38 protein-coding genes are annotated in these 44,286 nt (G+C 68.8%); 11 read left to right on the forward strand and 27 right to left on the reverse strand.

Going from position 1 to position 44,286, the window contains the following annotated elements; translation table 11 throughout:
- A partial coding sequence (locus ACTHL9_RS10155; protein ID WP_440518825.1) for a UTP--glucose-1-phosphate uridylyltransferase occupies positions 1 to 441 on the reverse strand: 441 nt, incomplete at its 3' end.
- Positions 442 to 510: 69 nt separating this feature from the next.
- On the opposite strand from ACTHL9_RS10155, the gene ACTHL9_RS10160 reads away from it, so the two are divergent.
- From ACTHL9_RS10160 to ACTHL9_RS10170, 3 genes are all read left to right on the forward strand, one after another.
- On the forward strand, positions 511 to 1,161 hold the full coding sequence (locus ACTHL9_RS10160; protein WP_440518827.1) for a 5-formyltetrahydrofolate cyclo-ligase: 651 nt from the start codon (positions 511 to 513) through the stop codon (positions 1,159 to 1,161).
- A gap of 56 nt (positions 1,162 to 1,217) precedes the next feature.
- Positions 1,218 to 1,529 (forward strand): FmdB family zinc ribbon protein, encoded by a 312-nt coding sequence (locus ACTHL9_RS10165; protein ID WP_440518829.1) that lies wholly within the window; start codon positions 1,218 to 1,220, stop codon positions 1,527 to 1,529.
- A 96-nt stretch (positions 1,530 to 1,625) separates the two neighbouring features.
- Positions 1,626 to 2,357, forward strand: coding sequence for an RcpC/CpaB family pilus assembly protein (locus tag ACTHL9_RS10170; protein WP_440518831.1), 732 nt, complete (start codon positions 1,626 to 1,628; stop codon positions 2,355 to 2,357).
- A 24-nt stretch (positions 2,358 to 2,381) separates the two neighbouring features.
- On the opposite strand, the gene ACTHL9_RS10175 is transcribed toward ACTHL9_RS10170, so the two are convergent.
- From ACTHL9_RS10175 to ACTHL9_RS10220, 10 genes are all read right to left on the reverse strand, one after another.
- Positions 2,382 to 6,440 (reverse strand): DUF4011 domain-containing protein, encoded by a 4,059-nt coding sequence (locus ACTHL9_RS10175; RefSeq protein WP_440518879.1) that lies wholly within the window; start codon positions 6,438 to 6,440, stop codon positions 2,382 to 2,384.
- A 222-nt stretch (positions 6,441 to 6,662) separates the two neighbouring features.
- On the reverse strand, positions 6,663 to 8,213 hold the full coding sequence (gene guaA, locus ACTHL9_RS10180) for a glutamine-hydrolyzing GMP synthase (protein WP_440518881.1): 1,551 nt from the start codon (positions 8,211 to 8,213) through the stop codon (positions 6,663 to 6,665).
- A 106-nt stretch (positions 8,214 to 8,319) separates the two neighbouring features.
- Positions 8,320 to 8,802 (reverse strand): DUF3817 domain-containing protein, encoded by a 483-nt coding sequence (locus ACTHL9_RS10185; protein WP_440518833.1) that lies wholly within the window; start codon positions 8,800 to 8,802, stop codon positions 8,320 to 8,322.
- Positions 8,799 to 9,656: an SURF1 family protein gene (locus tag ACTHL9_RS10190; RefSeq protein ID WP_440518834.1), complete on the reverse strand. Its 858-nt coding sequence runs from the start codon at positions 9,654 to 9,656 to the stop codon at positions 8,799 to 8,801. Before ACTHL9_RS10190 ends, ACTHL9_RS10185 begins: the two co-directional genes overlap by 4 nt.
- A gap of 64 nt (positions 9,657 to 9,720) precedes the next feature.
- Positions 9,721 to 10,206 (reverse strand): PTS sugar transporter subunit IIA, encoded by a 486-nt coding sequence (locus ACTHL9_RS10195; protein ID WP_440518836.1) that lies wholly within the window; start codon positions 10,204 to 10,206, stop codon positions 9,721 to 9,723.
- A gap of 35 nt (positions 10,207 to 10,241) precedes the next feature.
- Positions 10,242 to 11,963, reverse strand: coding sequence for a glycerol-3-phosphate dehydrogenase/oxidase (locus ACTHL9_RS10200; RefSeq protein WP_440518838.1), 1,722 nt, complete (start codon positions 11,961 to 11,963; stop codon positions 10,242 to 10,244).
- Positions 11,964 to 12,029: 66 nt separating this feature from the next.
- Positions 12,030 to 13,166 (reverse strand): GuaB3 family IMP dehydrogenase-related protein, encoded by a 1,137-nt coding sequence (locus tag ACTHL9_RS10205; protein WP_440518839.1) that lies wholly within the window; start codon positions 13,164 to 13,166, stop codon positions 12,030 to 12,032.
- Between the two features lie 91 nt (positions 13,167 to 13,257).
- Entirely contained in the window at positions 13,258 to 14,766 is a 1,509-nt protein-coding gene (gene guaB, locus ACTHL9_RS10210; protein WP_440518841.1) for an IMP dehydrogenase, read from the reverse strand.
- A 171-nt stretch (positions 14,767 to 14,937) separates the two neighbouring features.
- Positions 14,938 to 16,992: an acyltransferase family protein gene (locus ACTHL9_RS10215; protein ID WP_440518842.1), complete on the reverse strand. Its 2,055-nt coding sequence runs from the start codon at positions 16,990 to 16,992 to the stop codon at positions 14,938 to 14,940.
- Positions 16,993 to 17,094: 102 nt separating this feature from the next.
- A complete protein-coding gene (locus tag ACTHL9_RS10220; RefSeq protein WP_440518844.1) occupies positions 17,095 to 19,185 on the reverse strand; it encodes an acyltransferase family protein in 2,091 nt (696 codons plus the stop codon).
- 82 nt (positions 19,186 to 19,267) lie between these two features.
- Here ACTHL9_RS10220 and ACTHL9_RS10225 point away from each other — a divergent pair, with 82 nt between their 5' ends.
- Positions 19,268 to 20,266 (forward strand): DUF389 domain-containing protein, encoded by a 999-nt coding sequence (locus ACTHL9_RS10225; protein ID WP_440518845.1) that lies wholly within the window; start codon positions 19,268 to 19,270, stop codon positions 20,264 to 20,266.
- 153 nt (positions 20,267 to 20,419) lie between these two features.
- Here the strand turns inward: ACTHL9_RS10225 and groL are convergent, their stop codons facing one another.
- The 3 genes from groL to ACTHL9_RS10240 all read right to left on the reverse strand — a co-directional run bounded on the left by groL (position 20,420) and on the right by ACTHL9_RS10240 (position 22,966).
- Positions 20,420 to 22,027 (reverse strand): chaperonin GroEL, encoded by a 1,608-nt coding sequence (groL, locus tag ACTHL9_RS10230; RefSeq protein ID WP_440518847.1) that lies wholly within the window; start codon positions 22,025 to 22,027, stop codon positions 20,420 to 20,422.
- 80 nt (positions 22,028 to 22,107) lie between these two features.
- Complete coding sequence (gene groES / locus ACTHL9_RS10235) at positions 22,108 to 22,404, reverse strand: co-chaperone GroES (protein WP_043120020.1); 297 nt, start codon at positions 22,402 to 22,404, stop codon at positions 22,108 to 22,110.
- A 196-nt stretch (positions 22,405 to 22,600) separates the two neighbouring features.
- A complete protein-coding gene (locus ACTHL9_RS10240; protein WP_440518849.1) occupies positions 22,601 to 22,966 on the reverse strand; it encodes a hypothetical protein in 366 nt (121 codons plus the stop codon).
- A 66-nt stretch (positions 22,967 to 23,032) separates the two neighbouring features.
- On the opposite strand from ACTHL9_RS10240, the gene ACTHL9_RS10245 reads away from it, so the two are divergent.
- Positions 23,033 to 24,268, forward strand: coding sequence for a THUMP-like domain-containing protein (locus tag ACTHL9_RS10245; protein WP_440518850.1), 1,236 nt, complete (start codon positions 23,033 to 23,035; stop codon positions 24,266 to 24,268).
- On the opposite strand, the gene ACTHL9_RS10250 is transcribed toward ACTHL9_RS10245, so the two are convergent.
- Entirely contained in the window at positions 24,265 to 25,095 is an 831-nt protein-coding gene (locus ACTHL9_RS10250; protein WP_440518851.1) for a shikimate 5-dehydrogenase, read from the reverse strand. The genes ACTHL9_RS10245 and ACTHL9_RS10250 overlap by 4 nt on opposite strands.
- 80 nt (positions 25,096 to 25,175) lie before the next feature.
- On the opposite strand from ACTHL9_RS10250, the gene ACTHL9_RS10255 reads away from it, so the two are divergent.
- Entirely contained in the window at positions 25,176 to 26,816 is a 1,641-nt protein-coding gene (locus ACTHL9_RS10255) for an acyl-CoA dehydrogenase family protein (protein ID WP_440518853.1), read from the forward strand.
- A 156-nt stretch (positions 26,817 to 26,972) separates the two neighbouring features.
- Here ACTHL9_RS10255 and ACTHL9_RS10260 read toward each other — a convergent pair whose 3' ends face one another.
- The gene (locus ACTHL9_RS10260; protein WP_440518855.1) at positions 26,973 to 27,425 is read right to left on the reverse strand and encodes an endonuclease domain-containing protein; all 453 of its coding nucleotides are present in this window, start codon (positions 27,423 to 27,425) and stop codon (positions 26,973 to 26,975) included.
- Between the two features lie 834 nt (positions 27,426 to 28,259).
- Between ACTHL9_RS10260 and ACTHL9_RS10265 the strand changes: the two genes are divergently transcribed.
- Together ACTHL9_RS10265 and ACTHL9_RS10270 are read left to right on the forward strand one after the other, a co-directional pair.
- The gene (locus tag ACTHL9_RS10265) at positions 28,260 to 29,405 is read left to right on the forward strand and encodes a glutamate--cysteine ligase (RefSeq protein WP_440518857.1); all 1,146 of its coding nucleotides are present in this window, start codon (positions 28,260 to 28,262) and stop codon (positions 29,403 to 29,405) included.
- Entirely contained in the window at positions 29,402 to 29,590 is a 189-nt protein-coding gene (locus ACTHL9_RS10270) for a hypothetical protein (RefSeq protein WP_440518858.1), read from the forward strand. The genes ACTHL9_RS10265 and ACTHL9_RS10270 overlap by 4 nt, the downstream gene beginning before the upstream one ends.
- Positions 29,591 to 29,661: 71 nt before the next feature.
- On the opposite strand, the gene tsaD is transcribed toward ACTHL9_RS10270, so the two are convergent.
- From tsaD to alr, 5 genes are read right to left on the reverse strand one after another with little or no spacing between them, the layout of a single operon-like run.
- A complete protein-coding gene (gene tsaD / locus ACTHL9_RS10275; RefSeq protein WP_440518860.1) occupies positions 29,662 to 30,735 on the reverse strand; it encodes a tRNA (adenosine(37)-N6)-threonylcarbamoyltransferase complex transferase subunit TsaD in 1,074 nt (357 codons plus the stop codon).
- Positions 30,732 to 31,250, reverse strand: coding sequence for a ribosomal protein S18-alanine N-acetyltransferase (gene rimI / locus ACTHL9_RS10280; protein ID WP_440518861.1), 519 nt, complete (start codon positions 31,248 to 31,250; stop codon positions 30,732 to 30,734). The genes tsaD and rimI overlap by 4 nt, the downstream gene beginning before the upstream one ends.
- Positions 31,250 to 31,933 carry a tRNA (adenosine(37)-N6)-threonylcarbamoyltransferase complex dimerization subunit type 1 TsaB gene (tsaB, locus tag ACTHL9_RS10285; RefSeq protein ID WP_440518862.1) on the reverse strand — a complete coding sequence of 228 codons (684 nt, stop codon included), beginning with the start codon at positions 31,931 to 31,933 and terminating at the stop codon, positions 31,250 to 31,252. The genes rimI and tsaB overlap by 1 nt, the downstream gene beginning before the upstream one ends.
- Positions 31,930 to 32,574 carry a tRNA (adenosine(37)-N6)-threonylcarbamoyltransferase complex ATPase subunit type 1 TsaE gene (gene tsaE, locus ACTHL9_RS10290; RefSeq protein ID WP_440518863.1) on the reverse strand — a complete coding sequence of 215 codons (645 nt, stop codon included), beginning with the start codon at positions 32,572 to 32,574 and terminating at the stop codon, positions 31,930 to 31,932. Before tsaE ends, tsaB begins: the two co-directional genes overlap by 4 nt.
- A complete protein-coding gene (gene alr / locus ACTHL9_RS10295) occupies positions 32,571 to 33,791 on the reverse strand; it encodes an alanine racemase (protein WP_440518864.1) in 1,221 nt (406 codons plus the stop codon). Before alr ends, tsaE begins: the two co-directional genes overlap by 4 nt.
- Positions 33,792 to 33,902: 111 nt before the next feature.
- Here alr and mshA point away from each other — a divergent pair, with 111 nt between their 5' ends.
- From mshA to ACTHL9_RS10310, 3 genes are all read left to right on the forward strand, one after another.
- Positions 33,903 to 35,126: a D-inositol-3-phosphate glycosyltransferase gene (gene mshA / locus ACTHL9_RS10300; protein ID WP_440518883.1), complete on the forward strand. Its 1,224-nt coding sequence runs from the start codon at positions 33,903 to 33,905 to the stop codon at positions 35,124 to 35,126.
- A gap of 5 nt (positions 35,127 to 35,131) precedes the next feature.
- Positions 35,132 to 36,817, forward strand: a complete 1,686-nt coding sequence (locus ACTHL9_RS10305; protein ID WP_440518866.1) for a formate--tetrahydrofolate ligase — start codon at positions 35,132 to 35,134, stop codon at positions 36,815 to 36,817.
- 182 nt (positions 36,818 to 36,999) lie between these two features.
- Positions 37,000 to 37,737, forward strand: a complete 738-nt coding sequence (locus ACTHL9_RS10310; protein WP_440518867.1) for a MerR family transcriptional regulator — start codon at positions 37,000 to 37,002, stop codon at positions 37,735 to 37,737.
- Here the strand turns inward: ACTHL9_RS10310 and ACTHL9_RS10315 are convergent.
- The 6 genes from ACTHL9_RS10315 to ACTHL9_RS10340 all read right to left on the reverse strand — a co-directional run.
- Positions 37,658 to 39,139 (reverse strand): FAD-binding oxidoreductase, encoded by a 1,482-nt coding sequence (locus ACTHL9_RS10315; RefSeq protein WP_440518868.1) that lies wholly within the window; start codon positions 39,137 to 39,139, stop codon positions 37,658 to 37,660. The two genes, ACTHL9_RS10310 and ACTHL9_RS10315, sit on opposite strands and share 80 nt — an antisense overlap.
- 162 nt (positions 39,140 to 39,301) lie before the next feature.
- Positions 39,302 to 40,027: a maleate cis-trans isomerase family protein gene (locus ACTHL9_RS10320; RefSeq protein ID WP_440518870.1), complete on the reverse strand. Its 726-nt coding sequence runs from the start codon at positions 40,025 to 40,027 to the stop codon at positions 39,302 to 39,304.
- A 2-nt stretch (positions 40,028 to 40,029) separates the two neighbouring features.
- Positions 40,030 to 41,493: an amidohydrolase family protein gene (locus tag ACTHL9_RS10325; RefSeq protein WP_440518872.1), complete on the reverse strand. Its 1,464-nt coding sequence runs from the start codon at positions 41,491 to 41,493 to the stop codon at positions 40,030 to 40,032.
- Positions 41,493 to 42,305, reverse strand: a complete 813-nt coding sequence (locus ACTHL9_RS10330; protein ID WP_440518874.1) for an aspartate/glutamate racemase family protein — start codon at positions 42,303 to 42,305, stop codon at positions 41,493 to 41,495. Before ACTHL9_RS10330 ends, ACTHL9_RS10325 begins: the two co-directional genes overlap by 1 nt.
- A gap of 31 nt (positions 42,306 to 42,336) precedes the next feature.
- Positions 42,337 to 42,984: a GntR family transcriptional regulator gene (locus ACTHL9_RS10335; RefSeq protein ID WP_440518875.1), complete on the reverse strand. Its 648-nt coding sequence runs from the start codon at positions 42,982 to 42,984 to the stop codon at positions 42,337 to 42,339.
- Positions 42,985 to 43,095: 111 nt separating this feature from the next.
- Positions 43,096 to 44,286, reverse strand: a 1,191-nt coding sequence (locus tag ACTHL9_RS10340; RefSeq protein WP_440518877.1) for an MFS transporter, incomplete at its 5' end; no start/stop codon positions are given.

The raw sequence follows: 44,286 nt of genomic DNA on the forward strand, positions 1-44,286 counted from the left end.
CTCCCCCAGCAGCTCATCGCGCTCATCGATCAGGTCATCGCCCAGCAGCACCGCGAACGGCTCATCGCCCACATGCCGCTCCGCGCACAGCACAGCATGCCCGAGGCCGTTGGGATCGCCCTGGCGCACGTAGTGGATATCACCGAGGTTGCTCGACTCCTGGATGGCGGCGAGCTTCTTCTCGTCGCCCTTCTGCTCGAGGGTCGCCTCGAGCGAGGGAACACGGTCGAAGTGGTCCTCGAGAGCGCGCTTGTTGCGTCCTGTGATCATGAGGATGTCGCTGAGGCCGACCGAGACGGCCTCTTCGACCACGTACTGGATGGCTGGCTTGTCCACCACAGGCAGCATCTCTTTGGGCATGGCCTTCGTCACCGGAAGGAACCGGGTGCCCAGCCCGGCAACAGGGATGACGGCTTTCCTGACTGGCTTCGTGGTCGACACGCTGCCACTCTATACGACTGGGTCGGCCCTACCGATTCCCGTTGACCCGAGGCCGTTAGGCTCTGGAGGGTGCACACTGCAGCGGAGCGCAAGGACGACCTGCGCAAGAAGGTCCGCGGGCGGCGCAGGGCCCGAAGCGTCGAGGAACTCGCCCAGGCCGAGGAGGGCATCGCCGCCCACGGGCTGACCTGGGTCAAGGAAGTGGTGCCTTCCGGGGGCACCCTGACGGCGTACCTGGGGGTGGCAGCGGAGCCGCCCACGCTCCGCCTGCTCTCCGAGCTGCACCGGGAGGGTTTCCACGTGATCCTTCCCATCTGCGAACCGGAGCGGCAGCTTTCGTGGGTCGAGTGGCGGCCGGACATCGCCTACGAGCGGAGCCGGTATGCCCCGCTCCAAGAGCCTGTGGGACCCCGACTGGACGCTCTCGCGCTGGTGGAGGGCTCCCCGCTCCGGCCTCCCCTTGCCGCTGTTCTTCTCCCGGCAACAGCGGTCGACGGCGCAGGGCGGCGGCTCGGACAGGGCGGCGGCTATTACGACCGGTTTCTCGCGCGGCTTGAGGGCGCCGTCCCCCCGCTGCCGAACGCCGCAGTCGTGTTCGACGACGAGTTCCTCGCCCCGGGCGAGGTCCCGGACGAGCCGCTCGACCACCGCGTCGATGCGGTGCTGACGCCGCGCGGGCTGCACAGGCTTCCGGAATACTCTGCAGATCGTTCCTGTTAGAATTAGCACTCGGGGCCGTGGACTGCTAAGGTCCCCTCGTTCTGCAAGGAGTGACAGTGCCTACATACGCTTACGCCTGCAAAGACTGCGGACATGCCTTTGACATCGTCCAGTCCTTCAGCGATGCCTCCCTCACCCTCTGCCCGGAATGCGGCGGGAGCCTGCGGAAGAAGTTCAACAGCGTCGGCGTCGTCTTCAAGGGAAGCGGCTTCTACCGCACCGACTCGCGCAGCTCGAGCACGGTTTCTGCCGGGTCTGGGGGGGCTTCAGGTTCAGGCTCGTCCGGCTCGGACGGAAGCGCGACCAAGGGGGCCCCTTCGGCACCAGCAGCTGCTCCTGCTCCGGCAACCTCGGCGGCCGCAAGCTAGGGGAATTCTCCTCCCCAAGAATCGCTGGGGCGTGTTGTCCACATAGAGAGGGCAGCACGCCCCCAAGTGTCAGTCCTCACGTCTAGCGTCAAGGACATGAGCCCCTCCGCATCGCGTGCCCCACGCCTCGCGCCGTACCGCCAGCGCGGGGACGAGCCCCGAAAAGGCAAGTGGGCCGCACCCGAGCGTCCTCGGGTCAGGCGGTTCTTCGAGCGTCGGCGCAGGACCTTGGCCGCAGCACTCCTCTGTGCCGCCGTCGCCGCAGGGGTCTACCAGCTCACCCCACCGACGGCCACTCTCTCAATCGTCGTCATTGCGGCGGCCGACCTCCCGGCAGGATCAACGCTGAGCGCCGGCCAGCTTCGGATGGCCCGCCTTCCGGCAGATTCGGTTCCCGACCACGCCGCGACTTCCCTCGATGCCGTCCTGGGCCAGCGCCTTGCCGGACCCCTGCGACGGGGAGAAGTCCTCACCGACACGGCAACGATGGGTCCCGGACTCCTCGCGGGCGCAGCCCCCGGCACTGTTGCGGTGCCCGTGCGTGTAGCCGACCCCGACTCGCTGCAACTCATCCGTACGGGCCAGACGATCGACCTTGTCCTCTCGGAAGACGGGCCCGGCGGCGGCACGAAGGCCGCTGCCGTTCTCGCCTCGGCCGTCACCGTCCTCTGGACTGAGGACGCCAAGAACGATCGGGGCTCGTGGCTGGGTCAAGGCCAAGGCGCTGCCGGACTCGTGGTCGTCGCGACAAGCTCCGAGCGAGCGCCAGCACTTGCTGGAGCATCCACGCGGGGCAAGGTCTTCTTCACCCTGACGGACAAGCGATGAGCCGGAAGACGGTCTAGGCTCAGCTCAACCCCAATGGGGCGGACGCTGCTCCCTGAGCCACTGGTCTCGCTCGTCGTTCGATTCCCGGTCACCCCACGATCGCGGATCATCTTCGGCTGCCCGGTCAGGGATGAGCGGCGGCTCGAGGCCATGCCCGTTGGTGCGGTTCTCCTCGGCGCTCTCGTCCTGCGGGTCCCCCTCCGGCGAGGAGTCCACTTCCTGACCGCCGGTTGCCGGCGCAGTGACTCGACGATGCGAGCTCAGATGATCTCTCGCTGCCACGGGGGTTCCCTCCTCACGGGACTCGGGGTCCACGGACTGGTGCCGATACAGGTCAGACGCCGCCTCTTCCGGCCGACGCGCATCGGCCAACGGATAGGACGCCGAAAGAACCGCCTCGAACGAGGAGGTCACGGGGCCGACGGCACCGTTCAGGAAGCCGGCACCGGGTCCGTCCTCGGTCTGGCCGTCCAGCCCGAGCAGTTCGGCAATCATGTCGGCGCAGCTGCCAGGGTCGGTGAACACCTCGATCGTCCAGAGGGTGAAGGAGCGCCAGCCCATCCGCTCGAGAAGCTCTGGACGCTGACGCGTCCGCTCCCGGACGCTCAAGTCCCGGTACCGCCTGGTTCCATCGCTCTCGACGGCGACGGGAATGCTGACCTCGTGGTCGTCGCGGGCAAGGGTCACCAGGGGGTCGACGGCCGCGGCCATGTCGATCGCTCCGTCATAGTGGTGCCACACGCGGGCGCCGCGAGAGGCGAGCCGTTCGCCGAGGTCCGTCACCAGAGGATCCGCCCCCAAGGCCTCGGCACTGGCCGCGGCCCGGGTTGCTCTGGTTCCGAGATCCGTGCGCCCGGCCAGTTCCCTCTCGAGCAGCTCGTGGAAGTCCTTCGCGCCTTCGCTCAGCCTCGATCCATCGAGCTCCGCCGGCTGGAAACAGCTGAGCACGTGCAACGTGTGCCTGGCCCGGCTCATAGCGAGCGCGAACCGGCGCCGGCCTCCGGGCTCGCTGAGCGGACCGAAATGGTGCATCGCGCGGCCGTGAGGCGTGCGGCCGTACCCGAGCGAGAAGATGACGTGGTCCCGCACGAGGCTTCCTGCGCGATCCACCGGAACCACCCGGAACGGCTCCTCGCCGCCGCTGAAGAACTCCTGCACGTCAGAGTGATTGGCCATCTGGAGCCTGATCGCTTCGCCGACTCGCGCCGCGTGGTGGGCGCTCGCCGTCACCACCGCAAGCGAGGACCCAGCCCGATGGGCGGCGTGTTCGAACACGAGGTCCACGACCCGGTTCACTTCGGCGGCCACGGATTCGACATTGCCGTCCTGCCCCGACGGCAGCCCGGTCCCATCAGGCAGATACTCGACGACGAGCGCTCGATCAAGCCCTGTGACCGACTGCCCGTCAGGCAGACGCCGCAACGACCCACCGTAGAAGCGATGGCTGAGCTGCAGCCCGAGATCTTCGTCGACCCCGCGGTACAGGGTGGTCAGCCGAACCGTCGGCAGGACGCGCGCGAGCGCGTCGAAGGCGCTCTCCACAGGAGTTTCCGGGTCTATCCCGGCGGGAGCGTGCCCAACGCCGACCGTGAAGGGTCGGGGATTCGCGACCTGGGTGTCGCCGAAGGCTATGACCTGGGTGGCACGTGCCAACGCCGGAAGAGCTGCCTTGAGTGGCAGGGAATCGGCATCGAGAACGACGACGGCATCGAAGCGGCGCTTCTGGGGGGCGGCCGCAGCGAGGGCATAAGGACTAGCGGTCCAGACGGGAACGAGCGGTCGCAGGAGGTCCGGTGCGTGGGACTCGATCGCCGCAAGGCTCACGCGTCCGTCCTTGAGGAGATTCCGGAACGACTCCGCCTCGCGGGGGTGCTCGGCAATGGCTCGCTGCCATTCGTCCGCAAGGTGCCAGCGCACCCTTGCAGGTCCCGACGCGATGTGGGCTCGGTCGGCCCGTCGGAACTCCTCTTCTGCTTGACGGAGCTGAGCGCCGTCGGACATGGCAAGGTAATCGTCTCCGCTGATCATGGCCTCGAGGACCGACTGCCACCAGACCAGCTCCAGCTCCGACGCCACAACCTCTGGGGACGCTTCGCGTGCGGCCAGGTCAGCCAGGAGCTCACCGAGGCCGCGCTCCCGCAGCTCATCCTCGAGGAGCGTTCGCTCTGGAAGCGACCGCAGGGAATCGAAGGTCTCCGAGAGATCCTGGAGCCGGCCCTGAACGGCGACAACCGGTGCTCCCAGCAGATCGCCGCCTTCGCGCGTCGAGGCGAGGACGGATCCGAGGCGCTCAAGCCCCTTGCGGACAGCGCGATAGTCCTCCCGCAAGTCGGCGAGGCCGGACGGCACCACCGGGTGCCGCTGCGACGTCGCGTAATTGGCCCACAGTGCACGCTGCTCCTGAACCAAGATGAGCGAGGAATGCAGGTCCGCGAGATGCACTCCGGGCCGTACGTACTCCTTCGCCACGCGCCGGAGCCGCGAACGCTGCATCGTCGGGATATCGATGCCGCGCTCACGCCGCCAGGAAGACGAGGCAGTTGCAGAGATCAGATCCGTGACCGGACGATCAAAGATGTCGGGCGTGAACTTGTCGAGGCTCTCCCGCACTGCGACAAGCATGTCGATCTGCTGGCCCCACTCCTCCATCGAGGCTCCCATTCGGATTTCCGAATGGGCCGCCACCGTGGCCATGCGCTCGCGAAGCGCGGGAAGGTCGACGACCAACGTCTTGACGAGTTCCTGGGCGTCCTCCGTCTCCCGACGAGTCAGCATTCGGGAACCGTGCCAAGGGCTCGACGTCGCCTCCCGGCTGAAGCTGCCCAGTTCAGCGGCACGGCGGAGCCGTTCAACAAGTTCTCGGCGTTCCCGAATGCTGTCGAGGACGCTGCGCTTGAGGCGGACGGTCGTCGCGGGTGCTGGCTGAATGGACGTCAGCGCAGCGAGCGACTGCATCGCCTCGTAGGGCGAGCAGCCCCAGCGCTCCCGTACGTTGTGCAGCGATTCGACGTGCTCGATGAGCTGATAACGACGCTCGACGAGCGAGCGGTGAATTCCCTCGAGACGGGGTGGCTCCGCCTTCTCGTTGCGGACGATGGCGCGCACGAGCTGCTGTTTGAGCTGTCCGGGGGTGATGCCGGCGCTCAGTTGGAGGAGCATCGACCCAAGCCCGAGGTGCTCGCAGGCACGGCTGAGCTCAAGGAGGCTGGCCCGGCGCTCCGCCACGACGAGCACGGAACGCCCCTCGTCGACGAGGTTGGCGATGACGTTAACGGCGGTCTGGGTCTGCCCGGTTCCCGGCGGGGCGTCCACGACCAGCGAATCACCGGCACGCGCCGCATCCACGGCCTGCTGTTGATCGTAGTCGGCATCGAGCACGAGAAGCTCGTCACTCGGATCTCGTTCGTCGACCGGGGTGAACCTCGAGGAGTCGAGCGGTGCAGGGGCCGCGTGGACGGCACGAGAGGCGCCGGCGGCGAGCGCCGATATGACCGGTATGGCGCTCGTGATGGCAGGGTCGTCGAGCGCGTGCTCCAGGTCCGCGAACGTCGAGACAAGCAGCCGTGGTTCGACCGCCGCACCCGGAATTCCGGCCAGCAGCGTGCGGAACCGTTCAATGACAGGATGGGGATCGAGGCGGGCTGTGCTGTACGCAAGCCTCTCGATCGCAGGAACGTCGATCTCCATGCGATGGACGCTGCGCAGATGCCGGACGAGTGCGGGATTCAGGTGTGCCTGCTCGGTGAGCTTGATTTCGAAGTCGTCCTGCTCTGAGCGGACCGTGAGCTCCACTCCGGCGAACAGCAGCGGAGCGCTGACCCGGCGGGGCTTGCCTCCGACTGCCGAGGTCCAGGTGGCAAGGCCGGCGGCCAGATGTCCCGCGTCCAGGCCGCGCTCATTGGCGAGTTCGTAGATCTTGGCGCGAAGATTCCGCGCGGCCCGCGCGGCGGTCGTGTAGTCGTGGCGTTCGCGGATGAGGGTGGAGAGCCGGGTCCGGCGTCCGGCCAGGAGCTGGGCAAGTCCGGAGGCGTGCGCGGACGTGAGGTCGATGACTCCCTCCGGCCGGGGGAAGAAGCCGAGCATGGTGTCCGGGCCCGTGACGGGGGGCAGCGACGAGAGCCACGCCTCGAGGCGTGCCTCGTCAGGGTGCGTGCTCGGCTCGTGGGGCACGTCGCTGCTCTCCTCTGCGCCGTCAAGGGCGCTCCGTCGTTTGCCTATGGACCTTATCGGCATAACTTCGAGCGTAGCGGTTCACACGCCGAGGCCCCCGGCAGCAACGCAGCCGGGGGCCAAATCAGCGTGAGATCACTCCCATTCGATGGTTCCGGGGGGCTTGCTCGTGACGTCGAGCACCACCCGGTTGACGCCTTCGACCTCGTTCGTGATGCGATTCGAGATCCGCGCGACGAGATCGTACGGAAGCCGCGACCAATCGGCGGTCATCGCGTCCTCACTCGAGACGGGACGGAGCACGATGGGATGCCCGTACGTCCTGCCATCGCCCTGGACGCCCACGCTCCTGACATCGCCGAGGAGGACGACCGGCATCTGCCAGACCTCGTCGTCAAGACCGGCGGCCGTGAGCTCGTGCCGGGCAATCGCATCGGCCTTGCGCAGGAGCTCGAGACGCTCGCGGGTGACCTCGCCGACAATCCTGATCCCCAGACCCGGTCCGGGGAACGGCTGGCGACCGACGATCTCGGCAGGCAGGCCGAGCTGTCGGCCCACTGCCCGGACCTCGTCCTTGAACAGGGCGCGGAGCGGCTCGACGAGCTCGAAACGCAGGTCCTCGGGCAGGCCGCCCACGTTGTGGTGGCTCTTGATGTTCGCAGCGCCCTCGCCGCCACCCGACTCGACCACGTCCGGGTACAGCGTGCCCTGGACGAGGAAGCGGATCTGCTCCCCCTCGGCCTTGGCCTTCTCGATGATGGCCCGCTCTGCCTCTTCGAAAGCGCGGATGAACTCGCGGCCGATGATCTTCCGCTTCTCCTCGGGGTCGGTCACCCCGGCGAGCGCGTTGAGGAAGCGATCCTGCTCATTGGCGACGTAGAGGTTGACGCCAGTGGCGGCGACGAAGTCGCGCTCAACCTGTTCGGCCTCCCCTTCGCGCAAGAGGCCATGGTCAACGAAGACACACGTCAGCTGGTCGCCGACCGCTCGCTGGACGAGTGCGGCTGCGACGGCCGAGTCGACTCCCCCCGAGAGGCCGCAGATGACTCGCGCGTCGCCCACCTGATCCCGAATGCGCCCGATCTGCTCGTCCACGATGTTGCCCGTGGTCCAGTTGCGCTCGAGGCCCGCGACTCCGAAAAGGAAATTCTCGAGGACAGTCTGGCCATGCTCCGAATGCTTGACCTCCGGGTGCCATTGGACGCCGCCGAGCGCCCTCTGCGTGTTCACGAAGGCCGCGACTGGAGCGCCAGGGGTCGTCGCCAGCACCTCGAAACCTTCGGGAGCTTCTTGGACCGAGTCGCCGTGGCTCATCCACGTGCTCTGCAGCACGGGCGTACCCGCGAGGATCGAGTGCGGCTCGCCCACGGCGGACACCTGAGTGGCTCCGTACTCGCGCAGGCCGGTCTTCGCGACGACGCCGCCGAGGGCGTTTGCCATCGCCTGGAACCCGTAGCAGATGCCGAAGGCCGGAACCCCAGCCTCGAACAGGTCAGCGCCCACGGCGGGCGCTCCCTCGGCGTAGACGCTCGAGGGACCGCCCGAGAGGATGATGGCGGCCGGGTTCTTGGCGAGGATCTGCTCAGTGGTGAGGGTGTGCGGGACGATCTCGGAATAGACGTTCGCCTCGCGGACGCGGCGCGCGATCAGCTGCGCGTACTGGGCACCATAGTCCACCACGAGCACGGGCCTGTGGGCTGTCTGGGAGCCAGTGCTCTGGGATGCTTTTGTCACCCGTCAAGCCTACCGGAAGTCGGTGTTGGCGCTTTCCGGCCTCCCTCTCGCCGGCCCGTCAGTAGCGCGCCCCCGCGTCTGGATGAGCGAGAAGCTCGCGCTCCGCCTCGGCGTGCATGCGCCGCTCCACGAAGAACGAGAGGAAGGGGACCACGCCACCGAGCGCCATCAGGATGAAGCGGCGGAACGGCCAGCGGAGAAGCGACCACAGCCGGAAGTTGGAGATGAGGTACAGGACGTACATCCAGCCGTGCACGATAAGGATCGTGAGGGAGACATTCACGCCGCCGACGACGCCCGTCGGATCGGCATCCGCCAGCCCGAAGCCGAACGGCGCACCCGTGAACGCGTCGCGTCCCCCGGCGAAGAGGAACTTGCCGAATCCGTAGCGCAGGATCATCTCGACGCAGAGGAGGAGCAGCATGCTGCCGGTGGCGTACGCCATGACTCGGTAGAAGCCGAGGGCCGAGCGGATCTGGGCGACAGTTCCGCCGAATCGGCGCTGAGGAGTTCGCCCGGCGGCGGGCTTGGGGTCGATCACGGTGTTCCTCCGGTCTCAGATCGCTGGTCGGTCTCGGATCGCTGGTTGGTCTCGGGATCGTGGGCGGCGGAGCCGGTCTCGACGGGAGCGAGGGCCTCCTGCTCCCGCTCGTAGTCATCGCGGACGAGTCGCCACCACAGGAAGATCGCGAAGCCAGCAAACACGACCCATTCCACCGCGTAGAAGATGTTGAGCCAGTTCACCGGGGCTGAAGGCGGCTGGGCGGCGATGTCGAGCGGCTTGAGCGCTCCACCCACGGCTGCGGCAGCCTGGTCTCCGGCGGTCGTCACCTCATGCGTGGAGCTCACGAAGCCCGGATAGCTCGCGCTGTCCCAGATGTTGATGAGCTCGGCGACGGAGACCATCGATGCCTGACCTGGGGCAGGGCTCTTCATGGGCTCCGGAGCCTCAGACGGCAGGAGACGTCCGGTGAGCTGTACCGCTCCCGACGGCGGAGGCCCGGCTTGCACCGGATCGGAGATCCAGCCCCGCGCCACCGGGATCACGACGGTGCGGTCCGCTCCCACAGCGGGAGCGCCGTCGACCGCGAACGCCGTAACTACCCACCAGCCGCTAGCGCCATCGCGCAGGCGGTTGGGCACCAGCACCTGCCGAGCGGGATCGAAGTGGCCCCTTGCGGTCACCATCTGGTCGGCAGCAGTGGCCGGGAACGTCGCGCCCGGCTTCAGGGTCGTGGTGAGCGGCTGGGGGGTCTCTGTGGTGGTGACGACAGGAAGGGAGTCTGAAGTCGAACGGGAAAACTGCCACTGGCTCAGGAGCACGAACACGCCCGAGATCGCGAGCGCGCCAATGAGCGCGAGGATCCAACGGGGTTTAAGGGCGGTTCGAAGCATCATTCCACGGTACTCCGACAAGCTGTAGAAAACCGAAACGGCCAAGGGCCGCCCGGTGCAGCCGCTAGTCCCCGAACACCAGGGAGGAGTTGATGAGCTCCGAGATGATGTCGGCGTCGTTGGCCCGGCGAAGCGACTCGCGGAATCCCGCCTTCGACAGCGAACGCGCCATCGTCGCAAGGACCTCGAGATGCTCCGAGAAGCTCGACGCGGGAGTGGCCACGAGCAGGACGACGTACGCCGGCCCGTCGACGGCCCCGAAATCGACGGCGTGCCCGTACCTCGCGACGCCCACAGCGATCGACGGCTGGAGGACGTGCTCGCTCCGGGCATGGGGAAGGCCGATTCCGCCTGGAAGGCCCGTGGCCATCTGATGCTCGCGCGCCCCCACGTCCGCGAGGAACGCGTCGAGATCGTCGACCCGGCCTTCGGCGGCAAGGCGCCCGGCGAGCTGGCGCGCGGCGTCCTCGCGATCGGCAGCCTCCATCTCGAGGATCACGAGCCCGGGCGAGGTCAGCTGCGCGTCATAGCGATCGAAAGGCTGGGGCATGGGGCCATTTTACGGACCTCGGCGCCGCAGCCCGGCTACTTGACCGGAATGATGTCTGCGACACCCAGACGTGCGACGTCGGCCGTTGCATCATCCGGCTGTTCCTGGCTCAGCCGCTCAGCCTCGACCCGCTTGAGGTAGTGCGCAATCTCGTTCTCCCGCTGCACCTCGCTCCACCCCAGAAGGGGTGCCATGAGCTCGGCGACTACGGGGGCCGACGACACCCCGCGGTCCCAGGCCTCGATCGAGATGCGGGTGCGCCGGGTGAGCACGTCCTCGAGATGGCGCGCCGCCTCGTGGGTGACGGCGTAGACGACCTCGGCCCGGAGGTAGTCGTCGGCGCCGGGCAGAGGCTCACCGAGCGAGGGGTCCTTGGCGATGAGGTCGAGGACCTCCGTGGCCAACGATCCAAAGCGGTTCAGCAGGTGTTCCACGCGAGCCACGTGCACCCCGGCACCGCCAGCCAAGCGGTGGCGCCGGTTCCACATCGCCTTGAACCCTTCGGCCCCGACGAGCGGCACCCGGTCGGTGACGCTTGCGGGGACGAGCACGTCCATGCTGCGCACCGCCTCGTCCACGGCATCCCGGGCCATAATCCGATACGTCGTGAACTTGCCGCCGGCGATGACCACCATCCCCGGCACGGGGTGCGCCACTACGTGTTCGCGGCTGAGCTTCGCCGTCGATTCGTTCTCGCCCGCGAGCAGGGGGCGCAGCCCCGCATACACGCCTTCGACATCCTCTCGCGTGAGGGGGCGCCGCAGGACCTGATTCACGTGGTCGAGGATGTAATCGATGTCCTTGCTGGAGGCGGCCGGGTGCGCCTTGTCGAGGCGCCAGTCGGTGTCGGTCGTCCCGATGATCCAGTGCCTGCCCCACGGGATGACGAACAGCACCGACTTCTCAGTGCGCAGAATCAGCCCCACCGTCGACTGGAATCGGTCCCTGGGGACAACGAGATGGACGCCCTTCGAGGCGCGGACCTTGAGCTGCCCCCGCTCGGTGATCATGCGCTGCGTCTCATCAGTCCACACACCGGTGGCGTTGATGACCTGTTTTGCGCGGATGTCGAACTCTTCGCCCGTCTCGAGGTCCCGGACGTGGGCCCCCACGACCCGCTCCCCCTCGCGGACGAACCCCACGACCCGCATCCGGTTCACGGCGTGCGCCCCGTAGTGCGCCGCCGTCCGGACGAGCGCGGTGACCATCCTCGCGTCGTCGACCTGGGCGTCGTAGTAGCGGATCGCACCGACCATCGCGTCGTCCCGCAGGCTCGGAGCGGCGCGGAGCGTGCCACGGCGGAACAAGTGCTTGTGCACGGGCAGGCCAGTTCGGTGCCCGTTCGAGAGGCCCAGGCCGTCGTAGAGGACCATGCCCATGCCCACGTACGGGCGCTCCCACCAGCGGTGGGACAGCGGGTACAGGAACGGCACCGGCTTGACGAGATGCGGAGCAATGCGCTGCAGCAGGAGACCGCGTTCCTGCAGCGCCTCCTGGACGAGTCGGAAGTCGAGCATCTCCAGGTAGCGCAGGCCGCCGTGGATGAGCTTGGACGAGCGCGACGACGTCCCCGAGGCCCAGTCCCGCTGCTCGACGATGCCCACGTCGAGACCGCGCGTCACCGCGTCGAGCGCGGCGCCCGCACCTACCACCCCGCCTCCGACGATGAGGACGTCGAGCTCGCCGCCGGGCGAGACGGTTTCCCGCAGCCGCCCGATCGCCTGACTGCGTCCTTCCGGCCCCAATCGTCCTGCCATGATCCGCCCCCTCAGCCAGCGAGAATCGTGTAATCCTCCGAGTCTAGGCAGACCGTCAAGCGCCGATCAGAGGCCCGCGTAGGGCGAGACCACCACGTCGACGCGCTGGAACTCCTTGAGGTCGGAGTAGCCCGTCGTGGCCATGGAGCGCCGCAGCATCCCCACGAGGTTCGACGTCCCGTCTGCGTGATGTCCCGGCCCGAACAGCACTTCCTGCATGGGACCGACCGTCCCGACGTTCACCCGCTCGCCTCGGGGTGTGTCGGGGTGGTGCGCTTCGGCGCCCCAGTGCCAGCCCCGGCCCGGAGCCTCCGCGGAGCGCGCGAGGGCGGAACCGAGCATGACCGCGTCGGAGCCCATGGCGATCGCCTTGACGATGTCGCCCGAGGTTCCCATGCCGCCGTCGGCAATGACGTGAACGTATCGGCCACCGGACTCGTCCATGTAATCGCGGCGAGCGGCTGCGACATCGCTGATGGCGGACGCAAGGGGCGAATGGATGCCCAAGGCGCGCCGCGTCGTCGTCGTCGCTCCCCCGCCGAAGCCCACGAGGACGCCCGCGGCACCGGTCCGCATCAGGTGCAGCGCAGGCGTGTAGCCCGCGGCGCCGCCGACAATGACGGGGACGTCGAGCTCGTAGATGAATTTCTTGAGGTTGAGCGGTTCTTGGTTCTTGGAGACATGCTCGGCGGAGACGGTGGTGCCGCGGATCACGAAGAGGTCGACGCCGGCAGCCAGCACGGTCTTGTAGTGCCGTACGGTACCCGACGGCGTGAGGGCGCCCGCGACCGTGACTCCCGACGCACGGATCTCGGCGAGCCGCGAGGTGATGAGCTCAGGATCGACGGGCCGCGCGTAGAGCTCCTGGAGACGGCGGGTGACCGCGGGGCTCGACGGCTCTCCCTCGAGCCCGGCGATTTCCGCGAGGACGGGCTCGGGGTCCTCGTAGCGCGTCCAAAGGCCCTCGAGATCCAGGACGCCGAGGCCTCCGAGGCGGCCCAGCTCGACGGCAGTGGCGGGCGACATCACGGAGTCCATCGGGGCGGCGATGACCGGCATCTCGAACCGATAGGCGTCGATCTGCCACGAGACGGAGACGTCCTCGGGGTCACGCGTCCGCCGGGTCGGAACGATGGCGATGTCGTCGAGGGAGTAGGCGCGCCGTCCGCGCTTGCCGCGGCCGATTTCGATCTCGTAGGTCACGGCCTCTACCTTAGTCGACACCTCAGTCGACCCAGCAGAAAGGCCCCCCGCCCGCAGCCGGGCAAGGGGCCTTTCGCACGAACAGGTCGGGCTACCGGCGGTAGTTCGGGGCCTCGGCCGTGATCATGATGTCGTGCGGATGGCTCTCCTTCAGGCCGGCCGAGGTAATGCGGACGAACTTGCCCTTCGCCTTGAGCTCCTCGATGGTGTGCGCGCCGACGTAGAACATCGTCTGGCGAAGGCCGCCCACGAGCTGATGGGCGACGGCGCCAAGCGGCCCGCGGTACGGCACCTGGCCCTCGATGCCCTCGGGTACGAGCTTCTCGTCGCTCGGGACGTCCGCCTGGAAGTACCGGTCCTTCGAGTAGGACGTGTTCTTCCCACGCGTCTGCATCGCGCCGAGCGAGCCCATGCCGCGGTAGGACTTGAACTGCTTGCCGTTCATGAAGACCAGATCGCCCGGAGCCTCGGCCGTGCCCGCGAGGAGCGAACCGAGCATGACGGAGTCGGCGCCGGCGACCAGCGCCTTGCCGATGTCGCCCGAGTGCTGCAGGCCGCCGTCGGCAATCACGGGGACTCCAGCGGGAATCGCAGCCTTCGCCGATTCGTAGATCGCGGTGACCTGCGGCACGCCGACCCCCGCGACCACGCGGGTCGTGCAGATCGAACCGGGGCCCACGCCGACTTTGATCGCGTCGGCGCCCGCGTCGATGAGCGCCTGGGCACCCTCGCGCGTCGCGGCCTGGCCGCCAATGACGTCGACGTGAGCCGCGGCCGGGTCCTTCTTGAGGCGGGAGATCATGTCGAGGACGCCCTGGCTGTGGCCGTTCGCGGTGTCGACGACGAGAACGTCCACCCCGGCCTCGACCATCGTCATGGCCCGCTCGTAGCCGTCGCCGAAGAAGCCGACGGCGGCGCCGACGCGAAGCCGTCCGGACTCGTCCTTCGTCGCGTTGGGGTACTGATCCGCCTTCTCGAAGTCCTTGACGGTGATGAGCCCCTGCAGGATGCCCTCGTCGTCGACGAGCGGGAGCTTCTCGATCCGGTGCTTGCCGAGGAGGCCGATGACCTCGTCGCGCGCCACGCCCACCTTGGCCGTCACGAGGGGCATCGGGGTCATGACCTCGTGGACCTTACGGCTCGCGAACTCCTCATAGGGGATGAAACGCGTGTCGCGGTTCGTGATGATGCCGAGCAGCCGGCGGTCGCCATCCACGACGGGCAGGCCCGAGACCCTGTAATGGGCGCAGAGGTCGTCAAGCTCCTTGAGCGTGGCGTCCGGACCCACCGTGACCGGCTTCGTGATCATCCCGGACTCGCTGCGCTTGACCTGATCGACCTGGTCCGCCTGGTCCTGGATGGAGAGGTTGCGGTGGAGAATCCCGATGCCGCCCTGCCGCGCGAGGCTGATGGCCATGCGCGCCTCGGTGACGGTGTCCATCGCGGCGGAGAGCACCGGAATGCCGAGTCGGATGCGGCGCGAGAGCCTCGTGGAGGTGTCGGCCTCCGAGGGAATGACGTCGGTGGGGCCGGGCAGCAGGAGGACGTCGTCGTACGTGAGTCCGAGGAAGCCGAAGGGATCGTGCTCGGGGGTGGTCATGAGTGCTCCTTGGCCGTGCGCCAGGGGGATGGGCGCTAACTGACGGGAAGTGCTGATGACCAGCCAGTGCTTACGGGCATGGTCTGCTGCGGTGCCTTCTATCCTAAACTTCCCGCGCGCAGGCGGGTATTCCGCGACGGTCTCGGCGTGACGAAGTCCACATCTTTCGGGCTACGCCCAGCCGGTGGCCGCGATGATGCGCTGCTCGAGGATGGGCGCGAGGGAGGACGTGTAGGTGCGCGAGAGATGGTTGCTGTCCAGGTACACGAACACGTTGCCGATCACGCCGCGGCACTCGCCGCCGGGACACAGGAAATCGGTCAGGTCGATAGCGTGGAACCGGTCGCGGTAACGGCTCGCTAGCCCTGTGAGCGGGTTCTCGGGCGCGAGGAGGGACGACGACGGCGCTCGGCACGCTGGGTCGGCCTCACCGTGCTGGACCACACACTCGGACATATTGAAGGCGAAGCGCGGGTTGTCGCGGAGCGCGACCACGTCGATCCCGTCCTTCGTGAAGCCGTCCACCAGCTGCTCCAGCCCAGGGGTCAGCGTTTCCTCGGCCGACGACGGTGCCGCCGCCGTGCCGACGAGGACGACGGCGTCGGGACGATGCGCGGCGATCTGCGCCGACACTTCCTGGTTGAACTCGTTGCAGTCGTCCCCGACATCGGACGAGGGCGGCTGATAGACGCAGCCGCCTTTCAGCAGCTGGTACATCCGCCAGCCGTGCTGCTCGGCCATGGGCAGGAGCGCGCCGAGCCACTGCTGGGCGTGCGAGTTCCCGACCACGAGCACGGTCTTCGAGGCCCCGGGCTGCCCCACTTGGGTGCAGCCATTGTCCCGGAGCTTGACGGACAGGCCCAGGTCCTGGTCACACTGCTGCGGCAGGCTCGCCCAGTCTTGCTCAAGCTTTGATGGAAGGGGAAGGAGGCTGGCCTTCGGATCCGGCGTCCCGTTGTAGCCGGGGACGAGCGCGGCGGCGCCGGGGTTGTTGCGCGGCGCGTTCGCGATGGCCTTGTGGTTCGCGATCTGGATGGAGGCCTGGATGCTTCCGACCGGAAGCGCGACGGCGGCAACGCAGGCCACGACCGCGGCCAGTCCCTGCCGGACCCGTACCTCGGGCCACCGCCACGCGCGCCACGGCTTGTCGACGAACCTCGTGGTGACGTACGCGAGGGTGAGCGAGGCCACGATGACCGCGCTGCCGGCCAGCCAGCCCGGACGCTCCCCGCCGCGCACCGCGGTCACGAGGACCAGAACCGGCCAGTGCCACAGGTAGAGCGAGTAGGAGACATTGCCGAGGCGTTGGAACGGCGCCAGGCCGAGGAGCCGATGCACGCCGCGGCGCCCGCCGTCCTCCCCCGCGAGGATGACGGCGCCGGCAGCCAGCGTGGGCCAGAGCGCCGCGAAACCGGGGAACACGCCGTCGACCTGCAGGACGAGCCCGCACGCGATGATGAGCGCGAGGCCAGCCCAGCCAGCCGCAGCGGCCGCGCGCGCTGGAAGCCGCACCCGGCCCGAGACGATGGCGAGCAGCGCACCGAGCGCGAACTCCCACACGCGGGCAGCGGTGTCGAAGTAGGCCTCAGACTGGGACACCGCGGTCTCGTAGACCGAGTACACGAGGGAGACGAGGAAGAGCGCGGCAAACGCCCAGAACAGGACACGCTCGTAGTTGAGCCGCGCCCGCCGGCACAAGGCCGCAACGACGAGGAACACCACCGGGAACACGAGGAAGACCTGGCCCTGGATCGACAGGGACCAGAAGTGCTGGAAGGGGCTAGCCGTCGAATGGTCCTGCGCGTAGTAGTTCACGGCGTCGCGCTGGAGCACCCAGTTCTCCGCGTAGAAGAGCGAAGCCCACGCCTGCTCGACGATCGTGGCCCACCGCGTGCCCGGGAGGATCGCCAGGGACGCAACGACGGTGCCAACGATCGTCACCACCGCTGCCGGAAGGAGCCGGCGGAACGTGTGGACCCAGTGCCTCGGGAGGCTCACCCGGGTGCCCCTGCGATACCTGTCCACGAACTGGCCGGTCATGAGGAATGCCGAGATGAGGAGGAAGACGTCAACGCCGCCCGAGACCCGCCCGAGCCACACGTGGTATGCCACGACGAGCGCGAGAGCCACCGCCCGAAGCCCTTGGATCTCCGGCCTGAACTTCCGCTGGGATCGCGAGTTGGCCTCGGTCGGGCTTGCCGCGTTCGCGCGGCTCGGGGGCGTCACGGTATGGAACTCCTAGGTGCGGGGCAAGGTATCAATCCTAGGCGATCATCTCCGTAGTCCCGACTGGGTTCTCAGTGATATGGGAGCGTTCCCTCGGTGGAATCAGCTCGTCCACCCAGTGCCCGAGAGCAGGCGTTCTCCGAGCATTGCGGACATCGTGGCGGCGTACGTCTTGGTCAGGTGGTTGTCGTCGAGATAGACGTAGGTGTTTCCAATCACACCGGCACAGACCGCGTCCGGGCAGATGAGATCCGTCATGTCGATCGCCGTGAAGCGGTCGGTGTGCTGTGCCGCGAACGCGGCCAGCGGGTCCTGCGGCGCGAGGACGCTCGCGAGCGACGGGCTGCACTCGCTGCTGGCCGCACCGTTCCGCACCACGCAGTCGGCCATATTGAACGTGAAGCGGGGATTGTCCCGGACTGCGACGACGTCGACCCCCTTGGAGGTCAGGCTCGAGACCGTCGCGTCGAGGCCGGGGGTGAGCGTCTCGGCGGACGACGACGGAGCCGCCACCGTGCCGACCATGAACACCGCTGTGGGCGGGTTGGATGCAAGGTACGAGGACACTTGGCTGTTGAACGAGTTGCACGCGGTGTTGGGAGTCTGGACGCTCGGGGTGTAGATGCATCCGCCCAGGAGCAGAGCCACGACGCGCCATCCGTGCTGCTGGGCGACCGGCTCCAGGGCTGACATCCACTGCTCGGCATGTGAATCCCCGACGACCACGATCGTCTTCGACGCTGCCGAGCCCGCCTTGTCCATCGAGCAGTTCTTCGTGAGTGTCGAGGGCACGTGCAGATCTGCCGAGCACTGTGCGGGCAGCCCATACCAGTCGTCGGGAAGGTTCTGCGCGAGCGGCAGGACTTGGGCCGTCGGCGACGTCTGGCTCGTGAAGCCGGGCGTCAGGACGGCGGCCCCGGGGTTGTCGACGTTGGCCTTGGCCTCCGCAGCATTCGACTTCGTCTGAATGCTCAGCTGCACCGACGCGATCGGCAGGACGGCTACGAGCGCGCAGGCCGCAATGCCGAGGACGCCGTATCGGAGCCGCCGCTCGGGCCACTGCCAGGCGCGCCACGGACGGTCCACGAAGCGGATCGTCAGGTATGCCAAGACGAGGGAAACGAGGATCGCGGCGGTGCCGAGCAGCCACCCTGCGCGGTCCTTGTCCCGCCACACGAGCGCGATCACGAGCACCGGCCAGTGCCACAGGTAGAGGCCGTACGAGATGTCACCGAGCTTGCGGAGCGGCCTCGACGAGAGGAACCGGTGGACGCCCAAAGCGCCGCCGTGCTCCGCCGCGAGGATCACGGCGGCAGCCGACAGGGTGGGCCACAGGGCGATCGCTCCCGGGAACGCCGTCTCGACGTTGAGGACGAGGCCGCAGGCGACGATCGCGACGAGACCGGCCCAGCCGATCACCACGGCGACGAGGGAGCGCACGCGCACGCGGTCGATCGCCAGCGCCAGAAGGCTGCCGAGCGCGAATTCCCAGATCCGGGCCCAGAGCGAGAAGTATGCCTGAGTCTGGTTCAGTGCGGTGTCCACGATCGAGTACACGAGCGAGGCCGCGAAGATCACGCCGAAGGCGAGCGCGAGCAACCGCTCGTAGCGGAGCCGGAAGCGCCGCGCCAACGCTCCGAGCAGCACGAACAGGATCGGGAAGAGCACGAAAATCTGGCCCTGGATCGAGAGCGACCAGAAATGCTGGAAGGGGCTCGCCAGCGAATGATCCTGCGCGTAGTAGTCCACCGCGTCCCGCTGCAGGAGCCAGTTCTCCGCGTAGACGAGCGACGCCACGCCCTGCTCGAGCACCGTGGCCCACCGGGTCGCCGGCAGGAAGACGACGGTGGCGAGCACCGTCCCCGCGATGGTCACAACCGCCGCGGGCAGGAGGCGGCGGAAGACATGGGCCCAGTGCTTGAACAGCTTGGTCCGCTCGCCCTTCCGATGGCGGGCGACGAACTGGCCCGTCATGAGGAACGCCGAGATCATGAGGAAGACGTCCACGCCTCCCGAGACGCGCCCGAGCCACACGTGGTAGAGCACCACGAGGAGCACGGCCACGGCCCGCAGGCCTTGGATCTCAGGCCGGAACTTCCGTCCGTCGCCCCCCTGCGGCCCTCCGCGCTGGCGACCCTTCGCCGTCGTCCGCTCGGCCCCCGCCGCCGGTCCCGTCGTCGTCTCAGTCGTCACGCTCAAACCTTCCGTCTCACAGTGCCCATCCATTTCCCCGCGGGGTGCTGTGTGTATGTTGTGAATGGCGTGAATCCCCCGTATGAACTCCACAGAAAAGGATCGGCGTCCCATGATGGTGATCCGCGTCCGTACCGCAACGGAGTTGACGGCCGAGGTCCTCAGCTTGTGCAGGGGCGAACCGGGCGTGGCAGAAGTCGCCGTCTACCCGAAGGCCTCCACGGAGCCGCCGGGCGACATCGTCGTGATCCACGCGGCGCGCGAGTCCGTCGGGCAGCTCCTCGACCAGCTCAAGGTCCTGGGGGTGCCGGATGAGGGAACCGTGACGGTATGGACTCCCGATTTGGCTGTCGGAAAGGCCGTCGAGGACGCCGAGGAGGCGGCTCCCGGCGATAGTGCGGACGCCGTGATCTGGGACGAGCTCGAGCAGCGTACTGGCTCGGATTCGCGCCTCACATGGCAGTTCCTCGCGTTCCTCGTCGCCGCAACTCATCTCGCGGGAATCGGAATTGTGACGAATTCCTCGATCGCCATTGTCGGTGCCATGGTCGTCGGGCCGGAGTTCGGGCCCCTCGCCGCCCTCGCGTACGCGCTCGTGGAACGGCGTTGGCGGCTCGCCCGGCAAGCCGCCCTCGCCCTGCTCGTCGGCTTCCCCATCGCGATGGCGAGCGTGGCCCTGGCGGCGGCCGTCAGCGTTCCACTCGGCCTCTACACGCCGGAGACCGCAAAGACCGTAGACTCCGCCGTCGAATTCATCTACCACCCTGGCCCATATTCGTTCATCGTTGCGGTCATCGCCGGGGCCGTCGGAATGATCTCGCTCATCGGCAACAAGTCGGCCGTGCTCGTGGGGGTCTTCATCTCCGTCACCACGGTGCCCGCTGCAGGGTACGTCGCCGTCGCGCTCGTTCTGGGCGAGCAGGCGAGAGCCGCCGGCTCAGCGCTGCAGCTCTCGCTCAATCTCGCAGGGATCGTGACCGCGGGAATCGTCGTCCTGCTCGTGTACCGCACGCTGACCCCCAAGGGAAGAGACATCCGGTCCGCTGGCCGGCCGAGATCCGGTCTCGGGCGCCGCAGCTAGGCGAGGGCAGCCGGCACGGTTGTCCCGCGGCGAACCTGCCCTAGTGTTCATCCGCCACCGCTTGCGGCCCGTGCCGCCAAAAAAAGTTGCGCCGTCACCTCTGCTGGGTGCGGAACCCTGCAGAGGTGACGGCGCAACCGGGGGCTGGCGCTCCTAGTGGCTGTGGCCTGCGTGGTCCTCGTCGGAGGGCTTGTCCGCCACGAGCGTCTCGGTCGTGAGGACGAGAGCCGCGATGGATGCCGCGTTGCGCAGAGCCGAGCGGGTCACCTTGACCGGGTCGATGACACCGGCCGCGATAAGGTCCTCGTACTCGCCCGTCTTCGCGTTGAAGCCGTGGTTCACCTCGGCCTCTTCGACCCGAGCGGCCACGACGTGGCCGTCGAAGCCGGCGTTCTGCGCGATCCAGCGCAGCGGCTGGACGAGCGCGCGGCGCACGATCCCCACGCCGACGGCGGACTCGCCGGAGAGCGCCTTGACCGTCTCGTCCTCCTCGAGGGCGCGCACGGCGTGGACGAGGGCGGAGCCGCCACCGGCCACGATGCCCTCCTCGAGGGCGGCACGGGTCGAGGACACGGCGTCCTCAATGCGGTGCTTCTTCTCCTTGAGCTCCACCTCGGTGGCCGCGCCGACCTTGATGACGCCGATGCCACCGGCGAGCTTGGCGAGGCGCTCCTGGAGCTTCTCACGGTCCCAGTCCGAATCGGTCCGGGTGAGCTCAGCGCGGAGCTGCGCAACCCGAGCGGCAACATCCTCTGCAGAACCGGCGCCGTCGACGATCGTCGTCGTGTCCTTGGTCACGGTGATGCGGCGCGCCGTGCCCAGCTGCTCAAGGCCGACCTGGTCGAGGCTCAGGCCGACCTCCGGGGAGATGACCTGGGCGCCCGTGAGGGTCGCGATGTCCTGGAGCATGGCCTTGCGGCGGTCGCCGAAGCCAGGAGCCTTGACCGCGACGGCGTTGAGCGTGCCGCGAATCTTGTTGACGATCAGCGTGGACAGGGCCTCGCCCTCGATGTCCTCGGCGATGATGAAGAGCGGCTTCGACGCCTGGAGCGTCTTCTCGAGGAGCGGGAGGAAGTCCTGCAGCGAGGAGATCTTGCCCTGGTTGATGAGGATCAGGGCGTCCTCGAGGACAGCTTCCTGACGCTCGGCATCGGTCACGAAGTACGGCGACAGGTAGCCCTTGTCGAACTGCATGCCCTCGGTGAGCACGAGCTCGGTCTGCGTCGTCGAGGACTCCTCGATCGTGATGACGCCGTCCTGGCCGACCTTCTCGAAGGCCTCGGCGAGGAGCTCGCCGATCTCGTCCGACTGGGCCGAGATGGCGGCCACGTTGGCCACCTGCTTGCCCGAGACCTCCTGGGCATTCTCGCCGAGGCGGGTCGCGACGGCCTCGACGGCCGCCTCGATGCCGCGCTTGATCTCACCCGGGGCAGCGCCGGCGGCCACGTTGCGGAGGCCCTCCTTGACGAGCGCCTGGGCGAGCACGGTCGCGGTCGTGGTGCCGTCGCCGGCGACATCATTCGTCTTGGTGGCGACTTCCTTGGCGAGCTGGGCGCCAAGGTTCTCGTAGGGATCGTCGAGCTCGACCTCACGGGCGATGGTCACGCCATCGTTCGTGATGGTCGGCGCGCCCCACTTCTTGTCAAGGACGACGTTGCGGCCACGCGGGCCGAGGGTCACCTTGACGGTGTCGGCGAGCTTGTCGACGCCGGCCTCGAGTGCCTTGCGGGCGTCCTGATTGAATGCGAGCTGCTTTGCCATTCGCTTCTCCTTGGGTCCAAGGGAAGCACCCCGGCCGCGTCGACCGGGGTGCTGCCGTTGAAGTCCTGCTCGGCGCGGACTTACTTGACGACGATGGCGAGGACGTCGCGGGCCGAGAGTACGAGGTACTCGGAGCCGCCCGTCTTGACCTCGGTGCCGCCGTACTTCGAGTAGAGGACAACGTCGCCGACAGTCACATCGACGGGGACGCGGTTGCCGTTGTCGTCAACGCGGCCGGGGCCGACAGCGACAACTTCGCCTTCCTGCGGCTTCTCCTTGGCGGTGTCCGGGATCACGAGGCCCGAAGCGGTGGTCTGCTCCGCTTCGAGCGGCTTGACGACAATACGGTCCTCGAGGGGCTTGATGGAGACCGACACGGATCTCTCCTTTTCATGAACGGGTCACGGAAATCCTCAGCCGGGCATGCAACCGTCGTCGCGGGTGCCGGAGCGTGCCTGGACAGTTAGCACTCACACATGACGAGTGCTACCCATGACTCTATTGAGCGGCTGGCACTCGGTCAAGGCGAGTGCCAAGTGAGGGCCCGTGTCGCGGTGAATATTCCCCGGCGGGCTATTCGCCGGCGAGCTCGTCGAAGCTCAGGTCGTCGCCGTCGTCGCCCCCGCGCGAGCGGTTGAAGTACATGACGAGGAGTGAGCCCACGAGGAAGACCCCGCCCACCACGAGGCCAACGATGGCGGCGATCTTGCCACCGAGGTACTGGTCCCGGAGCGCCTGGGCCTCGGGAGTCGAGTCGTCGATGCTCTTGCCGCCCACCGAGTACACGGTGGCGGTAAAGGCATCGAGGCCGAGGACCACGAGGAGGAGGACCGCCGAGACGACTGCGACAACGATGCCGAGAATGAGCAAGGGTCGGGTGTAGCGGGAGAAATCCCCGTGGCTGGCGGTCGGCGAAGCATCTGCTGGCGTCGTCTCCATGCCTCCACCATAACCAGATTCGCGGCTCCCGGCGGGCGCCATGCGGCCGTGAACTAGGCTTGATCCATGCCCCAGGACCCCTCCGCCTCCGAGCAGCTCGCGCCCCTGCTCACCGCCGAAGGGTGGGCCCTCCTCAACTCGCTTGGCCCGTATCGCGAGGAGGACGCCCTGGCCATCAGCGCCCGGCTGCGCAAGGCCGGCCACTCCCCCGAGCTCGTCTCCGCCGTGCTGAGCCAGGCACGCCTCCGCGTCAAGGCGGAGGCCAAGTTCGGCGAGTTCTCGGGCCACATGCTCTTCACGCGGGCGGGACTCGAGCAGGCCACGCGGCTCAGCGTCGCCGCCCGCCACGCGCGCCGCTTCGTCGACGCCGGCGTCCGCCACGTCGCGGATCTCGGCTGTGGCCTGGGCGCGGACGCCATGGCGATGGCCTCCCTCGATCTGGAAGTGACCGCTGTCGAACTCGATGAGACGACCGCGGCCTGCGCCACCATCAACCTCATGCCCTTCCCCCAGGCGCGCGTCGTCCACGCGGATGCCCAGTCGGTCCCGCTCGAGGGGATCGACGGCGTGTGGCTGGATCCCGCGCGGCGCACGACGACGACGTCCGGCACCACACGCCTGTGGGACCCCGAGGACTTCTCCCCGCCGCTGAGCTTCGCGTCGGGGCTCGCCGACGAAGGCCTGCCCGTCGGGGTCAAGCTCGGGCCCGGGATCCCGCACGCTTCCGTGCCAGACGGGTGCGAGGCACAGTGGGTCTCGGTCGAGGGTGACGTCACCGAGGTCGCCCTGTACTTCAACGCGCTCAAGCGCCCCACCATTCGTCGCGCGGCCCTCGTGCTCGCCGACGATTCGGTGGCGGAGCTCGTCGCGGAAACCGACTTCGGCGAAGGCGTGCAGCCCGAGCTCGGACCGCTCGAGGGCTTCCTCTACGAGCCGGACGGAGCCGTGATCCGCTCGGGCCTCGTCGCCGAGCTCGCGGACCGCTTGGGCGGGCACCTGCTCGATCCGCACATCGCCTACATCTGCGCCCCGGACCTCGTTTCGACCCCCTTCGCCCGCGCCTACAAGGTTCTCGACGTGCGCCACTACAACGTGCGGGCGCTGCGCCAGTGGGTTCGCGACGAGGGCATCACCACGCTCGACATCAAGAAGCGCGGCGTGGCCGTTGCGCCCGATGAGCTCCGCAAGCTGCTCATGGCCGGCCTCGGCAAGCCGGCGCGAAAGGCGCCGCACAAGCGGGCAACCCTCGTGCTGACACGGATCGGCGAGGACCGGGTGGCCGCTGTCGTCGAGCCCGCCTAGCCAGCGCGCATGAACTCCTCCGCCGCGCGCACCTGCTCGTCGGTGGGCCGAATGCCTGTGTAGAGCACGAACTGCTCCAGCGCCTGGATCGTCATGACCTCCGCGCCGCTGATCACCGGCTTCCCCGCGGCGCGCGCCGCGATGATGAGTGGCGTCTCGGCGGGGAGGGCGACGACGTCGAACACCAGGCGCGCTGCTCCAACCGCCTCACGGGGAAAGGACAGCGAGTCGGCCTCAGGGCCGCCGGCCATGCCGATGGGCGTGACGTTGACCAGGACGTCGGCGACGCTGTCTCCAAGCTCGGCCTGCCAGCCGAAGCCGTACAGTTCGGCAAGAGCCCGGCCACTCGTCTCGTTGCGGGCCACAATCGTCACATTCCGGAACCCGGCGTCACGGAACGCGGCCGCGGTGGCCTTGGCCATCCCGCCGGAGCCCCGGAGGAGCACCGACGAGTCGGGCCGCAGGCCATCGCGGTCCGCGGTGCGCTGGATGAGCTGCTCGATCGCCGCGTAGTCCGTGTTGTATGCCGTGAGGACCCCGCCGTCGTTGACGATCGTGTTGACCGAGTCGATGGCCTTCGCCGAGGCGTCCATGCCGTCCACGAGGGCGATGACGTCCTCCTTGTAGGGCATCGAGACGGCGCAGCCGCGGATGCCGAGCCCCCGCACGCCAGCGATGGCCTGCTCGAGATTCGTGGGGGCGAAAGCCTTGTAGATCCAGTTGAGGCCCAGCGCTTCGTACAGGAAGTTGTGGAAGCGCGTCCCGTTGTTGCTCGGGCGGGCCGAGAGCGAGATGCAGAGGGTCATGTCTTTGTTGAGGATCGGCACAGGACAAGGCTAATCGGGTTGCCACGAGCTCTTGCCCCCGGACTCTGGCTGGCTCGAGGCGCCGGGTGTGCAATGGACCCATGGCGGGCTCCTCGACGAATCAGGTTCCTCCGCGGGTCGGGGTCGACGAGTTCTCCGCGAACGCGGCCCTCGTCGACGGCGTCCGCCGGTACGGCGCCGGATGGGCGTCGGGGGCCCTGGCAGCCGTCGGGCGGCTCGTCGGGTCCGCGGAGTTCCACGAGCAGGCTCGGCTCGCGAACCTGCACCCTCCGTTGCTTCACGCCCTCGATCGGTACGGCGAGCGCCAAGACGAAGTCGAGTACCACCCCTCGTATCACCGCGTGCTCGGCGACGCGATCGCGCACGGGGCCCACACGTCGTCGTGGGCGGACCCCAGACCTGGGGCCCACGTGGCGCGCGCTGCCGCCTTCATGCTGTTCGCGCAGATCGAGCCTGGACATGCGTGCCCTGTCTCGATGACGCACGCCGCCGTGCCCGCCTTGGCCCGAGAGAACGCCGTCGGCCGCTCTTGGCTGCCGCTGCTCTACGGCACGGGCTACGATCCGCGGCTCGTCCGCCCCGCCGAGAAGCCGGGCGTGCTCGTGGGGATGGCCATGACGGAGCGCCAAGGCGGTTCCGACGTGAGGGCCAACACGACCAGGGCAGTCGACACGGGCGACGGCACAGCGCGAATCACCGGCCAGAAGTGGTTCTGCTCGGCGCCGATGAGCGACGCGTTCCTGGTGCTCGCCCAGGAGTCCGCGGGCCTCTCGTGCTTCCTGGTCCCCCGAGTTCTCGACGACGGCACCAAGAACACGTTCCGCATCGTGCGGCTCAAGTCGAAGCTGGGCAATCGGTCCAACGCGTCCGCCGAGGTGGAGTTCGAGGACACGCTCGGATGGCGGATCGACGAGCCTGGACGGGGCGTGCGGGCCATCATCGAGATGGTCCACGAGACCAGGATCGACTGCGTCCTCGGGAGCGCGGCGGGTATGCGACAAGCGGTGACAGAGGCCGTGTGGCACGCCCGCCACCGCCGGGCCTTCGGACGGCTGCTGATCGACCAGCCAGCCATGGCCGCCGTCCTCGCCGACCTCGCGATCGAAGCCGAGGCCGCCACCGCGCTCGGCCTGCGGCTCGCCGCGACGGACGACGGCGGCACACCGCAGGGCCCGCACGCCGCCTCCCGCGAGCGGAGCTTCGCGCGGCTCGCGACCGCCGTCGGAAAGTTCTGGGTCTGCAAGCGCGGGCCAGGACATGCCGCCGAGGCGCTCGAGTGCCTGGGCGGCAACGGCTACACGGAGGACTTTCCACTCGCACTGCGGTATCGCGAGCAGCCCGTCATGGCGATTTGGGAGGGCTCGGGCAACGTCGTGGCCCTCGACGTCCTGCGGACCCTCGCTCGCGAGCCCTCGTCGGCCGAAGCCCTCGCGGACGAGCTCGAGACCCAGCGCGGCGTCGACCCGACGCTCGACCGCCAGCTTGGCCGGGCCCTGTCCCTCCTCTCCGATGCCGTGCACGAGCCGGAGGAGGCGCAGCCGTGGGCCCGCCGCCTCGCCGAGGAACTCGCCCTGGCGCTCCAGGCCGTCCTGCTCGTGGGGCACGCGCCATCGTCCGTCGCGGAGGCCTTCGTCGCGGCCCGGCTCGGCGAACAGCGGGCGCTCGGCTACGGGTGCCTTCCGGACAAGGCCGACGTGAAGGCCATCCTGGACAGGGTCTAGGGGGCGCCCTCCCCCGCACGGGGCGCCCTTCCCGCACGGGGCGCCCTTCCCGCACGGGGCGCCCTTCCCCGCACTTCCGTGCGGGGTCCGGCGCGGAAGTGCGGGCCCGGCGCGGAAGTGCGGGCCCGGCGCGGGACTGCCTTCGTCACCGGAGGGTCAGGCCGCCGCCTCGAAGACGGCTGCAAGACGCTCCGCCACGAGGTCGGGGCGCTCCAGATCAGCCGATGTGAGCCGGATGACGCGCCATCCGAGATCCATGAGCGCAGTCTCGCGCCGCCGCTCCAGGAGGAGCGCCTCTGCCGTGGGGCGGTAGTCGTAATACTTCCCGCGTCCGTCGAATTCGAGGATGACCTTGATGCGCGGCCACGCGTAGTCGGCACGGAAGATGCCAAAGGGCGTCCCAATGCAATGTTGGACCTCGGGCGGTTCGACGCCGAGCCGCGAGAGAAGGAATCGGGTGCGCGTCTCGCCCGCGGACTCGGCACGACCGTCCAGCAACCCCAGCAAGCGAGCGGCCCGCACGCTGCCACGAATGATCGGCGAAGACTGAAGGGAGGCCGTGAGATCGCCAAGTGCCAAGCCCGAATGCAGGGCGCTGTCTCCGATCACGGCTGCCTCCTCCGGATGATAGGCGCGAGCACAATCGAGCACCGTGCGGACTGGAGAGGTGGCAAGAACCTCCCGGCCACCGCGCGTCCGCACTCGGACCGTCTCATCCTCGCCAAGCGCTGCCCTGTGCCCCACAGCATCTGCGCCATGGCTGGCTCCGGAATCCGCACTCGTCAGAACGTGGACCTGAGATCCAACGTTCCAGGTCGCGAATCCATGAAGACGAGCCGCCGAGGCGTGGCTGTACACGGGATTGCCCTGCGAACCAGCAGCGTGAGCGTCGATGCGATAGTCATCTTGGTCCCACGGGCTCAGCTGCGCCCATGACGATGACACTGCATAGGCCCCTCGGCGCACCCTGAGGAGCACGCCGGCACGTACACACGCGGTGAGCACGCGATCATCGAGACCCACAGCTTTCAGTTCCGCTGTCGAGGCGATGAGTCGCCCGGGCCACCGCCCCGCAACGATTTCGAGCGCTACTCGAGGTTCCATAGCGCTATCGTGCTCGATCGTGGCGGGCTTCGGCCCTCGTGGAATGCCCTATGTGGAAAACTCCGGCCGCATGGGACGCGAGGGAGAGGAACGCCGTCGGACGCCCTTCCCCGCAGGAGGCGCCCTACCCCGCACTTCCGCGCCGGACCCGGCGCGGAGGTGCGGATCCGGCGCGGAAGTGCGGACCCGGCGCGGAAATGGGGGCCGGGCGTGACGGACGCCTCCCCCCTCGCCCGGGGTTCCCGGCTCGGTGGATAGCACCCCTGCCCTAGACTGGGCACGTTCTGTACGGATGCTGCCGGCCTGGCCGGAGCCTGAGCTCCAGAAGCGGGGGCGGACATGGAGATCGACTTCGCTGCCTCCAGGCAGTCCACGATCGGAATGGAATGGGAGCTCGCGCTCGTGGATCGCCACGACGGTGAGCTCGTCTCGGCGGCCCCTGAAGTCATGCGGCGCGTCGCGGAGGAACACCCTGAGCTGAATGCCGACTGCCCGCGAGTCCACCAGGAACTCCTGCTGAACACGGTCGAGATCGTCACGGACGTCCATGAGACCGTCGGAGAGACGAAGGCGGACCTCGCGCGGACCATGAGCGCCGTCCGTGGCATCACGGACCACATCGGGGTGGAGCTTTTCTCTGCCGGCAGCCACCCGTTCAGCCAGCCTCGGCTCCAGCCCGTCACCGACAAGGAGCGGTACGCGAAGCTCATCGACCGGACCCAATGGTGGGGCCGGCAGATGGTGATCTACGGCGTCCACGTGCATGTTGGCCTCGACCGCCGGGAGAAGGCCATGCCGGTCCTCGACGCGCTGGTCAACTACTTCCCCCACTTTCAGGCGCTGTCCGCCTCGAGCCCCTACTGGGGCGGCGAGGACACGGGGTACGCCTCCCAGCGGGCGCTCATGTTCCAGCAGCTCCCGACTGCTGGGCTGCCGTTCCAGTTCCCCGACTGGAAGGGCTTCGAGCGCTACGTGGACGACATGCTGACCACCGGCGTCATCGACATCATCAGCGAGATCCGCTGGGACATCCGGCCCGTGCCACGCCTCGGCACGATTGAGATGCGCGTGTGCGACGGACTCTCCACCCTCGAGGAGGTCGGCGCGATCGGGGCGCTCACGCAGTGCCTCGTCGAGGAGGCGTCCCGGATCCTCGACGACGGCGGGACGATCCCCACCATGCCGCCCTGGCACGTCCAGGAAAACAAGTGGCGTGCTGCCCGCTACGGGCTCGACGCGATCATCATCCTCGACGCTGCCGGGAACGAGAAGCTCGTCACCGAGCATCTCGCCGAGACCCTCGAGCGGCTGGAGCCGGTCGCGCGAGACCTCGGCTGCGAGCGGGAGCTGCGCGACATCGAGGGCATCGTCCGCAGGGGCGCCGGCTATCAGAGGCAGCGCCGCACGGCGGAGGCCCATGGAGGCAACCTGCGCCAGGTCGTCCTCGAAGAGGCGCGGCTCATGCGGGAGGGCCACGGCGCGTGAGCGAGCGTCCCGCACGACGGCGCCGCTCCCCTGGGCGTCTCGTGTTCGTCCTCGCTGTGGTCGCCGTCGTCCTGGCGGTGACGTCGCACGCGCAGGCGGCGCTCGCCGTCGTCGTGCTTGCGGTTCTCTATGCCGGCGTCGAAGCGGTCATCGCGTGGCGGCGCAGGCGCGCTACGGACTCCTAATCCCGCTCCTCATCACGTTGCGCCGTCAGATCTACACGGTAAACGTGACGGCGGAACGGGGGGCGGAAGGATCAGGCGCAGACGGTCGTCACCGGGAGCGACGAGTCGGGCGCGAACGCGAGGTCGCTCGGCGACCCGCCGTCCATGATCACCCGCGCGGCGAGGGCCGCGACCATCGCGCCGTTGTCTGTGCAGAGCGAGAACGGCGGCACGGCCAGCGAGATGCCGGCCTCGGCGCAGCGCTCGGCGGTCAGTTCGCGGAGGCGCGAGTTCGCGGCAACTCCCCCGCCGAGCAGGAGATTCCGGATCCCGTGCTCGCGGCAGGCGAGCACGGCCTTGGAAGTCACCACGTCCACGACGGCCTCTTGGAAGGACGCCGCAATGTCCGCCACCGGGACGGGCTTCCCGGCCGCCTCATGCTGCTCGACGCAGCGGGCGACGGCGGTCTTGAGGCCCGAGAACGACCAGTCGTAGCGGTGCGGCCCGGGTGCCTCGGCGCTTCCCATGTACTTGGGCTGGGTGAGTCCGCGCGGGAACCTGAAAGCGCCGGGGTTGCCGGTGGGCGCAATCCGGTCGATGGCGGGCCCTCCGGGGTAGCCGAGCCCGAGGAGTCGGGCCACTTTGTCGTAGGCCTCGCCGGCGGCGTCGTCGATCGTCGAGCCGAGCAGCTCGACGTCGGCAGCGATGTTCCGGACACGCAGGATCTCGGTATGGCCCCCGGAGACCAGCAGGGCACCGAGGTCGTCGGGCAGCGAGCCGCCGTAGACGCCGTCGTCGAGCAAGCCCACGCCGACGTGCGCCACGAGGTGGTTGATGGCGTAGAGCGGCTTGCCTGTCGCGACCGCGAGGGCCTTCGCGGCGCACACGCCGACCATGAGCGCGCCGGCGAGGCCTGGCCCCGACGTGACGGCGAGCGCATCGACCTCGGCGAGCGTGACCCCGGCGGTGTCGAGGGCCTCCTTCAGCGTGGGCACGATCGCATCGAGGTGCGCGCGCGAGGCGATCTCGGGAATCACTCCCCCGAAGCGCACGTGCTCGTCCATCGAGGACGACACCGTGTTGGCGAGCAGCGTTGTGCCCCGCACAATGCCGACCCCGGTCTCATCGCAGGAGGATTCGATCCCCAGAACGAGGGGCTCCTTCACTTGTCTCCCTCCCCCGGCCGCGTGAGCGGCAGCTGCATGATGAGCGCATTCACCCCGTCGCGGTAGTAGCGCCGTCGCGTGTGGATGTGCACGAAGCCGAAGCGACGGTACAGGGCCTGTGCCCGCGGATTGTCTTCCCTCACCTCGAGCAGCACGTCCCGAGCCCCGCGCCGGGCAGCTTCCGCGATGAGCTCCGTGAGCACGGCCGAGCCGATGCCACGCCCCTCACGCTCGGGGACGACCGCGATCGTCTGGACGTCCGCGATCGGTGGGACGCACATGACTCCGGCGTACCCGATGATCCGCGCCGCACCGCCGTCCACGCTCTCGTCGAGTTCCCCGCTGGCCTCTTCGACCACGTAGTAGCGCCGCGTCTGCGGCTGCGAGAGCTCGTCCCGGAACATCTGGGCTGGCCACGCATCAGCCGGGAACAGCGATCGCTCGAGTGCGTGCACGGCGGGGACGTCGTGCACGGTCATGTCGCGGAGCCGCACGCCCTGAGGGAGTTGAGCCATTACAGCGCCCGCTTCCGCGGCCCGGGCACCTGCGCGTCCGATTCCCGCAGGTAGCGGGGCGCCGTGTCGAGGAGTTCCTCGCCGCGCGCCAGGCGTGCGACGGCGGCGAGGCCGAGCGAGGCGGCTGTCGGCTGAGCGTGGTCGAACGAGGGCATGACGACGGCGCCCGCCTCCGTGAGCCTGTCCCGATAGATCCCTGCCCCGGCGCCGTAGATGGGGAGCGGCGGCAGCGCGTCGGGGTACGCGACATGCGGGCCGTCCAGGAGGAGGCCCGACGCCGAATACCTCGCCCAGTAGACCTCGCGGCGCCGCGCGTCGGTGGCCACGAGGAAATCGGACGACGGCGCCGCTGCGGCCAGGACGTCCCAGGCCATCGCGTCGAGGCTCATGAGTCCCGACAGCGGCGTGCCCCATGCGAAGGCCAGAGCACGGGCCGTCGCGATGCCCGAGCGGAGGCCGGTGAACGGACCCGGGCCGACGCCCACCACGACGCGGTCCACATCCGCCCCGCCGAGCTCCTGCTCCACAAGGAGGGCCCGCACACCGGGGGCCAGAACCTCCGCGTGCGACTTGGTGTCCTCCGTGGCGAACTGGGCAAGCACCGCCGCGTCCGAGCCGTCCTCGTGCCATCGGATGATCGCGGCCGAGGCGATGGCGGAAGTGTCGATGACGAGCAGGATCATCGCCCGCCTCCCGTCGGAAGCTCGGCGGCCTCAGATCCGGGCAGGGCGGGCGGCGCGGCCCAGCGCGGCCCAAAGCCGCGGACGACGACGAAACGCGGCTCGTCGTCGTCGTACTCTTCGTCGACGCTCGCCTCGCTGCCTTCGGGATCGAAGTCGACCTGCGGGTCAGCGCTCACCGAACCGCCCGACACGGGAAGGGGCCCCCGCTCGAGCTCGATGTCGAGCCAGGACTCGGCCAGGTGCTCGACCCGCCCGCGCCCCCATTCCACCACCGTGACGGACGTGTCGGTCCAGTTCTCGAGGTCGAGGTCGTCGATCTCGCCCTCGCCCTCGAGACGGTAGGCGTCCACGTGGACGAGATCCGGGCCGCCGGGCCGCGGGCCGTCTGGCAGGTTGGGGTGGATCCGCACGAGGACGAAGGTCGGCGAGATCACCCCGGCGCGAACGCCGAGCCCCGCACCGAGGCCCTGGGTGAAGGTCGTCTTCCCGGCACCGAGGCTTCCCGTGAGGACCACAAGGTCGCCGGCTTCGAGGATCCTGCCGAGGGCTGCACCGAGGTCTTGCGTCTCGGCCGCCGTCGTGGGCCGCGCTCGGAGCACCCACAGCGGCTCCGGCGCGGAAGCGTTCCCGCCTCCGCTCACGCGACCCCTCCGGCATGCGTCGCCACGGCCTGCTCCGCGGACTCCGTCTGGAGGGCCGGACGCGAGTCGACGTGGATGCGGGGAACCCGCTGGCTGATGCGAGTGACGATCTCGTAGTTGATCGTGTTCGCGGCGCGAGCCCAGTCATCGGCGGTCGGTCCGCCGCCGTCACCCGTGCCGAACAGGACGGCCTCGCTGCCCGCGATGGCCCCGACGTCTGCTGCGGGCCCGAGGTCCACGACCATCTGGTCCATCGCCACTCGGCCCACCACGCGGTAGGTCGTCCCGGCGATCCGTACCGGCCCCCCGTTGGACGTCCGCGGGATGCCGTCGGCGTAGCCCAGCGGAATGAGCCCGAGGGCGCTCTCCCCCGGCGTCCTGTACGTGAGGCCGTAGCTCACGCCTTGGCCGGCGGGCACGCGCTTGGCCTGGGAGACGAGCGTGCGCAGCGTCATGGCTGGGCGCAGCCCGAGGTCATGGGCGGATTGGTCCGGGAAGGGCGAGAGCCCGTAGATCGAGATCCCCGCGCGGACCAGGTCGAAGTGGGTGTCCGGGCGGGAGAAGATCGCGGGCGAGTTCGCGATGTGCCGCACCTCGAGATCGCACCCGGCGTCCTCGGCGAGCGCGACAGCGTCGCGGAACACCTCGAGCTGGACGTCCGTCTCGGGCCGGTCCGGCTCGTCGGCAACGGCAAGGTGGCTGAAGACGCCCACGACCCGCAGGAGGCCCGCGTCCTGATACTCGGTGGCCTCGTCGAGGACCTGCTCCCAGCGGTCCGGCGTGACGCCGTTACGGCCGAGCCCGGTATCGATCTTGAGGTGGACTCGTGCCGGGCGCTGCTGCTCCCGGGCGGCGTCGACGATGCGGCCCAGCTCCCAGCCGGAGCAGCCGAGGTCCACGCCGGCCCCCACCGCGGCGGAGAAGTTGCTGTCCGCGGTGTGCAGCCACGCAAGGGTTGGCGCCTCGATGCCCGCGGCCCGCAGCGTGAGTGCCTCGCTGATGTGGGCGACACCGAGCCACGCCGCGCCAGCTTCCAAAGCCGCGCGCGCAACGGGCACTGCGCCGTGACCGTAGGCGTCCGCCTTCACCACTGCCATCACGCGGGCCGGCTCCGCGACCGTCCGCACGACGCGGACGTTGTGGCGGATGGCCTCGAGGTCGACGACGGCGGCGCGCTCAGGAAGGCGCGCTGTTGCTGGGTCGGGGGTGGAAGTCACGCCGGACAGTCTACCGGCGGCCCTGCAACAACCTGCGACCACGCTGCAGGGGCACCGCCCGGAAACCGTAGCCTTGTATGCGTGCAGCACCCCGAGCAGAACAGTGTGGCGATGATCAGCCTCCACACGTCGCCCCTCGAACAGCCCGGTGCCGGCGATGCCGGGGGGATGAACGTCTATATCAGCCACCTCGCCCGCGCGTTGGCCGCCGACGGGCTCACGGTCGAGATCTTCACGCGGGCCACCGATCCCTCGCAGCCCGACACCGTCCTGCTTGCTCCGGGCGTCACCGTCCACCACATCGAGGCCGGGCCTCGCCGCCGCCTCGCCAAGGAACAGATGCCCCCGATCGCGGAGGAGTTCGCCGACCGGCTGCTGCAGCGGATGGAGGGGGCGGCCCTGCCGCGGGTCGTCCACAGCCATTACTGGGTCTCGGGCCTCGCCGGGCTGCGGGCGGCCGTCCAGTGGGACGTCCCCCTCGTCCACACCATGCACACGATGGCGCGCGTCAAGAACCGCCACCTCGCGATCGGCGACGTCCCCGAGCCCACGTGGCGGGAACGGGGCGAGCAGCTGATCGCGGACAACGCTGCGCGGTTCACCGCCAATACCGCCGCGGAAAGGGACGAACTCGTGAAGCACTACGGAGCGGATGAGGACCGCATCGACGTGGTGAGCCCGGGGGTGGACCTGGACATTTTCCGGCCCGCGTTCCGGTCCCGATCGCGCGTGGCCTCGGGAGTCCCCGCATCGACGTTCCACGTCCTCTTCGCGGGCCGCCTCCAGCGGCTCAAGGGCCCGCAGGTTCTCGTCGCAGCGGCGGGCGAGCTGCGCCGTCGTCGTCCGGACATCCCGCTTGAGGTGAGCATCATCGGGGCGCCGAGCGGCTCTCTGGGCCTCGATCTCGATGCGCTCGCACAGGAGGAGGGCCTTGGGAGCGTGGTGCACCGCCTCCCGCCCGTGCCGGCCGGGGTGCTGGCCGAGTGGTTCCGTTCGGCGGACGTCGTCGCGATGCCGAGCTTCTCGGAGTCGTTCGGGCTCGTGGCGCTCGAGGCCCAGGCCTGCGGAACGCCCGTGGTCGCCGCCCGGGTTGGCGGGCTGCCGCGCGCTGTCTCGGACGGGCGGACCGGCTTCCTCGTGGACGGCCACGACCCCGTCGAATGGGCGGACGTCCTCGAGCAGCTCTACGACGACCCCGCCACCCGCGTGGACCTCGGACGTGCCGCCTCGATCTACGCGCAGCGGTTCGGCTGGGAGCAGACCGCCGAGGCCACGCGGGCCGCCTACCGTCGCGCGGTTCGGACTCACGCGGTGGTGCATCCGGCGGTAGGGTGAGGCGCATGAGCGCCACGGCAGCGACGCCCAGCGATCTCGACATCGCACGGGCCGCCACCCTCCGCCCCATCGAGGAGATCGCCGCGTCCGCCGGCATCCCGGCCGAGGCGCTCGAGCTGTACGGCCGCTACAAGGCGAAGGTCGACGTGGGCCGCCTCCCTTCCGCGCTCGGGCGCGGCAAGGTGGTGCTCGTCTCCGCGATGTCGCCGACGGCGGCCGGGGAGGGAAAGTCAACCCTGACGGTGGGCCTCGCCGACTCCCTGGCCCGGGCGGGCAAGCGCACGATGGTGGCGATCCGCGAGCCGAGCCTGGGGCCCGTGCTCGGCATGAAGGGCGGCGCGACCGGCGGGGGCCGCTCGCAGGTCCTCCCGATGGACGACATCAACCTCCATTTCACCGGAGACTTCCACGCGATCACGAGCGCCAACAACGCACTCTGCGCGCTGGTCGACAACCACATCTTCCAAGGCAACGAGCTGGGCATCGACCCGCGGAGGATCACGTTCCGGCGGGTCATGGACATGAACGACCGCAGCCTGAGGGAGATCGTGGTGGGCCTCGGCGGTCCCGCGCAGGGAGTCCCTCGGCAGGACGGCTTCGACATCACGGTCGCGTCCGAGGTCATGGCCGTGTTCTGCCTTGCGTCCTCGGCCACGGACCTCACCGAACGGCTCGGGCGGATCACCTTCGGCTACACCTACGGCCGGAAGCCCGTGACCGTTGCCGACCTCGGGGCGCAGGGTGTCATGGCGATGCTTCTGAAGGACGCGATCAAGCCGAACCTCGTCCAAACGCTCGCGGGGACGCCCGCCCTCGTCCACGGAGGCCCCTTCGCGAATATCGCGCACGGCTGCAATTCCGTGATCGCGACGACGACCGCGCGCCGCCTCGCCGAGATCGTCGTGACGGAGGCGGGATTCGGGGCCGACTTGGGCGCCGAGAAGTTCGTGGACATCAAGGCGAGGTGCGCGGATGTCGCGCCCTCTGCCGTCGTCCTCGTGGCCACGGTTCGCGCGCTCAAGCTCCACGGCGGCGTGCCGGCGGACCGCCTCGGCGAGCCCGACGTCGCGGCCCTCGAGCGCGGCACGGCGAACCTCGCCCGGCACATCGCCACCGTCCGCAAGCTCGGCCTGGATCCCGTGATCGCCGTGAATCGCTTCACGACGGACACCGCCGAGGAGCTCGATGCACTCCTCGTCTGGTGCGCAACAACCGGGGTCCGGGCAGCTGTCGCCGACGTCTGGGCACGCGGCGGAGGGGGCGACGGCGGGGACGACCTCGCGCGGAACGTCCTCGCCGCGCTCGACGAGCCCGGGACCTGCGCCCCTCTCTACTCGCTCGAGGTTCCCCTCGACGAGAAGATCCGGACAATCGTCCGCGAGGTCTACGGCGGGGCGGACGTGGAATTCTCGGACAGCGCCCGGAAGCAGTTCGCCCAGATCCGCGAGAATGGATGGGAGTATCTGCCGGTCTGCATGGCCAAGACCCAATACTCGTTCTCCGACGACGCCTCGCTCCTCGGCGCCCCTGAGGGCTTCACCGTGCATGTACGGGAATTGCGGCCCCGCACGGGAGCAGGCTTCATTGTGGCCGTGACGGGCTCGCTCATGACGATGCCCGGTCTGCCGAAGCATCCGGGTGCCCTCAAGATGGGGCTCGATGAGGATGGGCGCCCGGTAGGCCTCTTCTGATCTGACGGGCTCTTCTGATCAGGCGTGAGCCGAGGGAACGCCCCCCATCTGCAGCGCTCCCTCGGTCAAAGCTTGGCCCCCCGTCCGGGGATGAAGATACACGGGCTATCCTTGCTTCCGCCATACGGATAAATTCAGCTCATTCTGCTATCCAATGCCTGCAGATCATGATGGGGGAAGGCATGCGGCTCCAGGAGCTCAGCGAGATCACACGGATGCCGATCGCGAGCATCAAGTACTACCTGCGCGAGGGGATCGTGCCTGCGGGGCGGCTCGTCACCGCCACACGGGCCCAGTACGACGACGGCCACGTGAGGCGGATCCGCACGATCCAGACGCTGCGCAATGTCAACGGCCTGAGGGTCGAACAGATCCGCGCCATCGTGGGGCTCGTCGACAGGGGCGCAAGCCGCGTCGAGATCATGAAGGCCCTTCAGCGCGAGGTGCAGGCGCTCGGCGAACCCGTTCCGGGGCGCACGGAGGAGGGGAACGCCGTCGTGCGCCTGCGGGGGTGGCCGGATGTCCCCACTGCCGCACGCGGCGCCCTCGATGACCATCTCGAGGAGATGGCCAGGCTCGGCGTCCCGCTGCCGGAGGACGCACTCGAGGTCTACAGCCGCGCGGTTGACCTCATCGCGCACGTGGACGTCGGCGACGCCGCCTCCGCGGCGGATCTCGATACCCTCGTGACGAAGGCCGCCGCGGGCATGCACATGCACTCGCAGCTGGTTCTGCGGCTCCTGGCCCTCGCGCAGGCCAGCCGCTCGATTGCCCTTTACGGTCCTGCGCCCGGGCCGCACACCGCTCACAGGGTGGCGGGTGCGGCCCCGGTAGGGGTGCCTACGCCGTCGGCGCAGCCTCCGGCGGCGCGCCCTCAGGCGGAACCGGCTTCGCGGCGGTCGTCCCCTCCCGTGGAGTGACGACGGCGGTCTCCCCCGCCGGGAGCGCGGTCGGCTTGATGTTCTGGTTCACGTGGAAGAAGTTCTCCGGATCGTATTTCGCCTTGACCTGCGCCAGCCGCGCGTAGTTCACCGAATAGTTGTCCTCGATCCGGGATTGATCGTCGGCGTCCTGGAAGTTGATGTACCCGCCGGGCTCCGCATACTCGTGCAGGGCCGACCAATAATCGCGCACCCAGGCGATATTGACGGCGTTGTCGGCCGGGTCTGGCCATTGCCCGGCGATGGCGGGCGCGAATTGGACGTCCCGGTACGGGAAGGCCGTGGCGTCCCTGGCAACACGGTGGACGGCGCCATTGATCGGGTAATAGTGATTGGCCGAATGCACGCTTGGAATTCCGGGGGCGAATTGGACCGCCACCCGCAGCGCGTCATCGCTCAGGGTCCGAAGGAAATCAGCCTTCCAATACCCCTGCAGCCCCGGGACACCGCTCAGTCCGTCGAACATGACGTTGAGTGCCGGATACGGCATGGGAGAGAACATCGATCCGAGCACGGGAGCGGAGTCCAGGATGGGCTGCCAGTGCGCCGGCCCTTCGTCGACGTCGCCCGTCCACATGCCTGCAACCACTGCCACCGGCCTGCTGTGCCATTCCTCCGGCAGGAACGGCACCGGCGGGCCCTGATGGAAGCCGAAGAAGGCGCCCATCTCCTCCGGCTGGGAGGCGATCCAATCCCTGTACACGGCTCCGACCTCGGCGCCGCGGGCGGCGTCGAAGAAGATGATGCCCACGTGGACCATGTCCACGCGGTGCACCCGGAACTCGAACGACGTCACGACCCCGAAGTTGCCGCTTCCCCCGCGCAGGGCCCAGAACAGATCCTCGTTCTCGGTCTCGCTCGCTGTGACGAAGGTGCCGTCGGCGAGAACGACATCCGCCGAAAGGAGGTTGTCGCACGCGCGCCCGTACTTCCGCGCCAGATATCCGATTCCCCCGCCCAACGTCAGGCCGGCGACGCCTGTCGAACCGATGATCCCGCCCGTGCTCGCAAGGCCGAAGGCGTGCGTGGCATGGTTGTAGTCCGCCCACGTCGCCCCCGCCTCCGCCCGGGCCGTCCTCGCGGCCGGGTCCACGCGGACTCCTCGGAGGGCCGAGAAATCGAGGACCAGGCCGTCGTCGACCGTTCCAAAGCCCGGCGCGCTGTGCCCGCCACCGCGCAGAGCGACGTCGATGCCCAGGCCGCGGGCAAACCGCACCGCCGCCAGGACGTCGGCGACCTGTGAGACCCGCAGGATCGCCGCGGGACGTCGGTCGACCATGCCGTTGTAGACGCGGCGGCCCGCGTCGTAGTCGGGGTCTCCTTCTTCGATGACCTGGCCGCGAACCTGCTCGCGGAGCACATCGAATCGCTCGGTGCCCATGACCGCTCCAAGGGGATGTTCCGAGACCAGAATGGGGGGCCGCCCCGATACAGTGCCCAGCCAGGGCGGGCCCGATGACCCCTTCGGTCTACGCCTGGGCCGTGATGGCGTCAAGGGCGCACGGCCGGAACCTGTGCCCTTGACGCCTGCCGTTGGGCAAGGTCACGCGAGGAGCTTGCCCCAGCGCGAATCCAGAAGGGGCGCCCCGGCGAGCTGCAGGCACCGCCACAGGGTCACAGCGACCGAATCAAGGGCAGGAACGCCGGTTCGGGCCTCGATCTCCGCGACGATGGGGGCTCCATAGAGGTTTGTGCACAGGTAGACGAGCGCGTCCGGACGCCCGGCTGCGAGTTCGAGCGATCCGGGGACGAGCTCGTCTGGGGCCACCCTCCCGAACGACTCGTTGTCGCTCAGCCCGAGGGCGCGGTGGGCAGCGACTCGGATCCCTTCGGTCGCATACCGCTCAACAATTTCCTCATTGACGTCGTCGGTGTAGGGCGTCACGAGGCTGACCGAGCTGATGCCGAACTCCCGGAACGCGTCGAAGTAGGCGAGGGTCGAGGTCGTCGCCGGGATTCCGGTGGCCGCGGTGATCTCGTCCACGATCTCGCGGTCGTGGTCCAGGCCCAGCCAAGAGCCCGAGGTGCCGTTCCAGGCGATCACGTCGACATCCGCCATCGCCAGGAGCTGGGCGGCGCGACGCATTCCCTCGACGTCGAACTGGCGGTCAGAACCTGCGTCGAGCGCGATCCGCGTGACGGCGATCCGTGTCGAGTGCAGGGTAACGTCTTCGCGGTCCGCCAGAATCCGATAGCTCATCGGCTCGAGGCACGTGTTGGACGACGGGACGATCATCCCGAGACGCGCGGGGCGTGTCGAGTGCACCATGGTCAAGCGCCCTTCCCTGTCGTTGCCAGCGGGCCTGTCGCGACAAGCGAGGCGACAGCGGGAGGCGGCGCGGCCGCGGCCTCCCGATAGCCGGCTCGGGGGATGAAGCGGCCCACGGGACCGGGATCATGGAAGCCGTCCTCGTCGAGGACCACCCGTCCGCCGGAAATCACCACGCGGGGCCACCCGCGGAGCTCCCGGCCCTCGAACGGCGAGAAGTCAGTACCCATGTGGAGCGCGGCGCCGCTGACTGTCCGAAGCTCAGCGGGGTCGAACACCACGAGGTCGGCGTCGTAGCCCGGCGCGATCATTCCCTTGCTCGAGAGCCCGTTGATCCGCGACGGGACAGCGGAGAACAGGTCAGCGAACCGCTCGAGCAGCCCCTCGTCATCCCCGGTCCACGCAGCAGCCAGGGCTGTGAACGCCACCGGCATGCGTGTCTCCACCCCCGGCAGGCCATGCGGCATCTCGCGCAGGTCGTCCCTCCGCTCGCGCTTCTGAGAGAGGTCGTAGCACGAGTGGTCGCTCGAGACCGTGTGCACTGCCCCATCCGCAACCCGCTCGCGCAGCGCGGCGACGGTCTCCGGCGAGCGCATCGGCGGGCAGCAGGCGAACCACTCGGGGTATCGCGACGAGTACACGCCGTCGTCGAGCAGGAGGTAGTGGGGGCAGGTTTCGGAGTGGATCGAAAGTCCCCGTCGGCGCGCGCGGGTCACGAGGTCGACGGCGCCGGGCGTGGACTGGTGGACGAAGTACACGGGCGCCCGCGTGTACTCGGCCATGGCGAGGACCTCCCGCACCGATGCCTCCTCGGCGAGCTCGGGGCGAGTCTTGTGGAGGTGCTCGATCCCGATCTCCCCTGCCTCGGCGTGCGCCTGGGTGCAGTCGACGACCATCGCGTCGTGCTCGGCGTGCACATAGGTGAGCCCGTCGAGCCGCACCATCTCGCGCATCACTTTGAGCACGGTGTCGTTGTCCGCCATGGTCGAGCCGCGGTTCGTCATGTAGAGCTTGACCGAGCGGATGCCGCGCTCGGCGAGCTCCTCGAGCTGCGCCGGGACGGTTTCGTCCCACGTGATCACCGAGGCGTGGAGGGCGACGTCGCAGCGTGCCTCCCGCGCGAGGGCCAGCTTGTTCATGGCTGCCTCGAGCGGGGTCTCGGTCGCGTCGCGGGGGATGCCGAAGTCGAGGATCGTCGTGGTACCGCCCCAGAGGGCGGCGGTCGACGTCACGGCGTAGTCGTCGAGCGTCCGGAAGCGCCCGGTCACCTGCGCCACGTGGCAGTGGGCGTCGACCCCACCGGGTATCACCGCCCGCCCCGCGGCGTCGATGATCCGCGCGGCTGTCGGGACCGCCTCGGTGGCGTCCACGATCTCGGCGACGCGGCCGCCGTCGACCACAATGTGCGCGGGCCGGCTGCCCGAGGCGTTGACAACGAGGCCGTTCGCGATGACCAGATCGACCATTAGAGCGCACCTCCTTCCGCGGCGAGCATCGCGCTCGGGCGGCCAGCGAACTGGGCCGCGTCGAGGGCGGCATCGAGAGCAGGCGACAGACCCGCGCGGCGCTTGGGCGGCGGTGCGGCGAACGATCCCGCTCGGTGCACCCCGCTGTCGAGGCCCACCACAGCTTCGGCCAGCCGAACCCCTGCGGCGATCCCGTCGACGACGGGCACCGGGATTTCTGAGGCGACGTCTCGCGCCAGGCCTGCGAGCGGCGCACCGGCGAGGATGACGACGTCGGCCCCGTCCTCGGCAACGGCGAGCCGGGCCAGCTCGATCAAGGTCGGCCGAAAGTCATCCTGGACCGTGCCGATCCCGCGGAGGGCTTCCTTGATGGAACGGATCGAAGCGAGGCGGGAGCCGAAGCCGAAGCGCTCGACGCATTCGCGGTACCACGCCGTGATCCGATCGGAGATCGCGATGATCGAGAAGCGGTGACCTTGAAGCGCCGCGGCGCAAAGGGCGGCTTCCGTGATGCCGAGAACTGGAACGTCGACGAGTTCCTTGAGCGCCGGCATTCCCGGGTCGCCGAAGGCAGCGACAATGACGCCTTCGATCCGATGGGCTCCGTGGCCGTCCGCGCAGTGCTCGGCAATGACCTCTGCCACAGCCCCGGCAGCGACGAGGGATTCGAAACGCGTCTCGATGTATTCGACGCCGTGCGGGGCCGTACGCACGACGAGTTCGGTGCTCGGCGCCGCCGACCGCTCCGCCTCGGCTCGGATCAGTTCAGTGACGTCATCGCTGATGTTCGGATTGACGACGAGAAGTCTCATAGGTGATTCCTTTTGCGTCCAGCAAGAAGGGCTAGACGGTGTCGGGGTATTGCTCTCTGTACTTGCCAATGTGATGGGCTGACTGCCCGGCAGCCCGCTCTGGGTCCCCGCTCGCGATCGCCGCCAACAGGTCACGATGCTCCTGGACCAGTTCCGGAAGATCTGTGACATGCCGGAAGAGCCAATGCATGCGTCCCTGAAGCGGCTCAAGCGCGGTCCGCAGGAAGCCGTTGTCGGCGATCCGGGTGACCTCATCGTGGAACTCGCTGTTCTCGCGGTGCGCCTCGTTGATGCTCCCCCGCGCCAGGGCGTCTGTGGCGCGGTCGAGGAGCGCCTCGAGCCGCTCGATGTCCTCGGGCGTGGCCCGCTGCGCTGCGAGGCGGCATGCCAGGACCTCGAGGGAGAGCCGGACGTCGAACAGATCATCCACGTCCTTCTCGCTGAGCCCGGCAACGACCGATCCACGGGAGGCACGCTCCGCGAGGAGCCCTTCCTGGGCCAGCATCCGCAGCGCTTCCCGCACCGGGAGCCGGGAGACGTTGAACTCGGAGGCGAGGTCGCGTTCGATGAGCCGGGTTCCGGGCGCGTAATGCCCCTCGAAGATGCGGGAGCGCAGCGTGTCCCGGATGACCTCGCGCAGCGGTCGTTCGCGCTGTGACTCCTCGGCGGGCTGTGCCATGATTCCCTCTCGGGTCGGGCTGCGACGGTGTGCAGCGATGCGGTCCTGGTCCATTCGACCATGCAGACGGGAGCGGGCGCCGACCGGCTGTCGGCACCCGCCGATGAGGGGCTACACGGGAAGCCGCTTGCTGTAGTCGAGGGTCAGAACGGCGAGGCCCATGATGATCGCCGAGCCGACGAAGTACAGCAGCGCCCACGTGTATCCGCCCGTGGCGCCCACGATGAAGCCGACCACTATCGGGGTCACGAAGCCCGCGATGTTGCCGCTCAAGTTCATGGCTCCTCCGAGCACACCGGCGTTGGTCCGCCCGCCAAGCGTAGCGGGCACCGCCCAGAAGAGGCCGACCCACCGGAGGAAGAACAGCACCACCGCGAGGAGCACGACGGCGGTGATCGCGTCGCCGACGATGGTCACCCCGACGAGGCCACCGGTCACGATGAGGCTCGAGACGCCGAGGAGCGACCGCATGACGAGGTTCGCCCCGTGGCCCTTGGCCCGGAGTCGGTCGGCGAGAGTTCCCCCGATGATCTCGCCGACGAAGCCGGCTCCGAAGATCACGAAGGTCGACCAGCCGATGGTGTTCAGGTTGAAGCCCTTGGCCTGCGCGAGATACAGCGGCCCCCAGGTGAGCAGGCCGTAGAACACGCCGTTGAAGCCGAGCCAGCCGAAGCACATGGCCCAGAACGAACGGAACCTGAGGTACGGCAGGAGTCCGCGGCGGGACGTGCTGCCCGTGGCCTGTGCGGCCTCGTCCTCGGCACGGTGGGAGGCCTCGATGTAATCTGCCTCGGCCTCGTTCACAGCACGGTGCCGGCGCGGGTTGTCGCGCACGTACCACCAGATGAGCGCGCCGAGCATGACGGTCGCGATGCCCGCCACGATGAACGCGACGCGCCATCCACCCGCGGCCGCGATCAGCCACGTGATGAGGATGCCGCCGACGCCCGCGCCGAGCGGCGCACCCGCGTCGAGGATCGTGGCACCGCGTCCGCGCTCCTTTGAGTGCATCCAGAGGGCATTGAGCTTGCCGCCCGCGGGCATGACGCCGGCTTCCGTGATGCCGATGCCCATACGGGCGATGAACATGCTGAGGAAGCTGCCCGCCAGCCCAGAGGCGGCAGTTGCCGCGCCCCAGCCGATGCAGGATGCCGTCACGACCTTGCGGGGGCCGAATCGGTCGATGAGCCAGCCCACTGGAACCTGCATGAGGGCGTAGGTCCAGAAGAAGGCGGAGAGCAGGAGCCCCACGAGCTCGGGAGTGAGGTTGAACTCCTTCTGGATGATCGGCAGGGCCACCGA

This window comes from Sinomonas sp. (genome assembly GCF_051955515.1).
Classification (GTDB): Bacteria; Actinomycetota; Actinomycetes; order Actinomycetales; family Micrococcaceae; genus Sinomonas.

What these genes read in the sequence shown, in the direction of transcription:
- ACTHL9_RS10245 (WP_440518850.1), top strand. Translation starts at nt 23,033, where the DNA reads ATGCCCCAGGACCCCTCCGCCTCCGAGCAGCTCGCGCCCCTGCTCACC.
- ACTHL9_RS10320 (WP_440518870.1), bottom strand. Translation starts at nt 40,027, where the DNA reads ATGGTGCACTCGACACGCCCCGCGCGTCTCGGGATGATCGTCCCGTCG.
- groL (WP_440518847.1), bottom strand. Translation starts at nt 22,027, where the DNA reads ATGGCAAAGCAGCTCGCATTCAATCAGGACGCCCGCAAGGCACTCGAG.
- ACTHL9_RS10335 (WP_440518875.1), bottom strand. Translation starts at nt 42,984, where the DNA reads ATGGCACAGCCCGCCGAGGAGTCACAGCGCGAACGACCGCTGCGCGAG.
- ACTHL9_RS10265 (WP_440518857.1), top strand. Translation starts at nt 28,260, where the DNA reads ATGGAGATCGACTTCGCTGCCTCCAGGCAGTCCACGATCGGAATGGAA.
- ACTHL9_RS10225 (WP_440518845.1), top strand. Translation starts at nt 19,268, where the DNA reads ATGAACTCCACAGAAAAGGATCGGCGTCCCATGATGGTGATCCGCGTC.
- ACTHL9_RS10200 (WP_440518838.1), bottom strand. Translation starts at nt 11,963, where the DNA reads ATGGCAGGACGATTGGGGCCGGAAGGACGCAGTCAGGCGATCGGGCGG.
- ACTHL9_RS10195 (WP_440518836.1), bottom strand. Translation starts at nt 10,206, where the DNA reads ATGCCCCAGCCTTTCGATCGCTATGACGCGCAGCTGACCTCGCCCGGG.
- ACTHL9_RS10175 (WP_440518879.1), bottom strand. Translation starts at nt 6,440, where the DNA reads ATGCTCGGCTTCTTCCCCCGGCCGGAGGGAGTCATCGACCTCACGTCC.
- ACTHL9_RS10315 (WP_440518868.1), bottom strand. Translation starts at nt 39,139, where the DNA reads ATGGGCACCGAGCGATTCGATGTGCTCCGCGAGCAGGTTCGCGGCCAG.
- mshA (WP_440518883.1), top strand. Translation starts at nt 33,903, where the DNA reads ATGATCAGCCTCCACACGTCGCCCCTCGAACAGCCCGGTGCCGGCGAT.
- ACTHL9_RS10310 (WP_440518867.1), top strand. Translation starts at nt 37,000, where the DNA reads ATGCGGCTCCAGGAGCTCAGCGAGATCACACGGATGCCGATCGCGAGC.
- ACTHL9_RS10255 (WP_440518853.1), top strand. Translation starts at nt 25,176, where the DNA reads ATGGCGGGCTCCTCGACGAATCAGGTTCCTCCGCGGGTCGGGGTCGAC.
- ACTHL9_RS10330 (WP_440518874.1), bottom strand. Translation starts at nt 42,305, where the DNA reads ATGAGACTTCTCGTCGTCAATCCGAACATCAGCGATGACGTCACTGAA.
- guaB (WP_440518841.1), bottom strand. Translation starts at nt 14,766, where the DNA reads ATGACCACCCCCGAGCACGATCCCTTCGGCTTCCTCGGACTCACGTAC.
- ACTHL9_RS10170 (WP_440518831.1), top strand. Translation starts at nt 1,626, where the DNA reads ATGAGCCCCTCCGCATCGCGTGCCCCACGCCTCGCGCCGTACCGCCAG.
- ACTHL9_RS10305 (WP_440518866.1), top strand. Translation starts at nt 35,132, where the DNA reads ATGAGCGCCACGGCAGCGACGCCCAGCGATCTCGACATCGCACGGGCC.
- tsaB (WP_440518862.1), bottom strand. Translation starts at nt 31,933, where the DNA reads ATGATCCTGCTCGTCATCGACACTTCCGCCATCGCCTCGGCCGCGATC.
- ACTHL9_RS10190 (WP_440518834.1), bottom strand. Translation starts at nt 9,656, where the DNA reads ATGCTTCGAACCGCCCTTAAACCCCGTTGGATCCTCGCGCTCATTGGC.
- ACTHL9_RS10325 (WP_440518872.1), bottom strand. Translation starts at nt 41,493, where the DNA reads ATGGTCGATCTGGTCATCGCGAACGGCCTCGTTGTCAACGCCTCGGGC.
- ACTHL9_RS10240 (WP_440518849.1), bottom strand. Translation starts at nt 22,966, where the DNA reads ATGGAGACGACGCCAGCAGATGCTTCGCCGACCGCCAGCCACGGGGAT.
- rimI (WP_440518861.1), bottom strand. Translation starts at nt 31,250, where the DNA reads ATGGCTCAACTCCCTCAGGGCGTGCGGCTCCGCGACATGACCGTGCAC.